This is a genomic window from Psychrobacter aquaticus CMS 56 (genome assembly GCF_000471625.1).
Classification (GTDB): Bacteria; Pseudomonadota; Gammaproteobacteria; order Pseudomonadales; family Moraxellaceae; genus Psychrobacter; species Psychrobacter aquaticus.
The window spans coordinates 57,672-115,342 of sequence record NZ_AUSW01000025.1 but is presented as its reverse complement, the minus strand read 5'-3'; the positions used below and the strand labels follow the sequence as shown (position 1 = coordinate 115,342).

At 43.2% G+C, this 57,671-nt stretch carries 47 protein-coding genes and 2 pseudogenes (2 of these 49 cut by a window edge); 35 read left to right on the top strand and 14 right to left on the bottom strand.

The window, feature by feature from the left end; translation table 11 throughout:
- Together M917_RS06940 and M917_RS06935 are read left to right on the top strand one after the other, a co-directional pair.
- A protein-coding gene (locus M917_RS06940; protein WP_021814087.1) for a hypothetical protein crosses the window boundary here: on the top strand, positions 1–267 show its 3' portion. 243 nt of this gene lie to the left of the window's left edge; only the last 267 of its 510 coding nucleotides appear in the window; the start codon falls outside the window, past its left edge; the stop codon is at positions 265–267.
- A gap of 57 nt (positions 268–324) precedes the next feature.
- On the top strand, positions 325–1,221 hold the full coding sequence (locus tag M917_RS06935) for a hypothetical protein (protein WP_021814086.1): 897 nt from the start codon (positions 325–327) through the stop codon (positions 1,219–1,221).
- 72 nt (positions 1,222–1,293) lie between these two features.
- Here M917_RS06935 and gltA read toward each other — a convergent pair whose 3' ends face one another.
- Complete coding sequence (gene gltA / locus M917_RS06930; RefSeq protein ID WP_021814085.1) at positions 1,294–2,574, bottom strand: citrate synthase; 1,281 nt, start codon at positions 2,572–2,574, stop codon at positions 1,294–1,296.
- 1,020 nt (positions 2,575–3,594) lie between these two features.
- On the opposite strand from gltA, the gene sdhC reads away from it, so the two are divergent.
- The 14 genes and pseudogenes from sdhC (at position 3,595) to M917_RS06865 (ending at position 21,243) form a co-directional block, all read left to right on the top strand.
- A complete protein-coding gene (gene sdhC, locus M917_RS06925; RefSeq protein WP_084606183.1) occupies positions 3,595–3,981 on the top strand; it encodes a succinate dehydrogenase, cytochrome b556 subunit in 387 nt (128 codons plus the stop codon).
- Between the two features lie 2 nt (positions 3,982–3,983).
- Positions 3,984–4,388 carry a succinate dehydrogenase, hydrophobic membrane anchor protein gene (gene sdhD / locus M917_RS06920; protein ID WP_040642264.1) on the top strand — a complete coding sequence of 135 codons (405 nt, stop codon included), beginning with the start codon at positions 3,984–3,986 and terminating at the stop codon, positions 4,386–4,388.
- 309 nt (positions 4,389–4,697) lie between these two features.
- Positions 4,698–6,548 carry a succinate dehydrogenase flavoprotein subunit gene (sdhA, locus tag M917_RS06915; RefSeq protein ID WP_021814082.1) on the top strand — a complete coding sequence of 617 codons (1,851 nt, stop codon included), beginning with the start codon at positions 4,698–4,700 and terminating at the stop codon, positions 6,546–6,548.
- Between the two features lie 212 nt (positions 6,549–6,760).
- Positions 6,761–7,471, top strand: a complete 711-nt coding sequence (locus tag M917_RS06910) for a succinate dehydrogenase iron-sulfur subunit (RefSeq protein ID WP_021814081.1) — start codon at positions 6,761–6,763, stop codon at positions 7,469–7,471.
- Between the two features lie 828 nt (positions 7,472–8,299).
- On the top strand, positions 8,300–11,185 hold the full coding sequence (locus tag M917_RS06905; RefSeq protein WP_021814080.1) for a 2-oxoglutarate dehydrogenase E1 component: 2,886 nt from the start codon (positions 8,300–8,302) through the stop codon (positions 11,183–11,185).
- Positions 11,186–11,341: 156 nt separating this feature from the next.
- Positions 11,342–12,583 (top strand): 2-oxoglutarate dehydrogenase complex dihydrolipoyllysine-residue succinyltransferase, encoded by a 1,242-nt coding sequence (gene odhB / locus M917_RS06900; RefSeq protein WP_021814079.1) that lies wholly within the window; start codon positions 11,342–11,344, stop codon positions 12,581–12,583.
- Positions 12,584–12,675: 92 nt separating this feature from the next.
- Positions 12,676–13,029 (top strand): hypothetical protein, encoded by a 354-nt coding sequence (locus tag M917_RS06895; RefSeq protein WP_021814078.1) that lies wholly within the window; start codon positions 12,676–12,678, stop codon positions 13,027–13,029.
- A gap of 100 nt (positions 13,030–13,129) precedes the next feature.
- Positions 13,130–14,584 (top strand): dihydrolipoyl dehydrogenase, encoded by a 1,455-nt coding sequence (lpdA, locus tag M917_RS06890; RefSeq protein WP_021814077.1) that lies wholly within the window; start codon positions 13,130–13,132, stop codon positions 14,582–14,584.
- Positions 14,585–14,741: 157 nt separating this feature from the next.
- Positions 14,742–15,908 carry an ADP-forming succinate--CoA ligase subunit beta gene (gene sucC, locus M917_RS06885; RefSeq protein ID WP_021814076.1) on the top strand — a complete coding sequence of 389 codons (1,167 nt, stop codon included), beginning with the start codon at positions 14,742–14,744 and terminating at the stop codon, positions 15,906–15,908.
- 137 nt (positions 15,909–16,045) lie between these two features.
- Positions 16,046–16,921, top strand: coding sequence for a succinate--CoA ligase subunit alpha (gene sucD, locus M917_RS06880; protein WP_021814075.1), 876 nt, complete (start codon positions 16,046–16,048; stop codon positions 16,919–16,921).
- A 91-nt stretch (positions 16,922–17,012) separates the two neighbouring features.
- Positions 17,013–17,150 (top strand): annotated as a pseudogene (locus M917_RS14110) (UDP-glucose 4-epimerase GalE); the annotation flags it as partial.
- Positions 17,151–17,220: 70 nt separating this feature from the next.
- A complete protein-coding gene (locus M917_RS06875) occupies positions 17,221–18,105 on the top strand; it encodes a UTP--glucose-1-phosphate uridylyltransferase (RefSeq protein ID WP_021814073.1) in 885 nt (294 codons plus the stop codon).
- Between the two features lie 3 nt (positions 18,106–18,108).
- On the top strand, positions 18,109–19,779 hold the full coding sequence (pgi, locus tag M917_RS06870) for a glucose-6-phosphate isomerase (RefSeq protein WP_021814072.1): 1,671 nt from the start codon (positions 18,109–18,111) through the stop codon (positions 19,777–19,779).
- A 39-nt stretch (positions 19,780–19,818) separates the two neighbouring features.
- Complete coding sequence (locus tag M917_RS06865) at positions 19,819–21,243, top strand: UDP-glucose/GDP-mannose dehydrogenase family protein (RefSeq protein WP_021814071.1); 1,425 nt, start codon at positions 19,819–19,821, stop codon at positions 21,241–21,243.
- Positions 21,244–21,410: 167 nt separating this feature from the next.
- Here M917_RS06865 and M917_RS06860 read toward each other — a convergent pair whose 3' ends face one another.
- On the bottom strand, positions 21,411–22,901 hold the full coding sequence (locus tag M917_RS06860; RefSeq protein ID WP_021814070.1) for a phosphohexomutase domain-containing protein: 1,491 nt from the start codon (positions 22,899–22,901) through the stop codon (positions 21,411–21,413).
- A gap of 496 nt (positions 22,902–23,397) precedes the next feature.
- Here M917_RS06860 and mazG point away from each other — a divergent pair, with 496 nt between their 5' ends.
- The 8 genes from mazG (at position 23,398) to yjgA (ending at position 31,127) form a co-directional block, all read left to right on the top strand.
- Entirely contained in the window at positions 23,398–24,264 is an 867-nt protein-coding gene (gene mazG / locus M917_RS06855) for a nucleoside triphosphate pyrophosphohydrolase (protein WP_021814069.1), read from the top strand.
- Entirely contained in the window at positions 24,248–24,625 is a 378-nt protein-coding gene (locus M917_RS06850; RefSeq protein WP_040642244.1) for a ComEA family DNA-binding protein, read from the top strand. Before mazG ends, M917_RS06850 begins: the two co-directional genes overlap by 17 nt.
- Positions 24,626–24,788: 163 nt before the next feature.
- Entirely contained in the window at positions 24,789–27,023 is a 2,235-nt protein-coding gene (pcnB, locus tag M917_RS06845; protein ID WP_021814067.1) for a polynucleotide adenylyltransferase PcnB, read from the top strand.
- 56 nt (positions 27,024–27,079) lie between these two features.
- On the top strand, positions 27,080–27,652 hold the full coding sequence (folK, locus tag M917_RS06840; protein WP_319802565.1) for a 2-amino-4-hydroxy-6-hydroxymethyldihydropteridine diphosphokinase: 573 nt from the start codon (positions 27,080–27,082) through the stop codon (positions 27,650–27,652).
- A gap of 85 nt (positions 27,653–27,737) precedes the next feature.
- Positions 27,738–28,538 (top strand): 3-methyl-2-oxobutanoate hydroxymethyltransferase, encoded by an 801-nt coding sequence (gene panB / locus M917_RS06835; protein ID WP_021814065.1) that lies wholly within the window; start codon positions 27,738–27,740, stop codon positions 28,536–28,538.
- Positions 28,539–28,640: 102 nt separating this feature from the next.
- The gene (gene panC / locus M917_RS06830; RefSeq protein ID WP_021814064.1) at positions 28,641–29,549 is read left to right on the top strand and encodes a pantoate--beta-alanine ligase; all 909 of its coding nucleotides are present in this window, start codon (positions 28,641–28,643) and stop codon (positions 29,547–29,549) included.
- Positions 29,550–29,591: 42 nt separating this feature from the next.
- Entirely contained in the window at positions 29,592–30,557 is a 966-nt protein-coding gene (gene rapZ / locus M917_RS06825) for an RNase adapter RapZ (RefSeq protein WP_021814063.1), read from the top strand.
- Positions 30,558–30,614: 57 nt separating this feature from the next.
- The gene (gene yjgA, locus M917_RS06820; protein ID WP_021814062.1) at positions 30,615–31,127 is read left to right on the top strand and encodes a ribosome biogenesis factor YjgA; all 513 of its coding nucleotides are present in this window, start codon (positions 30,615–30,617) and stop codon (positions 31,125–31,127) included.
- A 168-nt stretch (positions 31,128–31,295) separates the two neighbouring features.
- Here the strand turns inward: yjgA and M917_RS06815 are convergent, their stop codons facing one another.
- Positions 31,296–31,916 carry a thiol:disulfide interchange protein DsbA/DsbL gene (locus tag M917_RS06815; protein ID WP_021814060.1) on the bottom strand — a complete coding sequence of 207 codons (621 nt, stop codon included), beginning with the start codon at positions 31,914–31,916 and terminating at the stop codon, positions 31,296–31,298.
- 391 nt (positions 31,917–32,307) lie between these two features.
- Between M917_RS06815 and ubiG the strand changes: the two genes are divergently transcribed.
- The 4 genes from ubiG to M917_RS06795 all read left to right on the top strand — a co-directional run bounded on the left by ubiG (position 32,308) and on the right by M917_RS06795 (position 35,326).
- Positions 32,308–33,174 (top strand): bifunctional 2-polyprenyl-6-hydroxyphenol methylase/3-demethylubiquinol 3-O-methyltransferase UbiG, encoded by an 867-nt coding sequence (gene ubiG / locus M917_RS06810; RefSeq protein ID WP_021814059.1) that lies wholly within the window; start codon positions 32,308–32,310, stop codon positions 33,172–33,174.
- Between the two features lie 69 nt (positions 33,175–33,243).
- Positions 33,244–33,954 (top strand): HAD family hydrolase, encoded by a 711-nt coding sequence (locus tag M917_RS06805; RefSeq protein ID WP_021814058.1) that lies wholly within the window; start codon positions 33,244–33,246, stop codon positions 33,952–33,954.
- A gap of 118 nt (positions 33,955–34,072) precedes the next feature.
- Positions 34,073–34,909 carry a YciK family oxidoreductase gene (locus tag M917_RS06800; protein ID WP_021814057.1) on the top strand — a complete coding sequence of 279 codons (837 nt, stop codon included), beginning with the start codon at positions 34,073–34,075 and terminating at the stop codon, positions 34,907–34,909.
- 150 nt (positions 34,910–35,059) lie between these two features.
- The gene (locus M917_RS06795) at positions 35,060–35,326 is read left to right on the top strand and encodes a DksA/TraR family C4-type zinc finger protein (protein WP_021814056.1); all 267 of its coding nucleotides are present in this window, start codon (positions 35,060–35,062) and stop codon (positions 35,324–35,326) included.
- 240 nt (positions 35,327–35,566) lie between these two features.
- On the opposite strand, the gene M917_RS06790 is transcribed toward M917_RS06795, so the two are convergent.
- Positions 35,567–36,799, bottom strand: a complete 1,233-nt coding sequence (locus tag M917_RS06790) for a CobW family GTP-binding protein (protein WP_021814055.1) — start codon at positions 36,797–36,799, stop codon at positions 35,567–35,569.
- Between the two features lie 24 nt (positions 36,800–36,823).
- Positions 36,824–37,582, bottom strand: coding sequence for an osmolarity response regulator transcription factor OmpR (gene ompR, locus M917_RS06785; RefSeq protein WP_021814054.1), 759 nt, complete (start codon positions 37,580–37,582; stop codon positions 36,824–36,826).
- 396 nt (positions 37,583–37,978) lie between these two features.
- Here ompR and M917_RS06780 point away from each other — a divergent pair, with 396 nt between their 5' ends.
- The gene (locus tag M917_RS06780) at positions 37,979–40,519 is read left to right on the top strand and encodes a Tex family protein (RefSeq protein ID WP_021814053.1); all 2,541 of its coding nucleotides are present in this window, start codon (positions 37,979–37,981) and stop codon (positions 40,517–40,519) included.
- Positions 40,520–40,710: 191 nt separating this feature from the next.
- Here M917_RS06780 and M917_RS06775 read toward each other — a convergent pair whose 3' ends face one another.
- From M917_RS06775 to M917_RS06765, 3 genes are all read right to left on the bottom strand, one after another.
- A complete protein-coding gene (locus tag M917_RS06775) occupies positions 40,711–41,157 on the bottom strand; it encodes a hypothetical protein (protein ID WP_021814052.1) in 447 nt (148 codons plus the stop codon).
- Between the two features lie 389 nt (positions 41,158–41,546).
- Positions 41,547–42,374 (bottom strand): hypothetical protein, encoded by an 828-nt coding sequence (locus tag M917_RS06770; protein ID WP_021814051.1) that lies wholly within the window; start codon positions 42,372–42,374, stop codon positions 41,547–41,549.
- A gap of 485 nt (positions 42,375–42,859) precedes the next feature.
- Entirely contained in the window at positions 42,860–44,143 is a 1,284-nt protein-coding gene (locus M917_RS06765) for a saccharopine dehydrogenase family protein (protein ID WP_021814050.1), read from the bottom strand.
- A 510-nt stretch (positions 44,144–44,653) separates the two neighbouring features.
- Here M917_RS06765 and M917_RS13990 point away from each other — a divergent pair.
- Positions 44,654–44,809: a DUF1328 domain-containing protein gene (locus tag M917_RS13990; protein ID WP_021814049.1), complete on the top strand. Its 156-nt coding sequence runs from the start codon at positions 44,654–44,656 to the stop codon at positions 44,807–44,809.
- A 105-nt stretch (positions 44,810–44,914) separates the two neighbouring features.
- Here the strand turns inward: M917_RS13990 and M917_RS06755 are convergent, their stop codons facing one another.
- The 4 genes from M917_RS06755 to M917_RS06740 form a co-directional block, all read right to left on the bottom strand.
- The gene (locus tag M917_RS06755; RefSeq protein ID WP_021814048.1) at positions 44,915–45,208 is read right to left on the bottom strand and encodes a 4a-hydroxytetrahydrobiopterin dehydratase; all 294 of its coding nucleotides are present in this window, start codon (positions 45,206–45,208) and stop codon (positions 44,915–44,917) included.
- 405 nt (positions 45,209–45,613) lie between these two features.
- On the bottom strand, positions 45,614–45,907 hold the full coding sequence (locus M917_RS06750; protein WP_021814047.1) for a GNAT family N-acetyltransferase: 294 nt from the start codon (positions 45,905–45,907) through the stop codon (positions 45,614–45,616).
- Between the two features lie 171 nt (positions 45,908–46,078).
- Positions 46,079–47,509 carry a fatty acid desaturase family protein gene (locus tag M917_RS06745; protein ID WP_021814046.1) on the bottom strand — a complete coding sequence of 477 codons (1,431 nt, stop codon included), beginning with the start codon at positions 47,507–47,509 and terminating at the stop codon, positions 46,079–46,081.
- A gap of 256 nt (positions 47,510–47,765) precedes the next feature.
- On the bottom strand, positions 47,766–48,971 hold the full coding sequence (locus tag M917_RS06740; protein WP_021814045.1) for a flavin reductase family protein: 1,206 nt from the start codon (positions 48,969–48,971) through the stop codon (positions 47,766–47,768).
- A 431-nt stretch (positions 48,972–49,402) separates the two neighbouring features.
- Between M917_RS06740 and ettA the strand changes: the two genes are divergently transcribed.
- Positions 49,403–51,064 (top strand): energy-dependent translational throttle protein EttA, encoded by a 1,662-nt coding sequence (gene ettA, locus M917_RS06735; protein WP_021814043.1) that lies wholly within the window; start codon positions 49,403–49,405, stop codon positions 51,062–51,064.
- A 118-nt stretch (positions 51,065–51,182) separates the two neighbouring features.
- Here ettA and dsdC read toward each other — a convergent pair whose 3' ends face one another.
- Positions 51,183–52,151 carry a DNA-binding transcriptional regulator DsdC gene (gene dsdC, locus M917_RS06730; RefSeq protein WP_021814042.1) on the bottom strand — a complete coding sequence of 323 codons (969 nt, stop codon included), beginning with the start codon at positions 52,149–52,151 and terminating at the stop codon, positions 51,183–51,185.
- Between the two features lie 135 nt (positions 52,152–52,286).
- On the opposite strand from dsdC, the gene M917_RS06725 reads away from it, so the two are divergent.
- Both M917_RS06725 and M917_RS06720 read left to right on the top strand, forming a co-directional pair.
- Positions 52,287–53,639 carry a D-serine ammonia-lyase gene (locus M917_RS06725; RefSeq protein WP_021814041.1) on the top strand — a complete coding sequence of 451 codons (1,353 nt, stop codon included), beginning with the start codon at positions 52,287–52,289 and terminating at the stop codon, positions 53,637–53,639.
- 120 nt (positions 53,640–53,759) lie between these two features.
- Positions 53,760–53,957: pseudogene (locus M917_RS06720) on the top strand (energy-dependent translational throttle protein EttA); the annotation flags it as partial.
- Positions 53,958–54,044: 87 nt separating this feature from the next.
- Here M917_RS06720 and plsB read toward each other — a convergent pair.
- On the bottom strand, positions 54,045–56,840 hold the full coding sequence (gene plsB, locus M917_RS06715) for a glycerol-3-phosphate 1-O-acyltransferase PlsB (RefSeq protein ID WP_021814039.1): 2,796 nt from the start codon (positions 56,838–56,840) through the stop codon (positions 54,045–54,047).
- 147 nt (positions 56,841–56,987) lie between these two features.
- On the opposite strand from plsB, the gene ybaK reads away from it, so the two are divergent.
- Positions 56,988–57,476: a Cys-tRNA(Pro) deacylase gene (gene ybaK, locus M917_RS06710; RefSeq protein WP_021814038.1), complete on the top strand. Its 489-nt coding sequence runs from the start codon at positions 56,988–56,990 to the stop codon at positions 57,474–57,476.
- Positions 57,477–57,572: 96 nt separating this feature from the next.
- Positions 57,573–57,671, top strand: partial view of a 5-carboxymethyl-2-hydroxymuconate Delta-isomerase gene (locus M917_RS06705; protein ID WP_021814037.1) — the 5' portion only. The gene runs 276 nt beyond the window's last position; 99 of the gene's 375 nt are visible here — the first part of the coding sequence; the start codon lies at positions 57,573–57,575; its stop codon lies off the right edge, out of view.

Below are 57,671 nucleotides of genomic sequence, written 5' to 3'. Positions count from 1 at the left end.
TCACTTAGCAAACAAAGCTGGCTTATACATGAGTTAACGCACGTATGGCAGTTGCAGCAAGGCTTGAAAGTGGTGCGCGGCGCACTTATTGATCGCCGTTATGATTATGTGTTAGTGACAGGAAAATCATTTTTTAAGTACGGTATTGAACAGCAAGCGCGTATGGTGCAAGATTATTTTATCCGTCGTCAGCGTGGACAAGACTGTCAGGATTTAGAAGCTTGTATTCCTTTTTTAAGCACACAGCCTATCAACAAAACAAAGTAATAAATTAGTGATGATTTTAGCTTTTTATGTTTTGCCTTAACAAGGATATGTACTCTCATGTTTAAATTTTTGCTAGCAAATTCTGCTATTGACGCAAGCTATAAAGCGGATACGGATATGGCTCATAATAGCTTTGTACGCCAATCACCCACCTTGCTTGCCGCCACAATCATGGGCGTACTATTTTTAACAGGCTGTCAGCAGCAATCAGAAACACAGCCTGCGACAGAGGACAGTCAAACCCTTAAGCAAACAGATTCTGAAGACAGCAAACCGATGCCACAAAGTGATTCGGCGGCGGCTCTTATAAAGCAGCTTGAACCTATTTATGTCGTGCAAATGCAAGGACTACAACGCCGTTTGCAAGCAGAGTATGAATCCTTGCAAGCTGCTGACGCTTCAGAAAGTGAAGACTCCTTATTATTAAACGATGCCGCTGCTAACGACACAAGTAGTGAGACTATGCCTGAACCTAATACTGATACAGAAGGTGATATTGAGGCTGATATCAATACCAGTACGGAAGTAGGTGAGCGTGATTTAACCGTATTAAAGCGCATTAGCCTTGATCCGCGTAAACCGATTATCCTAACGGAAGATCAAATGATTGACCGCTATCAGCAAGCCATGGATGCGCTCTATCAGCCAGTGACGACACCCCTTAGTGCAGAAGATATTGATACGTTGATTAATATCGCGACTTTAGTACCGGAGTTGTTTGAACATGCAGAGATTGCTGGACGCGTGAGTGCAAAAAGCCCTGCGCTGGCACGACTGATTATTCAACATCAAGTTTGGGAGCAAATACAAGCTCAGCAAGTGAGTGACATGCAGCAGATGAAACTGAATCAGCAAAAAGAATTTGAAACGCTTATGAGCAAATTTAACGAAACCATCGAAGGTTATGATGAGCAAATTGCCAAGTATGAGCAGACGTTAAGAGAGTTTCAATAGTGAATAAAAATCCCGCACGATGGCGGGATTTTTGTTGCGCGGCTAATATGTTTACTTGTTTACCACATTTGCTTATTTGCGGTCTTCAGCTTTGACAAAATCACGACGCGTTTCACCAGTGTATAACTGACGTGGGCGACCGATCTTAAACGGTGCACTGTGCATCTCTAACCAATGGCTGATCCAACCAGAAGTACGAGCCAGTGAGAAGATAACGGTAAACATTGACGTTGGGATACCAATGGCTTTTAGGATGATACCAGAGTAAAAATCAACGTTTGGATACAGATTACGCTCGATAAAGAATGGATCTTCTAAGGCGATTTTTTCTAGTGCCATAGCAAGCTCAAGCTTAGGATCATCGATACCAAGTGCTTCTAATACCTCGTCACAAGTCTCTTTCATTACTTGGGCACGTGGGTCAAAGTTTTTATAAACACGGTGACCAAAGCCCATTAACTTCACTTCACGGCTTTTCACTTTTTCCATGAATTCAGGCACATTTTCAACTGAGCCGATTTCATCTAACATCTCAAGAACCGCTTCGTTCGCGCCACCATGTGATGGGCCCCAAAGGGCTGCGATACCAGCAGCGATACACGCATAAGGGTTTGCGCCAGTAGAACCAGCCAGACGTACAGTTGACGTAGATGCGTTTTGCTCATGATCGGCATGCAAGGTAAAGATTTTGTCCATTGCACGGGTGATGACGTCATTGGTTTTATAGTCAACATCAGCAGGTGTAGCAAACATCATGTACAAGAAGTTTTCAGCATAGTTAAAGTCATTGCGTGGATACATGAACGGTTCGCCACGCGAGTATTTATAACTCATTGCAGCAAGCGTTGGCATTTTAGCAATCAGACGAATAGCTGTGATTTCACGATGTTCTTCATTGCTCACATCTAAGTGCTCATGATAGAACGCTGATAAGGCACCAACGACACCAACCATAATTGCCATTGGATGCGCGTCACGGCGGAAACCTTCAAAGAATTTGCGTAATTGGTCATGTACGCCTGTGTGCTTACGGATTTTTTCAAAGAAATCTGCTTTTTGCTCGCTGTTAGGTAGGTCGCCATGAATCAGCGCATAAGCAACTTCTAGATATTCTGCATTGTTTGCTAACTGGTCGATAGGGTAGCCGCGATGCAATAGCTCGCCTTTACCGCCATCAATGAAGGTAATTTTTGATTCGACAGGCGCTGTTGCCATAAAACCTGGATCATAAGTCCAATAGCCAGCTTGTTGGAAAGCAGCAACCTCGATTACCGACGGCCCTAAAGTGCCTTCAGTAATAGGAAGTTGGTAATCCTTACCATCTACGGTCAATGTGGCTTGATTGTCAGCCATAATTTAATCTCCATTGTTTTAGCTTGTTAGAATAAAATTGCTACAGACGCATACCCTCGCGTCATGGTTAGTCAAATGGATTAAATAAATTTAACTCATTTGATACGCAGGGTATCTTAGCAGCAATTCTTTATGATTTGAAAAGACTTTTATCAACAATGCCGCCAATTGGCACGTCTTAGTCGTGTTTATTCACTGTAATTTTTGTATCAAAATATGTCAGATTGGTTATTTTGCTTAAAAATCTACTTTTTTTGAGAATATAGAGAAGGCTAATATCAGCAGGATTTTCAGATGATTTTTATAGAATAATGAAATAGGTTTTATCAATATTTGCACTAAAAACAGATAGAGTGTGCGTAACAGACTGCTAGAAAGACACCCAAATCCTGATATAGGTGGGCGGTTGAGAAACATGAGCATGACTTGACACTGTTTATTTGTTAATCGAATGTTCCTCTTTTATTACTTAGGGGATAAATTTGTAATTATCGCCCAGTCATTTTATAATTAGAGGAACGTAACTGACATTATTAGCTTTGTGCGAATCGATAAGTGATCATGATATAGTATCATCTGGAGCCTTATCTACTGATACATGGTTACGACTCATCAGTGTCTTGATAGACAAGAACTGCAATTTATGGTTCGAATGTTCTTGTTAACTGTTCTATTTTTAAGTATTTACCATAAGGTCTGTCTCAATAATAAATAGCCGTATAGCGTTATTTATTATTGAGACAGACCAGTAAAAATAGACTAGTTAATCGATCTTACGTATGTTTATTTTCTATGTTGTATAATAGATGGGTTGCTCTATAGACCAGATGGTTTGACGAGCAATTTTAAACAGTTTATCAATACCTTGTACCATATGATCGTCTCTTCTTATTTAGCGCAAACTAAACGAAGTCAGCTAGCTCTTCCTTACTTTATTCGTCTCGTGTGTTGCTCAACGCCTAATCGACACAGTTTATGTCAAGCGTTGATAGCAGATACAGGAGTATAACCGCAAAAAGGATGCCCGCTGTGAAAAGCAACCGACCTATAGATCTGCCTTTAAGCCAAGTGATTAGCGTTAATCGCTCACCGATTGCGATAGCCTCAATTTTGCATCGTATCTCTGGCATTATTTTATTTTTATTGATTCCTGTCATGTTGTGGTTACTACAGAACTCTTTGGCGTCGCCTGAGAGTTTTGCCACCGTATTTGACAACGTACTCGTGCGCTTTTTGGCATGGATTTTTGTTGCAGCGATTGCCTATCACTTTGTGATGGGCATCAAGCACTTATTTGCTGATATGGGCATGAACGAAGAGCTAAAATCTGGCCGAACTGCTTCTGTGGTCAGTTTTGTGATTGCAGCGATTCTAATTGTCGCGTCATTTGTATGGGTGATGTTCTAATGATCAAAAATAATTCAGGAATCAAAAGTGCGACTGGTCTAACAGGCTCAGGTTCACGCGATTGGATTGTCCAGCGCATCAGTGCTGTCGTTTTAGCTGTTTATAGTGTGGTGTTACTGGGATTCTTTTTGATTCATGGTGATGTTACTTATCTTGAATGGTCATCTTTTATGACCAGTTTGCCGATGCGCTTATTTAGCTTAGTGGCTGTACTGGCATTAGCTGGTCATGCTTGGGTTGGCATGTGGACGGTATTTACCGATTATATTACGTCTGGCAAGATGGGTGAAAGTGCGCCAAAATTGCGTTTGGTATTACAGACTTTAATGATTATCGCCATTTTGGTGTTTCTATTTTGGGGCATCATGATTTTTTGGGGTACAGGTTTCGCTGTGGTTGCTGTTTAACAGTCTGGCAACCCTAATCGTAATACCTTTATCTTTTTAATGACCGACTGTTAAGTCAGCTTTATTTATGGCTTGTGCCTTTAAATGCAGTTGGTCAGCAGTCATATAAGATTCATCCGATGATGCTCAGTGAATGTTAGAGTGAACACAACATCATGGTGAATATGCAAATTTTAGTAAGTGGTTGCAGATTGTCTTAATAATGACAGTCGAGATGTTTGGATGATTGTCAATATATGACGTCACACGAGCAGGATGATTGATTCAGACAATTCTTGTATTTACTTCACAGGCATTAGGAAAACTGTAATGGCAACAAGACAAGATAATACCATTAGCAATATCAAAACTCTGAACTATGATGCAGTTATCGTTGGTGGCGGCGGTTCAGGGATGCGTGCTTCACTACATTTGGCCGAAGCAGGTATGAAGGTTGCAGTCCTAACCAAAGTGTTTCCAACACGTTCGCATACGGTTGCCGCTCAGGGTGGTATCGGTGCAAGTTTGGGTAACATGAGTAATGACAACTGGCATTTCCACTTTTATGACACCGTTAAAGGGTCAGATTGGTTAGGCGACCAAGACGCCATCGAATATATGTGCCGTGAAGCGCCAAAAGTGGTCTATGAGCTTGAGCACATGGGCATGCCGTTTGACCGCAATGAAGATGGTACGATTTATCAGCGTCCGTTTGGTGGTCATACTTCAAACTATGGCGAAAAAGCCGTACAACGTGCTTGTGCTGCTGCTGACCGTACAGGTCACGCATTGCTACACACGCTATATCAGAAAAACTTAGAGCAAGGTACTGAGTTCTTTATCGAGTGGATCGCGCTTGATTTGATTAAAGACGAAGCTGGCAATATCAACGGTGTTGTCGCACTTGAGCAAGAGACTGGTACCGTTGCGGTATTCCAATCACCGATTACTGTCTTAGCGACAGGTGGTGCGGGCCGTATCTTCGCAGCTTCTACCAATGCTTACATCAATACTGGTGACGGTATTGGCATGGCGGTTCGTGCTGGTATTCCACTACAAGACATGGAGTTTTGGCAGTTCCACCCAACGGGTGTACATGGTGCAGGCGTACTATTGACCGAAGGTTGCCGTGGTGAAGGCGCTATCTTGCGTAACAAAGATGGCGAAGCATTCATGGAGCGTTATGCGCCAACTGTGAAAGACTTGGCACCACGTGATCTAGTGTCACGTTCTATGGACCAAGAAATTAAAGAAGGCCGTGGTTGTGGCCCTAACGCTGATCATATTGTAATGGATATGACGCATTTGGGTGTAGAGACCATCATGAAGCGTCTACCGTCAGTATTTGAGATCGGTAAAAACTTCGCTAACGTTGATATCACGAAAGAACCCATTCCAGTTATCCCAACCATTCACTACATGATGGGCGGTATTCCAACCACTATTCATGGTCAAGTGATTGTACCGGATCTAGAAGCGGGTACTGATGAAGACGGTCTATATGCTAAAGGCAATGTTGTTAAAGGTCTTTATGCAATCGGTGAGTGTGCTTGTGTGAGTGTCCATGGTGCCAACCGCCTAGGTACGAACTCATTGCTTGATCTATTAGTATTTGGTCGTGCAGCGGGTAAGCATATCGTTGACGAATTCCATCATGCTGATCACAACTATAAACCGCTTGATCCTCGCGTACTTGACTTTACCGTTCGTCGTCTAGATAAGCTGCAACAGTCAACTGAAGGCTATAACGCCCAAGATGTTGCGGACGAGATTCGTGCCACTATGCAGATGCATGCTAGCGTATTCCGTACGCAAGCAATGATGGACGAAGGCGTTGCGAAGATTCTAGCGCTGGGTGATAAAATCGAAAAAATCCATTTGGGTGATAAATCACAAGTGTTTAACACAGCACGTATTGAAGCGTTCGAAGTTGCTAATTTATATGAAGTAGCAAAAGCGACAATGATATCAGCGGCTATGCGTCACGAAAGCCGAGGCGCGCACAGTGTATCTGATTATGATCGTCCAGAAGATGATGACTATGCGCCAAATGGCCGTAATGATCATGATTGGATGAAACATACCTTATGGTATTCTGAAGGCAACCGCATCATTTATAAGCCAGTTCGCAAAGTGCCATTGACAGTTGACTATATTGAACCAAAAGTTCGTGTTTATTAATTTTCTGTTAAGCAGCTAATATATAACAGCAGTGTTAATGTTTTATCCTTTATTAATTTCTTAAAAAGGTGACCGCCAGCTACATGCACATGCCAGCGCTATGGCACTATGAATCAGCCTTTGATATTGATTGTCATCCCTGATTCATAGTGAGCGCAAATATGTTGCAATCTTTGTATGCCCGCCATCACCTACGTGTGGAGTTTAGCATTATGAGCCGAGGTACTCGCACCATCGAAATCTATCGCTACGATCCTGATCTGGACGCAGCGCCACGCATGCAAACTTATACGATTGAGCTACTTGATTCAGATCGTATGTTGCTTGACGTATTATTACGCCTAAAGAAGGAAGATGAAACGCTCACCTTCCGTCGCTCTTGTCGTGAAGGCATCTGTGGCTCTGATGGCATGAACATCAATGGCAAAAATGGTCTGGCATGTCTAATCAACATGAATACTTTGCCAGAAAAAGTCACCGTTCGTCCATTACCGGGTTTGCCAGTGGTTCGTGATTTGGTTGTCGATATGAACCAATTTTATGAGCAGTATGAAAAAGTACACCCGTACTTGATCAATGACCAACCAGCACCGCCAACAGAGCGTTTGCAATCTCCTGAGCAGCGTGAAAAACTGAACGGCCTGTACGAATGTATCCTGTGTGCGTGCTGTTCAACCAGCTGCCCATCATTTTGGTGGAACCCTGATAAGTTCTTAGGTCCATCAGCACTATTACATGCCTATCGCTTCGTTGCTGATAGCCGTGATGGTGACACGCAAGCTCGTCTGGCTCGTTTAGATGATCCGTTTAGTCTATTTCGTTGCCGCGGTATCATGAACTGCGTATCAGTTTGTCCAAAAGGCTTGAATCCAACAAAAGCCATTGGTCATTTACGTAGCATGTTACTGGATCAAGCAGGTTAGTGGTCTGTAATTGTATTTTTTAAAATGAATTGGCTGTAGTAAAAAAACACCACCTAATCAGGTGGTGTTTTTTTGATAAAATTCTGAGACTATTTTTTAGCTTAAGGTAAGATAAAAGTAATACAAATAATTAAATGTGCGTCTGTACTAACGATACGTTGGTCATATGTAAGAATGCATGATATATAAACAGTCAATCTATATAATTGGTCTAGAAAAATGCATTCATCAAGAGATATTGAACACGTTAAATGTTAGAATATTGCACAGTTGTATATGTCGAATATTTTGATTGGTTAATATCAGTTATTGATGCTCTGATTTGATTATAACAATGTGTCATAGCAGCCTATAAATAATGACAATACGCTTAAATGATACTAGGTATTCACTACGTAAATACTTAGTATTGAACAAACAAACTATGGCATAAAAAGCAGGCATGCTATTCTATACAGCAATGTATGCTTGGCCAAAAATGAATCGTATTTTAGAAATAACAAAACATTCATGGTCAATTTTTCATTAACAAATTGGTTATGATTGATAGCAGTATATATAAATTAATTTTTTGAAACGAGCTAGATCAGAAAACTGAACGTTCACAAATAAGTATTTTTTTTGATAAAAGTATTGCAATGACACTTAGTGCTACTATTTAGTATCGATAGTTGTGATAAGTAATTCGCTCATTTTTTCATAACGAGAATGAGTTTTGTTAAGTAGTAGTTAATGACATATAACGAAGTGTCAAAATGGTCAACATACAACAGATTTCACAATAATAAGCACGATTCCATTCATTTATCTATCAAATAGACGATTATTATGAATAGTATAATTAAAGAAGCAGCGAGCCTAGGACATACAGAGTTGGCTGCGGATAACGCCAGCTATATAGAAGCTCTTTATGAGCAATACCTAATTGACCCTAATAGTGTTGATACAGATTGGCAAACGTATTTTAAGCAATACCAATCGCCAAACGATGCACAGCATAATGCTATTAAAGACCAGTTCTTGTTGCTTGCCCGCAATCAGACCGCCAATAAAGGCAGTACACAAGCAACTGAAGCAAATATTAATAACCCATCTAACTGCGCCGATCCTAAACAAATGGGTGTGCAGCAGCTGATTTCAGCCTATCGCCGCCGCGGTCATCGCCGCGCCAAGCTCGATCCATTAGATTTGCATCCACGGGCAGAGGTTGAAGATCTGACTCTGGCTTATCACAATCTTTCAGAAGCCGATCTTGATACTGTGTTTCCTACCAATGATTTAAACATCGGTAAAGATGAAGCACCATTGCGTGAAATTATCGAGATTATGGAGCGTGTTTACTGCCGCCATATTGGTATCGAATATATGCACGTTACCACCAGTACAGAAAAGCGCTGGATGGAAAAATATTTAGAAACCAATTTAGGCTATATCAAGTTTGATAAAGAAAAACGCTTGTCTATTCTTGAGCGTCTGACAGCGGCAGAAGGTTTAGAGAAATATTTAGCGCGTAAATATACAGGCGTCAAGCGTTTCGGTTTAGAGGGTGGCGAAAGCTTTATTCCTGCTATCAATGAAATCATTCAACGTGCGGGCAGTTATGGCACCAAAGAAATGGTCATTGGCATGGCGCACCGTGGCCGCCTAAACTTATTGGTAAATATTCTAGGCAAAAACCCTGCAGATTTGTTTGACGAGTTCGATGGTAAAGTGCAGCCAGAAAAAGGCTCAGGTGACGTTAAATATCATAATGGTTTCTCATCTAATGTGATGACACCAGGTGGCGAAGTGCATTTGGCATTGGCATTTAACCCATCGCATCTTGAGATTGTCGCACCAGTGTTACAAGGTTCAGTACGTGCCCGTCAGGTTCGTCGTAATGATGAGCCTTTGATGGCAGATACCGATGGCAATTCAGTATTGCCAATTGTTATTCATGGTGATGCTGCTTTTGCGGGTCAAGGTGTGGTTCAAGAAACCTTTCAGATGTCGCAAACTCGTGCTTATACCACGGGTGGCACGGTACATATCGTTATTAATAATCAGGTAGGCTTTACCACCAGCCGTCAAGAAGATGCTCGTTCGACTGAGTATTGTACTGATGTAGCAAAAATGGTACATGCCCCTATTCTACATGTAAATAGTGATGATCCTGAATCAGTCGTGTTTGCTGCTCAATTGGCATTAGACTATCGTCGTGAGTTTGCTAAAGATATCATTATTGATCTATTCTGTTATCGCCGTAATGGCCATAATGAAGCAGATGAGCCATCAGCGACTCAGCCTCTCATGTATGCTGTCATCAAAAAGCTACCAACTGCACGTACTATCTATGCGCAGATGCTTATTGAAGCAGGTATTCTAAGTGCTGAAGAAGAAAAACGGTACGAAGATGACTACCGTGAATCTTTAGACCGCGGTGATTACGTTGCCAATTCATTGGTCAATCAACCAAATGAATCGTTGTTTGTCGATTGGAAACCTTATTTGGGTCATGATTTAGTCGATGAGTGGGATACCAGTGTCGATATTGAAATCCTAAAAGGATACGGTCGTCGTATGGCTGAAATGCCAGAAGGCTACAAACTACAGCGTCAAGTTGAGAAAATGGTAGAGCAACGCTTGGCCATGCAGACAGGTGAAGAGCCACTGAATTGGGGTGCTGCTGAGACATTGGCTTATGCGTCATTGGTCGATCATGATGAAGTATTAGTACGTATTACTGGTGAAGATGTAGGCCGTGGTACGTTCTCACATCGTCATAGTGAAATTTACAATGTCAATGATGGCAGTATGTATGTGCCATTGGCACACATGAGTGAAACACAAGCCCGTTTTGCTACTTATAACTCACTATTATCAGAAGAAGCGGTACTGGCTTTTGAGTATGGTTATGCAACCACCGTACCAAACGCATTGATCGTTTGGGAAGCGCAGTTTGGTGATTTCGTTAACGGTGCACAGGTAGTAATCGATCAGTTTATCGCAAGTGGTGAAACCAAGTGGCAACGTGTTTGTGGTTTGACCATGCTGTTACCGCACGGTTTTGAAGGTCAAGGTCCTGAGCATTCTTCAGCTCGTCTTGAGCGCTTCTTACAATTATGTGCTGAAGACAACATGCAAGTCATTACGCCGACCACACCTGCGCAAATTTATCATGCACTGCGTCGTCAGGCTGTACGCCCAATTCGTAAACCACTGATTGTCATGTCACCAAAGAGTTTGTTACGTCATAAGTTGGCGACGTCGAATCTTGAAGAGCTTGCTAATGGTAAGTTTGAAACGGTGCTACCAGAGATGGACGAGCACAACGCAGACAAAGTGACGCGTATGGTGCTATGTGGCGGCAAGGTTTATTATGATTTGCTTGAGCAGCGCCGTGCCTTAGGTTTAGATCATGTTGCTATCGTTCGTATTGAGCAGCTCTATCCATTGCCAGAGAAGCGTTTGATTGCGGAGATTGAAAAGTATCGTAATTTAGCAGAGATTGTATGGACACAAGAAGAGCCGCTCAATCAAGGCGCTTGGTATTACTTGGCACCGCATATGTTCCGTATCGTCGTACCGCACCCAACCAAGGCGAAAGTCATGGAGCCGGTGGCACGTCCTGCTAGTGCAGCACCTGCGACAGGTTCACCAAAACTCCATGCGCAGCAGCAGCAAGCGTTGATCGCTGGTGGCCTTGGTATCAGTGTCGATGAGTTGTCTAAGTAACAGATTGTTTAATCAGAAGACTATAGAAGATAAATGAATCAGGCGATAACAGTCAGTATCATTTAATACAATTTAGATAATATTATCTAAGACGGTACTAACTGTTTATCACGACTTAATAATAAGTATGAATATCCAAATCTAAGGAGTATATCGATGGCTGATATCAAAGCCCCCGTTTTTCCAGAATCGGTTGCCGATGGCACAATCGTTGAATGGCATGTGACTGAAGGCCAACAAGTAAATCGTGATGATTTATTGGCTGAAATTGAGACCGATAAAGTGGTATTAGAAGTGGTCGCGCCTGATAATGGTGTTGTTACCAAAATCGTTAAACAAGTTGATGATACTGTTTTGTCTGACGAGCTCATTGCTGAATTTGAAGCGGGTGCAAGCGCCAGTACAGATGTGGCTCCTGCTGTAGATCCGGATCAACCAGCAGCGCCTGTGCAAGCAAAACAAGCAGCCGATGGCGGTGAGCCTGTACAAGTGACGGATAAGAAAGACGAAGCTGATCATAAAGATCAGAGCCCAGCAGTTCGTAAAGCGGCTAAAGAAAGCGGCGTCGATCCTAAAGAAGTTGAAGGTAGTGGTCGCGGTGGCCGTGTCACTAAAACAGATATGGCTAACCCAACGTTGAAAGCAGACAGCAGCATCAAGTCTGACAATGGCCGTCCAGTTGCTGAATCAATGGGTGAGCGTACTGAGAAACGTGTTCCAATGACACGTCTTCGTAAGACAGTGGCGAATCGTCTGCTAGCAGCTTCTCAAGAAACGGCGATGTTAACGACGTTTAACGAAGTTAACATGAAGCCGTTGATGGACATGCGTGCTAAATATAAAGACCAGTTTGAGAAACGTCATGGCGTACGCCTAGGCTTTATGTCATTGTTTGTGAAAGCGGCTACAGAAGCGCTTAAGCGTTTCCCAGCAGTGAACGCTTCATTAGACGGTGACGACATTGTGTATCATGGTTTTTATGATATCGGTGTGGCAGTTTCGTCAGATCGTGGCTTGGTCGTTCCGGTATTACGTGATACGGATCGCATGAGCATGGCGGATGTCGAAAGCCGTATCCGTGAGCTTGGTGGCCTTGCACAGAAAGGTAAGCTTGGTCTAGATGACATGACTGGTGGTACGTTCACGATTTCAAATGGCGGTGTATTTGGCTCATTGATGTCAACTCCTATCCTGAATCCACCACAAACAGCTATCTTAGGTATGCATGCGATCAATGACCGCCCAATGGCAGTTGATGGTAAAGTTGAAATCTTACCAATGATGTATCTTGCACTATCTTATGACCATCGTATGATTGATGGCAAAGAAGCGGTACAGTTCTTAGTAACTATCAAAGAGTTGGTTGAAGATCCAGCCATGTTACTATTAGACTTGTAAGCTTCTAAGCTTGTATTGGCAACCGCTAATACAAGCTTTTTTGATAACTAGTATGTAGCTTTGTGATGCAATTAATCTAGTATGGTGAATTTATGAACTTCTCTGAAGCTCTCTATGACTTACCCAATGTTAATCTAACAAAAGAACAGGTAAATGAGCTACATAGTGAGCTAAAAAACTTAGAACGTTTTTTTAATGAAAATTATAAAAATGATGATAAGTTTGCTTCTGACTTTGTGGATAAGTTTTCAAGCTTACTTGAAAAATATGGCTTCTATCTTGATGTACAAGAAAGTTTTCTTAATAACCTGTACCCAGTAGCAGAATTCAAAAACTTAGCAGGTAATATTATTATTATGATTCGTAATACTAGTCATGAAGATGATTTTTGCGAATTCACTTATGAGCAAATGATTGAAGAGATGCAAAATGACTCAGAGTACTAGTTAGTTCATACCTCCTGAGTTTTAATTGTATTAGCATCAGTCAAAATAGTATCTGGTTATATGAAACTACATTCTTTATAAGAAATTCAAGGTTTATATTATGAAAGACAATTATGATTTAGTCGTCATCGGCGGCGGTCCTGGTGGTTACGAAGCCGCTATCCGTGCAGGCCAATTAGGTATGAGCGTTGCTTGTATCGAAAAACGTGTTTATAAAGGTGAGCCAGCCCTTGGTGGAACTTGTTTAAACGTTGGCTGTATTCCATCAAAGGCGTTACTTGATAGCTCGCATCGTTACGAAGCAACCAAGCACGACCTTGCTGAGCATGGTATCAGTACTGGTGATGTTGCCATCGATATTGAGCAAATGATTGCACGCAAAGAAGGCATTGTTAAGCAATTGACGGGCGGTGTTGCTGCATTATTAAAAGGCAATGGCGTTGACTGGCTACAAGGCTGGGGTACGTTAGTTGACGGCAAAGGTGCTGATAAGCAAGTTAAATTTACTGCTTTAGAAGATGACAGAGAAACGACGATTACTGCCAAAAACGTCATTCTGGCGGCAGGTTCTGTGCCTATTGAGATTCCTGTTGCTAAAACTGACGGCGACCGTATTGTTGATTCTACTGGCGCTTTGGACTTTACTGAAGTACCTAAGCGTTTAGGCGTTATCGGTGCTGGCGTTATCGGTCTTGAGCTGGGTTCTGTATGGCGTCGTCTAGGTAGCGAGGTGGTAGTATATGAAGCGCTTCCAAGTTTCTTAGCAGCAGCAGACAAAGATATCGCCAAAGAAGCTGGCAAAATGCTGAAAAAGCAAGGTCTTGATATCCGTGTTGATACCAAAGTAACCAACGCTGAAGTCAAAGGCGATCAAGTGGTCGTTACCAGCGAAAGCAAAGGCGAGTCATCTGAAGAGAGTTTTGATAAACTCATCGTTTGTGTTGGCCGCCGTGCATATGCTGAAAAGCTATTGGGCAATGACAGTGGTATTACGTTGACTGAACGCGGTTTGATTGACGTGAATGATCAATGTAAAACCAATCTCGATGGTGTTTACGCTATTGGTGATTTGGTACGTGGCCCTATGCTTGCACATAAAGCCATGGAAGAAGGCATGATGGCTGTTGAGCGTATTCATGGTGAAAAAGCGCAAGTTAATTATGATACGATTATCAACGTTATCTATACCCATCCAGAAATCGCATGGGTTGGTTTGACTGAACAAGAAGCCGAAGCCGCTGGTTATGAAGTTAAAACAGGTTCATTCAATTTAGCAGCTAACGGCCGTGCATTGGCTCAAAGCGAAGCTGAAGGCTCTATCAAAGTTGTTGCGGATGCCAAAACAGATCGCCTACTAGGGATGCATGCTATCTCTGCGGGTGCTGGTGATATCGTCCATCAAGGTATGATTGCGATGGAGTTTGTCTCTAGTATCGAAGATCTACAATTGATGACATTTGCCCATCCAACCATTTCAGAAGCAGTGCATGAAGCTGCTTTGTCTGCAGATGGTCGCGCTATTCACGCCATCCAGCGTAAAAAGCGTAAAAAATAAGTAGTTGGTTTGATAAGTACTGACTTATAACCTGATCATAGTGCTGCGACTAAAGCGGTTGCTATGATCATAAGTGTGCCAGAGGTACGTCTAATATGTACATAGGGCGCGCTTGTTTTCACTTTTTATTAATTGTAAAAAATAAAGGATACAATCAATGAATTTACATGAGTATCAAGCAAAAGAGCTACTAAAAAGCTACGGACTGCCTATCCAAGAGGGTATCATTGCCTATAATGGTGACGAAGCTGCCGCCGCTTTTGATAAAACGCCAACGGACATTGCGGTTATTAAAGCGCAAGTACATGCTGGTGGTCGTGGTAAAGCAGGTGGCGTAAAGCTGGTTAAAACTCGTGAAGAAGCCAAGCAAGTGGCTGAAGAGCTTATCGGTACCAACCTAGTGACGTTCCAAACTGACGCCGATGGTCAACCAGTAAACTTTGTATTGGTTGCAGAAGATATGTATCCAGTACAAACTGAGTTATATCTTGGTGCCGTAGTTGATCGTGCTACTCGTCGTGTGACCTTCATGGCATCAACCGAAGGCGGCGTTGATATTGAAGAAGTGGCTCACAACACACCAGAAAAAATCTTTAAAGTTAATGTTGATCCTTTAGTAGGCTTGATGCCTTTCCAAGCGCGCGATGTCGCGTTCAAGCTAGGTCTAGAAGGCAAGCAAATCAATCAATTCGTTAAATTGATGACAGGCGCTTATAAAGCATTCGTCGAAAACGATTTTGCTTTAATGGAAATTAACCCATTAGCCGTACGCGAAAATGGCGAAATCGTTTGTGTTGATGGCAAAATTGGTATCGATTCAAATGCCCTTTATCGTTTGCCTAAAATTGCCGCGCTACAAGACAAGTCACAAGAAAATGAGCGTGAGCTAAAAGCGGCTGAGTTTGACCTAAACTATGTTGCGCTAGAAGGTAACATCGGTTGTATGGTTAACGGTGCTGGTCTTGCAATGGCGACGATGGACATCATCAAATTGTACGGCGGCAAGCCTGCTAACTTCTTGGACGTTGGCGGCGGGGCAACCAAAGATCGCGTTGTTGAAGCGTTCAAAATCATCCTAGAAGACAGCAGTGTTGAAGGCGTTCTTATCAACATCTTCGGCGGTATCGTACGTTGTGACATGATTGCAGAAGCCATTATCGCTGCGATCAAAGAAGTTGACGTAAAAGTACCTGTTGTTGTTCGTTTAGAAGGTAACAACGCTGAGCTAGGTGCGAAAATCCTAGAAGAGTCTGGTCTGAAATTGATCTCAGCTCAAGGCCTATCAGATGCTGCTCAAAAAATTGTCGATGCTGTAAAAGCGTAAGTTTGTCAATTTAGACGCTTAAGCATAGTAGTCAAAGCGTGATAGTGGCTTTTTGGTATAAAAATAGACCATTGATAACAATGATCAATAAACCATTAAGTGGCTATCATAAGACAACCGAATACAAGGAAAAAATAATGAGTGTATTAATCGATAAAGATACCAAAGTATTGGTACAAGGTTTTACTGGTAAAAACGGTACGTTCCATTCTGAACAAGCCATCGAATATGGCACTAAAGTAGTTGGTGGCGTAACCCCCGGTAAAGGCGGTCAAACGCATTTAGGCTTGCCAGTATTTAATACTATGAGCGAGGCCATGGAAGCGACACAAGCTGACGCTTCTGTTATCTATGTACCAGCACCATTCGTACTAGACTCTATCATTGAAGCAATTGATGCAGGCGTTAAGCTGATCGTTGTGATCACTGAAGGCGTACCGACTATCGATATGCTAAAAGCCAAGCGCTATCTTGAAGCTGCTGGCGATGTGCGTTTAGTAGGTCCTAACTGCCCAGGCGTTATCACACCAGGTCAGTGCAAAATTGGTATCATGCCAGGTCACATCCATCAGCCAGGTAAAGTGGGGATTATCTCACGCTCTGGTACCTTGACTTATGAAGCAGTTGCACAAACGACTAAGCTTGGTTTTGGTCAGTCAACTTGTATCGGTATCGGTGGCGATCCTATTCCTGGTATGAACCAGATTGACGCATTGAAACTATTCGAAGCAGATCCACAGACTGAAGCGATTATCCTAATCGGTGAGATCGGTGGTACTGCTGAAGAAGAAGCGGCTGCTTATATCAAAGACCACGTTACTAAACCAGTGGTTGGTTATATCGCTGGTGTTACGGCTCCTGAAGGCAAGCGTATGGGTCATGCTGGCGCGATTATCTCTGGCGGTCAAGGTACTGCTGAAGAGAAATTTAAAGCTTTTGAAGATGCAGGCATCGCGTATACACGTGATCCCTCTAAACTTGGTGAAAAATTGAAAGAAGTTACTGGCTGGTAATAATCATCTAAAACACAGCTACTAAAACTCTATTGAAAAATAAACAAGACACCCCTACGATGGGGTGTTTTTGTTTGTCTCAAATGAAGTGGATATTGCCAGCTGTTATGCTAGTGCCGACAAAGCAAAAGCATTATTAGAATGGGAAGCCAAGCTATTAATTACTGATGTGTGCCAAGATACCTGGCGTTGGCAGAGTATGAATTCGCAAGGCTACAATATCTCTTAATATTTTTTAGATTATTACTGTTCGCTAACTACTTTTGTTTAACCTATTTTCTTAACACAGTCCGAACTTTATGAAAAAAATTACTCACGCGGTCATCCCTGTTGCAGGATTCGGTACTCGTATGCTGCCACTGTCTAAATCAGTGCCCAAAGAGCTACTGCCACTTGGCAATCGTCCAGCCATTCATTATGTGGTCGAAGAGGCGATTGCTGCCGGTATTAAGCATATTGTTTTGGTCGGACATGCGCAAAAAAGCGCAATTGAAAATTATTTCGATATCAATGCTGAGCTGGACAACCAACTGCGTCATAAAGGCAAAGACGAGCTGGCAGATAGCCTAAACTGGCTGCCAAATGATGTGACGGTATCGATGATACGTCAAGGTAGGGCATTAGGTTTGGGTCATGCGGTACTGGCTGCGCAACCCATCATTGGTGAACATGATTTTGCCGTGTTGCTCCCGGATGTGGTGCTTGATCCTTTTACCAATGATATGGCTGTTGATAATTTGGCGTTTATGATTGACGCATTTGCCAAAGACAACCATTCGCAAATATTGGTGAATAAAGTGGCAGATGAGGATGTGCATAAATACGGTATCGCCCAATTACACGAAGAGTTTAGTGCTACCAGCGCTTTTGAAGATCAAGCAGAGGTGAATATTAGTTTTAAAGTCGCAGGTTTTGTAGAAAAGCCGAGCTTAGCCGATGCACCTTCACATCTAGCTGTGGTAGGCCGCTATGTATTTAGTAATAAAATTTTTGATTATTTGACCAATACCACAGCCTCTGTTGGTGGGGAGATACAGTTAACCGATGCCATTGATGCATTGATAAGTGAGTACGGCGTTAACGTAACGACCATGCGCGGTGACAGCTATGATGCAGGTGATATGCGTTCTTATATGCAAGCCTTTATCTACTTTGCCGAGCAGCAATTAAAAGATGATGAGTAGCTGATGGACGCGATCAAAGACAAAACAGCATTTGACAGTGCTCGTAATTCTAAATATTGGCAGCAATTGCAAACGCTTGCGACGCAGCCATGGTCACTGGCAGATTTGTTTGCGCACGATGACAGCCGCGCGGCACGCTTTAGCACGAAAGCTGGGGCGCTGTATATGGACTACAGTAAGCAGTGTCTTGATGAGGAAGTGTTGGCAAATCTATTGCAGCTAGCAGAGAGCTGTGAGATATCGAGACGAATTGATGCGCTCATGCAAGGTGCTATGGTTAATACCAGTGAACAGCGTGCCGCACTACATACGGCGCTGCGTTTACCGGAAACAGCAAGGTTAAACGTTGATGGCCAAAATGTGGTGGCTGATGTTCATCATAGTCTGGTGCAAGTGGCCAGATTGTCCGAGCGAGTACGTCATGGTACATGGCGCGGATTTTCAGGAAAAGCCATTACTGATGTGGTGAATATTGGAGTAGGCGGATCTGATCTTGGGCCACTGATGGCGACGACTGCGCTGGATGAATGGGCAGATACCGAGATTGCAGTACACTTTGTCTCTAACATGGATGGTACTCAGCTCGATAATTTACTCAAACATCTAAATCCTGAAACAACTTTATTTATTATCTCGTCCAAATCTTTTGGCACAGTTGATACTTTATCTAATGCTAAGACGGCATTATCGTGGCTACTTGCCACGGCCAAACTGCGGGCGGGTACTGAAGATAGTGTATTGCGTCGGCACTTTATCGGTATTTCAGCCAATAGTGAGAAAATGAGCGCGTGGGGTATTCATTCTGAGCATCAGTTGCAGCTTTGGGAGTGGGTCGGTGGCCGCTTCTCATTATGGTCAGCGATTGGGCTGGCGATAGCCATCCGAATTGGTATGCCCAAGTTCAAGGCGCTATTGAGCGGTGCTCACAGTATGGATGAGCATTTTTCTGAGGCTGATTTTGCAGACAATTTACCGGTGTTGTTGGGGCTAATTGCCGTTTGGAACAGTACCTTTTTACAGGTGAATGCGCACACAGTGTTGCCTTACGATGGTCGTTTAAGTTATCTGCCGAGCTACTTAACACAGCTGGAGATGGAGAGTAACGGTAAGTCGGTTACCCAGCATGGCGATGACATTGACTACGACACTTGTCCAATTTTATGGGGTGAAATTGGTTCAAACGCTCAGCATGCATTTTATCAATTACTGCACCAAGGCACGCAGCAAGTATCTTGCGACTTTATTGCTTGTGTACGTCGTTACAGTGATAATGTAAAAAACGCGCCATTACAGCAGCAGCATGAGCTGTCTTTGGCCAACTGTTTGGCGCAAAGTCGTGTATTGGCTTTTGGTAATACAGCGATTGCAAAAATAGCTGGGGCCAAAGTGGATGCTGATGCGGACAAATACAAGTACTATCGTGGCAATCAGCCGTCAACCACCGTACTAATCGATGAACTTACTCCTCACAGTTTGGGAGCGCTGATTGCGCTCTACGAGCATAAAGTCTATGTGATGGCCAGCATTTGGGACATCAATCCGTTTGACCAATGGGGCGTTGAAATGGGCAAGCAGATGGCAGAATCTGTACATCATGCCATGCAGCACGAGAATAGTGGTCAATTTGATACCTCTACTGAACAGTTGCTACAGCACATTAAACAGCTGTCTTAAGAGGCGGCTGATCGGTTAATAATGTTAAAAGGCGAATCCATGAGCACCGATGCAAGTTACAAACCTACCTCAGAATATAAAAATAATTCCGCGCTGAATCAGCTTAGCAATGCTTCTATTTGTGTGCTTGTCGGTCATAGTATTGAAGCTATTACCAGTGCTGTGGTGCTGGCTAGCTTGGGCCAGCGTGTCCACTTGTATGCAGCTAGGCAGGCATTGGCACAGCACATACAGCAATATGGTTTTGAGCATCACTTGCAAGCACTATGGCAAATGTATGAGCAGCAGCAGCTTATTGTGAGTCACGATTTGCCAGACAGTGCCGACAAGCTCATACGCCGCTATGAAACAATGAATCATGATGCCAGTCATGATATTAACCGTGATATCAGTTATAGCTATAATATCGATGACCAAAAAACAGTGGCGCTTTATTGGTTGTTTTTAAACAGTATCAAGTCCGTCTGGTTTGAGGACAGCTGGATTACGGCGTTTAATCACAGTCATCAGCAAGCACTACCGCTAATTATGAGCGATATTGAGCAATTGGGATATGTTTCAGCATTGGCGCAGCGTTTACAGCGTGCTTGGGTGTATTATGTACCCTTTGTATTCCTAAAAGATGGTGATGCTTATAGCTCGATGTTGAATCCTTCATTGTGGTTACTCGGTGAAAAAACGCCGCACAGTAGCCAACATCTAGAGATACTGAATCCTCTAATGCAGCAAGCGCATGCCACTCATTATGCTGATATCGCAACGATAGAATTTGCTCGCAGTAGTATCATGGCTATGCTCGCGACGCGCGTGAGCTTCATGAATGAGATGTCACGCTTGGCGGATAGTCAACAAGTTGATATCAGCCAAGTGAGCCGTATTATGGGATTAGACGAGCGGGTTGGCAGTAGTTACCTGCAAGCTGGATGGGGGTTTGGCGGTGATACTTTACCAACTGAATTGACCAAGTTGCAGCAATCGAGCCAAACGCACAGTTTGGATATGCCGCTATTGCAAGCTATCATGCATATCAATGAAGACCAAAAAGAGCTGATATTTCGTAAATTCTGGCAGTATTTTGATGGCTTTATTGACCATAAAACGGTCATGATTTGGGGCGGAAGTTATAAAGCGGGATCTGGACGTACCGCTGGCTCAGCCATTCATCCATTATTGGCGCTACTATGGTCTTATGACATTCGTACTCTGGTGTATAGTGATAAAGCACAGACTGAACTGGCCATGCTGTATAAGTCGCAGCCACTGTTTGAACTGATTAATAGTCCTTATCAGCAGCTTAATGAAGCCCAAGCAATTTTTATTATAAGTTGGTCGCCAAGAGATCAGCTAGATATTACTAAGATCAATGAGCAAGCAATGCCAATGTTTGATGCGCAAAATACATTGACACGGCCGCAAATCGAGCGCTTGGTGGGTGATTATATAGGGATCGGTCGGTCTAAATAACTGTTCAACACGCCTTATATAGTCGATTTTAAATAAAACAGAACCATTATATTTTAACGCTAAACTGGAGTAAATTTTCTTGCTTGCTGTGCCTTCGCAGCTCGATGTTGCAAAAAATTTATTCCAGTGCCGCTGACTCGTTTTGATACTGAACTGATTATATAATCCTAAGCTGGTACAGCACCTTGTAATGCTAGCCACTGCTGAATTTCTTGGATTTTGGTTGCCAATAACGGTTCATCACCGCGACTTTCAATGTTCAATCTGATGAGCGGTTCCGTATTGGAAGCCCGTAAGTTAAAGCGCCACGCACCAAAGTTGAGACTTAAGCCATCTAGCGTCGATTTGGTTGGTTTCTGAACGCTGAACTTCTCTTCAATGGCGCGAATGATGGTCGGTGCATCTTGAGTGGTGAGATGAAAATTTCGCTCGCCTGAGCTGGGATAAGCGTGAATATAACCCGTGACCAATTCGGATAGCGTTTTGCCAGTGATGGCCAATAGCTCAATGGTCAACAGCCACGGAATCATGCCGCTATCGCAATAGAAAAAACCCCGAAAGTAATGATGAGCTGACATCTCACCGCCATAAACTGCGCCTGACTCACGCATGACTTGCTTGATAAACGAATGGCCAGACTTGCTAATCACTGCCTTGCCATTATGATTTTTTATCACCGCTTCAGTGTTATATATCACACGCGGATCATAGACGATGGCCTCGTTTGGATACTTGTTCAAAAACGCCTGCGCGAGCATACCCACGATATAGCTGCCATCAATAAACTCACCGTTTTCATCAAACAAAAAACAACGGTCAAAATCGCCATCAAACGCAATACCAAGATCGGCTTTGTGTGCTAGTACGGCTTGCTGAGTGGCGATTCTGTTGGCTTCAATCATGGGATTGGGTATGCCATTGGGGAAATTGCCATCAGGAGTGTGATGCAATGTTACTATCTCAAGTGGAGCACCGGCTTGTATCAGTTTGTCAATTAATAAATCAACCACAGGGCCTGCGCTGCCATTGCCTGAGTTAATCACCAATTTGAGCGGTTTGAGTTTATCGGTGTCGATAAAAGTCATCACATGCTCAATATAAGCACCTTTGTCCGTCAGTAATTGCAACTTCCCTGATTGGTTATCTTTGGTGAATTGTCCAGACTCCGCCAGCGCTTGAATTTCTGCCAAACCATCATCGGCACTAATTGGTTTTGAGTGTTCCTTGACCAGTTTCAAGCCATTATAATTAATCGGGTTATGACTGGCGGTCACTTCGATACCGCCTAATGCGTGATAATGACTGGTGGCAAAATATACCTCTTCTGTCCCAGTCATGCCCAAATCAATCACATCAACGCCAGCGTCTATCATACCTTTGATAGCTGCTTGTTTTAATGGCTCACTTGAATGACGGATATCACTGCCGATAACGATAGCAGGCTGCAGATTTACCATATCATCGCTGGCTTGATTCGCAACTGCTGCCTGATAACGCTGAAATAAAATCTGGGCAAAGGCGCGCCCGATGCGGTAAGCAATGTGTTCATCAAGATTGACCCCAAGCTCGCCGCGAATATCGTAAGCTTTAAAAGAATCGATCACAATAGGATCAAACTCAGTGGCTGGCTGATAGCCGTTGGTCGCAGAAGTGGACATAATAATAAAGTTCCTTGCGCGTGAGCAGTGATAAAATAAAAAAGTAAATAGTGCGATGATACGCCAAACTGTGTTCAATGATACACTAACTATTCAATGAATAAAGCCAATGCAGGTAAAGCAGATGTAGATAGTTACAGCATAAATCTGTGCTGAGTTATTAGGGCGTGTTTGATGATTCAACCATGGCACTGACAACGACTATTTTTTAGGCGATTCGAAGGTAAAAATAGTAAGTATAGTTATTCTATACGTCTGTTTTTATCAATAAAGCGGCAAAAAAGAGTCCTGTCCGCAGCTTTTATTATCGGGGCTGATGCTAAAACTGCCCCATACTGTGTTGCAAGTCTCGCTAAGGTATTAACATTATCATCGACTTGCGCCTTGTCTGGAACCGTTTCAGCAATCAGCAGTGCCTATTTGTGAATATCAAACACGCCCTATTCATTTTTAAACGCTAAATCAAATGATAAACAAAACGATAAGAGCATCTTCTATGAGTACGTTAGACACTGAAATAAAAACCCCTGAACCTGTGCAAGGGTTGCCGGACGCAAGTGGTCAACTTGAGGATCTTTTGGCACTCATGGCACGTCTACGGGCTGATTGTCCATGGGATAAAAAACAAACCAATCACAGCTTAATTCCGTATGCCATTGAAGAAGCTTATGAATTGGGCGAGGCTGTGCAAAATGATGATGACGAGGATATAAAAGGCGAGCTTGGTGATGTGCTGCTGCAAGTGGTTTTTCATTGTCAGATGTATGCGGAACAAGGTCGTTTCGATATCAATGATGTCATTACTACCTTGCAAGAAAAACTGGTGCGTCGTCATCCCCATGTATTTGAAGCAGAAACCCTCAAAGATGACGTAGCGGTAAAAGAGCGCTGGGATGAAATTAAAGCGGAAGAACGGCAAGCTCGCGAGGCACGTGGTAAACCAACGCGTCGTTTGGACAGTATCAAAGCGGGCAGTGCGCTTATGCAAGCACAAGATGTACAGAAACAAGCATCAAAACTTGGGTTTGATTGGGAGGGCATCAGCGGTGCCTTTGATAAGCTCGATGAAGAGATTGCTGAGCTAAAAGCTGAGCTGGCAGATACATCCAAAGCGGACATCAAGGCCAATATTCGAGAAATAGAAAAAGAGCTTGGTGATTGTATGTTTGCATTGGTCAACGTTGCCCGTAAATTGAACCTCGATGCTGAAACCGCCACACTGACGTGTGTGCATAAGTTTAAATCACGTTTTGGTTACATTGAAGCGCAGTTAGCTGAGGTCGGCAAGCGCCTAGAAGATAGCGACATAACAGAGATGGATGCACTGTGGGAAGCGGCTAAACGACATGAACGTTCACAATAAATTCTCGTTTGCTGGCTTAATAACGAACGCCGTTTGCTGCCTAGTATTGGTTATTGCTGTGCTCAATAACGCTAATGCAGCCCCATGTTTTGACAACCCGCAACGCGCCTATGAGTATTTATTAGCACAAGAAAAATCAGCCACACAAGCCCGTGATCAAAAAATGATTAATATCAATCGTGCCAGTGAAGGCGAGCTTGTGTCATTGCATGGTATTGGCAGCAGTAAGGCGCAAGCAATCATTTTGTACCGTGAGATGTTTGGCGATTTTAAAACGGTTAATGAGTTGGCAAGGGTCAAAGGTATCGGTGTAAAAACCATTGAGAACAATCAAGGACGTTTGAGCGTGCAGGATCGATAACTGTATTTTGCATTAATTAACGCCAGTATTGATAAAATAGCATGTAAGTAAGTGTCATAACACACCCAGCACGCCCAAAATTTGTTAAACTAGCAGGTACATCCGCCTGATAAACGCTGTGTTCGTCAGAGGTGGTCAAAGAATACCGGCGAGGAGTAGATGCATGGCCGAGCGTGCCGCCAAGCAGTTAGAACTGAATAAATCTGAATTACCCAATTCCATTACTGAAGTGATTACTACATTGACCCGAGCTGGCTTTGATGCCTATATCGTTGGGGGCGGGGTGCGTGATACCTTATTGGGTCTGCGTCCAAAAGACTTTGACGCTGTCACTGATGCCAAGCCGCATGAAATAAAAGATGTCTTTGGTAAGCGCTGCCGTATTATCGGTCGCCGCTTTCAGTTGGCGCATGTGTATTCAGGACGAGAATTGATTGAAGTTGCTACTTTCCGTGGTCCGCCAACCAGTGATGCCAATACCAATCAAGACGGTATGATCTTGCGTGATAACGTCTGGGGTGACATCAAACAAGACTTTTCTCGTCGTGATTTTTCTATCAATGCCCTCTATTATCAGCCCCTAAAAGGCGTGGTTCATGATTTTTGCGGTGCGCTTGAAGACATTGATAATAAAATCATTCGCCTTTTGGGTAATGCGCCAGTTCGTATAGAAGAAGATCCGGTACGATTGTTACGAGCTTTACGTTTTAAAGCCAAGTTGGGTTTTGAATTTGATGACGCGTTGTCCGAGCAATTTCATGATGGTAATTGGGCATTACTTGAGCAAATATCCCCGCATCGTCTCTATGACGAGACGCAAAAAATGTTCACGGGTGGCTATCTGGTGCCACTGTTACCGCTATTGTTTGAGTCTGGCGCAATTGATAGTTTAGTCATTTATCCGCCGTCTGAACCAAGTGCCTTAGTGAATCAAGTGGCGATCAACACGGACAAGCGTATTGCAGCAGGCAAAAGTATCAATCCTGCGTTTTTTTATGCCGCGCTATTGTGGGAAAATTATCTGCACCAATTGGCAAAAGCCAAAAAACGCAACATGCCGTTCGCTGAAGCGCAAATGCATGCCGCCAGCAAAGTTATCGACCGCCAGCGTATCAAAACAGCGATTCCCAAATTTGCTGAGCAATTTATCCGTGATATTTGGGTGCTACAACCGAAACTTGCGGCGCCGCGTAGCAAACAAATTGTCCAGCTCTCTGAGCATCCGCGTTTTCGTGCAGGGTTTGATTTCTTATTACTGCGTGAACAATGCGGTGATGCTGAACACCCTTTGTCAGAGTCAACCAATGACATGGGTGACTGGTGGCAGACGTATCAAACGCTGTCTGAGCAAGAGCAGCAGCGAGCTATTAATGATTTTGACGAAAATATTCGTCGCGGTGCTTATAAACAAGGGTCACGTGGACGCAGCCGCAATCGTCAAAACCCAGAGTCTACCCCCGCTGATGAGCCAGTATCTAATCAACACAATACTAAGCATAGCAAAACCAATGGTATGACTGAAAAAGGTGTGAGTAATCAGACAATGGTAAATGATTCATCAAATATCCCATCACGCCGCCGCCGTGCAGCTAATCAAGCTACATCTGCTAAGCAACAATCTAATGGCAATAAAAGTAAAGGTAACGATACGCAGCAAGTAACACAAGACAGCAATGAGCTTCTCCAGTTACAGCAGTTGTCTCTTGCTAATAGCCGTAATCAAGCGTCAAACAAACGCCATAACGCTAAGCCTGCACCGTTATTTGTCATAGAGCACGAAAACGTCGTGCCGCCATTACAAAAGCAGCTGTCAGATGCCGAAAATCATAGACGTATCGAAGCACCTGTGCAGAAAAAGCCAGCAGCAGTTGAAAAAGAATCACCGCATCAGTCGCCAAAATCCGATGTTAAAAGCAATCGCTCAAATAGTGTCAAGCCACCTAAAGTCAGTCAGTCAGAGATTGAGACGTCACCAACAACGAGCGCACACGCTACTCGTTCGGTAGCAAGGTCGCCTGCGCTAGTGAGCATGAATAACGAGCCGGTTCCACATAAGCGTCGCCGCCGTCAACCCACTACCACTGTAGACAATACAAGCAGTATAGAGACTCAAGCAATTGACAACAGCGATCAAACGATTGCAAAGTATTCGAAAAAAGCGCCAAAATCAATCACTGGATCTACTGTAAAAGTGGATAATAAGGCTAAAGATACAGCTGAGCATGAGGCAACCGTGAAAGCTGCTGCGCCTGCCAAAGCTAAAAACCCCACCAACGCAAGGTCTGTTGAAAGTAATCAAGTGACCCATAGTCCAGTGATAGCCAGTACGGTGAATGACAATAAAGGCCCTATACCATCAAAGCGCCGCCGCCGCCAGCCCAGTACAGACAATGCTTAATTGCGATAGCAGCAATTGAATGTGGATTTTATAATTAAATGATCACTATGCCATCTATGTCCAACATTGACAGCAATAACAAACCTAGCAGTATGAAGACAGATTTCAATACATATAACAGTCAGGCTGATATATGGGTTAGTTGCTATGTGGGTTTGGGTAGCAATCTAATAAATGAGTTGGGTTCACCTGTCGAGCATATAGAGCGAGCACTTGTCAGTATGCAAGAGCATGGACAAATACGTGAGCTTCAAGCTTCTTCATTTTATGCATCAGCACCTATGGGACCGCAAGACCAGCCAGATTTTGTCAATGCGGTGGCTGGTTTTGAAACGACATTGACCCCATTTGCATTACTGGCATATTGCCAGCAGTTAGAAGCATTGGCTAAGCGTGCACGTATACGACGTTGGGGTGAGCGCAGTCTGGATGTCGATATTTTACTGTATGGCGACTTACAAATGACAGATCCCCAGCTGACTATACCGCATGCTGGGCTGTCCGAGCGTAATTTTGTATTGATACCATTACGAGAATTGACGCCAACGCTGACGATTGCAGCAATACCGATAGCGGACTATCCACAAAGTGCTGATTGGACAGGCTTAACATTATTATCATGCGACTGATGGTTTCTTTGTTACAGTCAAGTTAATGGGCCACGAAAGTGATAAAAGTGATAGTTAAAGGCATTGCAGACTAATTGAGGGTGATATGACAACGTTATCTACTTTGAATAAATTTAAAAAAGACGGTATCAAATTTACTTGTTTGACGTGCTATGACGCGATGTTTGCACGGATGATGGATAAAGCAGAGATTGATACCATTTTGATTGGTGATAGTTTGGGCATGGTTGTACAAGGTCATGATTCAACGCTACCAGTGACAGTCAATGACATGGCTTATCACACTGCCAATGTTGCCCGTAGTAATAAGCATGCTTTGATTTTGGCTGACTTGCCATTTATGAGTTATGTGACGTTGCCAGAAGCTGTCATCAATAGTCGGCAATTGATGCAAGCTGGCGCGCATGTGATTAAAGTCGAGGGTGGCAGTGAGCTTTGTGAATTGGTCGCGACGTTGGCGCAGGCAGGTACACCAACCTGTGTGCATCTCGGTTTGACGCCGCAATCTGTCAATGTCTTTGGTGGTTACAAAATCCAAGGACGTGGTGATGAAGCGGCTGAGAAGTTACTTATGGATGCTAAGGCTGTCGTCGCTGCTGGTGCCGCGCTGTTGGTGTTAGAATGTGTGCCAGCTGAACTTGCAAAAGCTGTGACGGCAGCTGTAACAGTGCCTGTGATTGGCATTGGTGCTGGCGCAGATACCGATGGTCAAGTGCTGGTCATGCATGACATGCTGGGCATGGCTCACGGTCGCGTACCGCGTTTTGTACATGATTTTTTGACTGATGAACGTAACAGCGCTCGCAGTATAGAAGGTGCGTTTGCACTGTATCAGCAGTCCGTACGTGAAGGCACATTCCCAACAGAACAGCACCAGTTTAGCTAGGGCGTGTCATCAAATCGCACATTGATACATTTTAATCCTTATAATCTAATTAATGACACGCCCTAGTCTTATACAAGATTTTAAATAGAAGAATACTCAACAATGCCTATTATTTATCATGATATTTCAGCCTTACAAGCGGCCTTGCAGTCTTATCGTGGTCACCAAAATGACAGTCAGGTTGGTTTAAAGCGTATTGCGCTAGTACCAACGATGGGCAATCTGCATGATGGTCATCTTGAGCTGGTAAAAATTGCCAAACAGCAGGCTGATATCGTGGTAGTCAGTATCTTTGTCAATCCTACTCAATTTGGGGCTGGTGAAGATTTTGATAGCTATCCTCGTACACTAGATGAGGATGTCGAAAAATTGGCCACTGTGGAGGCGGACTATGTTTTTGCCCCCAGTATCGACGAGATGTATCCAGTCTTGCCGCCACCGACCTCTGTACTCGCTGGTGCTATTACGGCTCAGTTATGTGGTCAATCGCGTGCTGGCCACTTTGATGGTGTTGGCATTGTCGTCTCCAAATTGTTCAACATCGTACAGCCTGATATGGCGGTTTTTGGGCAAAAAGACTATCAGCAACTCGCCATTATTAAGCAGTTGGTACGTGATTTGAGTTATCCCATTGAAATCATCGGTGCACCTATTGTCCGTGCTGCTGATGGATTAGCGCTATCATCACGCAATCAGTATTTGAATGCGGCTGAGCGTCAGATAGCACCTGTACTCCATAGAGAGCTGCAGTATATGGTGCAAAAACTAAAAAGCGACGATCAGCGTGAGCAGGATTTTGGCTCGTTATTGGCCGAAACACATCAGCGTATTACTGAGGCTGGTTTCATTATTGATTATCTAGAAATAAAAACGGATGAGCTGGAAGTTGTCGCTAATAATGCTACAGCCTCCACCGTAGAACATAAAAATTTAATTGTTTTGGTTGCTGCTTGGCTAGGACGTGCACGTTTATTGGATAACCAATTAGTGACGGTGAATCAATCGTTTTGATGCAGTGATTTGCTGAATGCAATGGACTAGGATGGATGAATCATGGATTTAAATCAGGACAAAAGCAACGACCAAGAGGAGCAGATAGCGGATAAGTCAGCAACGGATAAGCTGAGTATTCTGGTTGTATCTGGTCTTTCAGGATCAGGTAAAACGTCAGTATTGAATATATTAGAAGATCTGGGGTATTACTCTATTGATAATCTACCGCTGTCCCTATTGCCAAACGCTGCGCACAAATTGGTAAATGAAAGTGGTATTTGCCGTATTGCACTTGGCGTTGATATCCGAACGCCACGTGCTGATTTGTCCAACTTTGTAGAAATGCATGAATCTCTAAAAGCAACTTATGGGAACCACGCAGTAAAAATTGTGTATGTGACAGCGCAAAACAGTACGTTGATAGCACGTTTTAATGCGACTCGCCGTGTCCATCCACTTATGTTGCAGGACACCGATAGTGATCATGCTAAGCATATTGCTTTTAATCTACCTGCCGCGATCAAAAAAGAAGTGGAGCTATTAGAGCCAGTCGCTAGTCACGCCGATATCAGAATGGATACCAGTAATCTGAATATTCATCAGTTAAAAGACAATTTGCGTGAATACGTTGGTGTGAATAATCAGATTGTCATTAACCTGCTGTCTTTTGGTTTTAAATATGGCAGCCCTATGGATGCCGATTTTGTATTTGATGTGAGAATTTTGCCAAATCCACATTGGAATCCTGAGTTGCGTAATGCAACAGGTCTTGATGCAGAGGTTGCAACATTCTTTGCAGATTGTCCAGAAGTGTCTGAGATGACGGATGATATCGAGCGATTCTTGACGCGTTGGCTACCAGAGTTTCTGCACAATAATCGTCATACGGTGACGGTGGCGATTGGCTGTACGGGTGGTAAACATCGCTCAGTATTTATCGCTGATAACTTACAACGTCGCCTTGTTGATACGATGCCACAAGGCATAAAAGTGCTGGCGAAGCATCGTGAGAAAAGTCGTTGGTAGTTATCGTTAAAAAACAAATATGATTTATTCTATTACTTATTATTTTGGAAAGTTTTTATGATTGACTGGTCAGAACAGGACATGCGCGTCTCGCGTACGGAACTCAAAAAATCCCATGAGCGCTTGCAACAGTTGTCGATACCGCTTGCCAACTTATCAAAAAAGCAGCTAAAAGCCCTGCCAGCCAGCGATTATTTTATGGCAGAGTTGATGGCACTGGCTGATATTACCAGCGCCAATGCGCGTAATCGCCAAACCAAGCGTGTCGGCAAACTTATTAGCGAAGAAAATCGCCATGAACTGGTAAAAGCGTTGTTTGATGCGGTTTTTCCAAAAGAGCAAATCTCAAAAATAGAAAGTTGGTATGGGCGTTTAAATATCGATGATGAAGGAACACTCAAACAATTCGTCAAACAATACAAAGCCTCTGAGCACCATAGCATGTATCAATTGCTATTGTGGATTGAGTACGCCAAACACATGCAAGATGATGAGCTGATGGCAGAGGCCAAAGAAGACTTGGCAAGTTATATTCGTGAAGTGGCTATCTTATCGCAGTTAAAAAAATAGTAATCTCAATTCTAAAAGATATAATTCGCATGGTCAGTCACGCCTCATAATATTGTGTATCCATTTTATTTGGTATTGACTATATAATCGATAACAAACAAAAAAGCCAATCATCGAATGATTGGCTTTTTTGATATATAAATACATCCTGCATCAGTACGGTTTGAATTACTTCTTTTCAGCGCGTGCTTTATCGACCAAATAATCCACAACTTTAGGCACTTTTGCACTTTCACCCGTTACAACATATTTGCCTTGTACGACCACGGCTGGTACGCCAGAGAGCTGGTAGCGCTTAGCACCTGCTTGTGAACGACCAATCTTTGTACCAACAGCAAATGAGTTATAAAGACTGTTGAATTTTTTCTCATTCACACCTTTTGTTGCATACCATTTGCTCAATGAAGATTGATCAAATAGTTTTTTGCCGTCTTTGTGAATGGCATCAAACAATGCGTCATGCGTTTTGCTTTCAAACCCTAGGAGCTGAGCGGCATAAAAACCACGAGCGTTGGCTTCCCAAACAGGGTTTAGCGCGGCTGGAGTCTTAAAAAATGCAACGTCTTTGTCCTTGGTTTTTGCCCATTTTTCCATGTGTGGATTCAGAACATTACAATGCGGGCAACCATACCAAAAAAACTCACGAACAATGATAGCATCACCGCTAATTTTTTCTGGATTGTCTAGCACGCGATAGTCTTTGCCAGCGACATAGTCGGCCGCTTGTGCGCCCATAGTGGCAAGTCCAATGGCCATAGCCAGACCAGTCAGTGTGATGACACGTTTCATACTTTATCCTTGAGGTGTGAAGACTTAGGGTTCATTAGGGTATTTCTGTATCTATGGTTTTGAAGACATAGTTTTTAAAGTGTATAAACGCCATAGCGCCGAGGGCAGTCAAACCAAGTGCAATCGAACTGAAGTGGCGTATCGACTATAATAACGCAAAACGCATGTAGTTGTGAATCCGATTCTTAACTGATGGTTGTAAAGCTGTGAGCTATTCTTTAAGGTATCTTGCTTCTTTCGACTTGCACCTATGGTTGCTTAGACTTGCTAAGCCCATTCACAATCGGTGACGATGTACTCACGACAAAACCGTCCCTCTCATGCTAATATTAAATCCAGCTTCGTGCACCTGATACGATAATAATGATAATGACAATAAAGGAAAAACGCTATGAGCGCAGCTCTATCTTTGACTGCTTCGAACGAACAAGCAAATGGCTCTCTCGATGACAAAATGACCGCCATCAATGTAGATCCTAGCGAAGTCGAAAAATTCAACAACTTGGCCAGCGAATGGTGGAGCAATACGGGCGCGTTTGCGACCTTGCACGAAATCAATCCTCTGCGTCTGAATTGGATAGAAGAAAACATCAAGCATGGCTATCAGGGTTATGAAGGTTATCAAAATGACCATGATAGCCATAATATGGCAGCCGTGAATAAAACAGCAGATACTGGGCTGGCTGGTAAAAAAGTACTTGATGTCGGTTGTGGCGGCGGTATATTGTCAGAATCCATGGCACGGCGCGGTGCAGATGTAACAGGAATTGACTTGGGTACCGAGAACCTAAAAGCGGCGGCACTGCATGCAGAGCAGAGCGGTTTAGCCGATACTTTACGCTATCAGCATATCCCAGTAGAAGATCTAGCAAAAACGCACGCCGGTCAATTTGACGTGGTGACTTGCATGGAGATGCTTGAGCATGTGCCTGACCCCAGCTCGATTGTACAGGCTTGTTTTGAGCTATTGGCCCCAGGCGGTGTTTGTGTGTTGTCAACAATTAATCGCAATCCGAAATCTTATTTATTTGCCATCGTTGGGGCAGAGTATGTATTACGCTTGCTGGATCGCGGTACGCATGACTATGCCAAATTCATTACGCCAGCTGAGCTAGACAAAATGGCCATCGATGCTGGATTTACACGCCAAGACATTATTGGTTTGCATTATAACCCGCTGACCAAGCGCTATTGGCTGGCACAAAATGTCGATGTTAACTATATGATGGCCGTACAAAAACCCATAATTTCAGCTTAATGCCATAGTGCGTTATTTGTACGCCATGCTATTTTATTAAACACGTTACCAATTTTGAGAGCATTCACTATGACCCAATTTGTAAAAGCGGTGTTATTTGACCTTGATGGGACATTAATCGATACTGCTGCTGACTTTGTCCGTATCATCGGTAAAATGAGTCGCGAAAATGATTGGCAAGCGCCACCTGAAGCAGACATTCGTGAGCAAGTCTCTGCGGGTGCGTCGGCAATGGTACAGTTGATGCTACGGCACAACGATCAACTTGAGGTCAGTGAGGCAGAGTTACTCGATTTTCGCCAGCAGTTTTTAGACGACTATGAAGCAGAGATATGCGTCGACAGTTGCGTTTTCAATGAACTGGAAGCTGTATTAACGGCTCTTGAAGAAAAGAATGTGCCATGGGGAATCGTGACCAATAAGCCCCGTTATTTGGCAGAGCAATTACTAAACAAGATGCAGTTAGATGAGCGCTGTGCCGTTCTGATCTGTCCTGATGATGTGTCCCGCTCCAAGCCTGATCCAGAGCCCATGTATATGGCGTTAGAAAAGCTTGCTATCCCTCGCGGTGCCGCTGGCTGTGTTCTGTATATTGGCGATCATATAAGAGATATCGAAGCTGGCAATGCAGCTGGCATGCCAACGATTGTAGCCGCTTATGGTTATATTCCACCTGAAGACCAAAAGAATCTAAAGAAATGGAATGCTGATTACATCACCAATACTCCTGAAGAATTAAACCGGTTATTGCTTTCTTCTGGTAAATTTGAATATTTATAAATTGCCTTGATTATTACCTAGGGCTTGTCATCAATTAGATTATGACAATTAAAGTCAGCTGAATTGATGACACGCCTTCGCATTCTAACTATATAAACGATAAGTAGTGAGTAATACCATGAGTGACCAGACCAATCAGTCAGCTACGCAGCACTATAATTCTCAAGCCGCCCAAAACTCTACTCAGCCTTTGGCTCATGACGACATTCGTAATTTCGTGCCAGCTAGTAACTGCCTAGACGGCAAAACTATCTTGGTGACGGGTGCAGGCGATGGTATTGGCCGTGTGGCAGCACTGACCTATGCCCGTTATGGCGCTACCGTTTTGCTATTGGGACGTACCAGTAGCAAGTTGGAGTATGTGTATGATGAGATTGAGAGCTTTGGTGGTAAGCAGCCAGCCATGCTACCGATGAATCTAGAAGGGGCGACCTATGCCGAAATGCAGCAGCTAGAAGGACTAATTAACAAAGAAGTCGGACAGCTGGATGGTATTTTGCATAATGCTGGTATGCTTGGACAACTGACACCGCTTGAGATGTATGACGTTGATACGTTTGCCCAAGTGATGAAGGTCAACTTTACCGCGACATTTATGCTCACCCAAGCATTACTGCCGTTATTGAAAGATGCAGATCATGGTTCTATTGTCTTTACCTCTAGCACAGTTGGTACAAATCCTCGCGCTTTCTGGGGAGCTTACGCGCTATCAAAGCAAGCGGTAGAAGGTATGAGTGATATCTTTACCCAAGAGACAAAAAATACCACAAATCTGCGATTTAACTGCGTCAATCCTGGCGGCACGCGTACCAACATGCGTGCTCATGCGTATCCAGGAGAGAATCCTATGAGTCTAAAAACGCCGGAAGACATTATGGCAGGCTATGTTTGTCTCATGAGCGATGACAGTATCGGGGTGCGTGGACAAGTGGTCGAGCTACAGCCAAAGGATTAGCAGCGATATTTTTGGCCAATATCATCACGTTTTATGTAGGGCTTGTACGTCCACTCATAGGTTGCAATCAGTGAGTAGAAGCCCCATCTATTTGTTCTTAAAGAATTTTATGTATCGGATGATACTCAATAAAAAAAATAGGACAAAATCATGGCAGGTGGCTGGTCAAGAGATGGTGCTGAGCACGAACAAATGGATGCGACCGTTAACGATGCCCTAGAACGGGCACGACGCTCGTTACCGACCGGTATTAGTGCTGAGTTTTGTGATGAATGCGGCAGTCCCATTCCAGAAGCGCGGCGCATAGCAGTGCCGGGTATCCAGCATTGTGTCGGCTGTCAGACCGAGCTTGAGCAAGAGGCAAAAGCTGCTGAGCTATTCAATCGGCGTGGTAGTAAAGACAGCCAATTGCGTTAATTAAAAAAATGCCTCTACTATGTAAATAGTAGAGGGCATTTTTTGTGCGGATTTTATAGGATAGCGGTATTTATAGTTGAAATACTTTAAAGTCGCTACAGTATTGCTGGTGTAAATTTTTTGCAGCCTCTGTCTGCGTAGGCACAGCAAGCAAGAAAAATTTGCACCAGCAGTACGTGTTGTATCGATATTACTTTTCACCGATTATATCTTGCTACTCTCATTTTTTGAAAGAGTTCATCAGATAACCATCGCCATTAGCTCGCGGTCGCACGCATCCCAATCTATGATAGACGGTAATTCTATAAAAGTGGAAGGTGAAGACTCATTTTCGGTGCCTACTTGATTATCCTTTGCGATTGTATCTTGAGCCTCACTATTATTTTCATCTAACTGTAGGATAATCTCTAACCGACTATCAACCTGTGAGCTAACCGTACTGGTGGTTAAGCTATCAGGGGTAAAGTTGATCTGTAGCCAGCCATCAGTAGTATGCACCACACCTTTGATACGCTGCCAGCTTGGCAACTTTAATAACCAATCTTGTAAATTATCCGCTTTCAATACATAGTGCGCTGGCAGTCGCCAACCTGCTAACAGTATGTCTTGCTGCTTTTCATGATAACGATAAGGCTGATCAAGATCTGTGTCAGTCTGAGTCTCATTATCGACAGTAGAAAGGCTTGAAAGTGAGTCAGCCGCTAGAGACTTATTCAGTGGCTGTAAGCGAACGGTGGAGTTTTGAGGGTGAGCAATATTCACAGTACGCTGTTTTAAGATAGTACAACTGGGCTTGGTCAGCTGGGTGCGTAATGCTGATAAGTAGGCGTTCAATGAATATTCGTCCTCTGGCGTGGTCTGCACAGAAGGCGCCCAAAAGATGTTTACCTGCGAATTGAGCTTGGCTATCCATTCTTGCAGCGCTTGTTTTTCGCCATCGTTCAATTGAGCGTAACGATTAATCACCAACACATCAGCATCACGAACGTGCGCTTGAAAGCCATCGTGAGTACGATATTTGTCTTGCTGCCATTGCACAGCGCTAAGCACCGTTATCACCGCCTGCATCTTTAGCGCTGTTTGCCAATGCGGCGCACTGAGTTGACGTATCAGCTCACGTGGATGCGCAAGCCCTGTGGGCTCAATGAGCAGTCGCTGCGGATGGTGGTCGCTGAGCAGACGGCTGATAGCGATTTGTAAGGGCAGCTGACTGGTACAACAAATACAACCACCACTGACTTCACGAATAGCAATGTTGTTTTGCTCAGCGGTATTGTCTTGCGAGCTGGTCAGTAGCGCACCATCAATACCGATCCGACCAAACTCGTTAATCAGTAATGCCCAGCGCTCATCGGTAAGCTTGATAGAAAGCAGCTGGTTGATCACTGTGGTTTTGCCAGCCCCCAAAAACCCTGTCACCAAGGTGCAGGGTATGTTTTGAAAAATAGTAGAGGTGTTCAAAGCAGGGCTCATAGCGTTAAAGGTATTGAATGAAAATTACTCACTTTTAACGGCTTCAACGTCAGCTTCGTCAGGAACGAATACATAACCTACGCCCCATACGGTCTGAATATAACGCGCCTGTGAAGGGTTGTCTTCAATCAGACGACGCAAACGAGAGACCTGTACATCGATAGATCGCTCCATCGCACCCCATTCACGACCACGCGCAAGATTCATCAGTTTGTCACGAGTCAATGGCTCACGCGGATGCTGAACCAAAGCTTTCAAGACAGAAAACTCACCTGTCGTTAGGGTGACTACGTTGCCGTCACGTTTGAGTGTACGAGTCGATAGATCTAGTGTCCATGGGCCAAATTCAACGACTTCAAGTTGATGACTTGGGGCACCCGGCAGCTCACGGTTTTGACGACGTAATACCGCTTTGATACGAGCCAACAGCTCTTTTGGGTTAAAAGGTTTTGGCAAATAATCGTCCGCCCCTGCTTCAAGTCCGGCGATACGATCGGCGTCGCCCCCTTTAGCCGTGAGCATAATAATAGGGATATCGCCATTATTTTCACGTAGACGCTTACAGATACTGATACCGTCTTCGCCTGGTAGCATCAAATCTAATACCACTAACGAAAAAAGCTCACGTTGCATCAGTTTGTCCATCTGGCTGCCATCGTGTGCCGTACGAACGACAAAACCATCGTCTTCTAGAAAGCGCTGCAACAAAGAGCGCAGACGGGCGTCATCATCGACGACTAAAATACGCTGTGTCAGAGTATCGGGGCTGGTATTATCAGGCATACAGGCATCCTCTTATAAAATTATTATTAGTAGAAACAATTAACTTTTAGTCAAAATATGATGGTTCACAAAAATAGTGTCATTGCTTGTGTCATTGTTTAATGGTCAATCCATTGATTATCGAGAAATCTTCTAAAAATAACTACATTTGTTCAATATAGCAGTCATTAGTAATATTTTTACGATTGATACTTTAGTGTATAAGATTGCAGTCATAATTGCATCACTCATAAAGAAAAATGCTGTATGCGTTTGTTTAACAAGGCGACCGAACTGCTGATATAAGGCGATTTTTGCTACAAAACACGCGATAAATAACGAAAAGATAAAAAGGATTTTTATTCATGCAGCTTTTGCTATAATGCAAAGCTACATTTCTCAACGATTGATACGTATATGAGTAGCACTGATACCTTAACGCCATCTCAAACCTCGACAAATGCACAGGTTTTGGATGCAACCACACACGCGAATATTCACGACAAGCTTGCTCGCGCGCTTGGCATTAAGACTGCTCAAGTCAATGCGTTTGTCAAACTTTACGATGAAGGCGCGACTGTTCCGTTTATTGCCCGTTACCGCAAAGAAAAGACGCAGAATCTCGACGATGCGCAATTGCGAGCGTTAGAGAAGTCTCTCAATTATGAGCGTGACATGGCTACTCGTCGCCTCAAAATTACTGAGCTACTGAGCACGCAAGGCAATTTGACCGACGAGCTACAGACGCGCATTGATAATGCGACATCTAAACTTGAGCTAGAAGATATCTATTTGCCATATCGTCCGCGTCGCCGTTCACCCGCTGCCAAAGCTCGTGCCGCTGGTCTCGACGTTGCCGCGCAAGCCGTCATGACGCAAGAGATTACCCCAACGGACGCGCTAGCTGACTATCAAATGCAGTCTAGCATTACCGATGATAGTGGTAATGAGATTGAGGTGGATTTTAGCGATATCGACAAGCAATTGGCTGGTGTACAGGCCATCATCGTTGATGAATGGACGCAAGCATTAGACTTGTTAGATAATTTGCGCAGTGGTTTTGCCAAAACCGCCAGCATCGTCTCGAACGTGGCTAGTGACGAAAAACGTGAAGTCGGTGAGAAGTTCAAAGATTACTTCGAACATAGCGAAAGCCTTGCGCGTCTGCCTAATCATCGCCTGTTAGCGATGTTACGTGGTCGTCAAGAAAACGTCTTGGGGCTAAAAATTGAAGGCGAAGACACGCCTTTTATCGAAAAAATCATTGCACATTTTGATGTCGATGCCAAAGCACCTGCTGCCCGTCGTGAGTTTTTAGCAGAAGCCGCTAGTAGCCTATGGAAAGATAAATGGCGTCCGCATATTGAGCATCGTTTATTAACTGAAAAACGTCTGACCGCTGAAGCTGATGCCATCGATGTTTTTGCCAATAACTTGCAGCACTTATTGATGTCAGCACCTGCGGGTCGTAAAGTTATCTTAGGCGTTGATCCTGGCATTCGTCATGGCGTCAAAATGGCGATCGTCGATGCTCAAGGTCATGTCATGTTAGATAATGATGATAAGCCTGTCGTGGCGACGGTCTATCCGTTTGCCCCTGACAATAAAATGAATGAAGCAAAGTCAGTTATTGACGAGCTATTGAGCACTTATAATGTCGATTTGGTGGCTATTGGTAATGGTACCGCGAGTCGCGAAACAGACGCCATGATTAAAGAGATTTTAGCGGCCAATGATACGCTAAAAGCCAAAGCTGTCATCGTCAATGAATCTGGTGCCTCTGTCTATTCAGCCAGTGAGCTGGCCAGTGATGAATTGGCGAACTTAGATGTCTCGGTACGCGGGGCCGTTTCTATCGCTCGCCGTCTACAAGATCCATTGTCAGAGTTGGTCAAAGTCGATCCAAAAGCCATTGGTGTTGGTCAATATCAGCATGACGTGAATCAAAGCCAGTTGGCAGATAGCTTGGATAAAGTGACTCAAGACAGTGTAAACGCCGTTGGTGTGGATGTGAATACCGCAAGTCCCGCTATTTTGGCGCATATCGCTGGTTTGAATAAAAATGTCGCGCAGCAAATCGTCACTTATCGTAAAGAGCATGGCGCATTTGACAGTCGTGAGTCATTGAAAAACGTCCCACGCTTAGGTGCTAAGACCTTTGAACAAGCAGCAGGCTTCTTGCGTGTTCATGGTGGTAGCAATCCACTTGATGCGACAGGCGTGCATCCTGAAAGCTATGCATTGGTTGATAGCTTATTAACGCAAACGGGCAAAGCATTGCCAGAAATCATCGGTAACGATGGTGTGTTGAATACGATTGATACTACTGCGCTTGCTGCTAACGACGATAACATCAGTGTAAAAGCAATCTTAGATGAGCTTGCTAAGCCTGCACGTGATCCTCGTCCTGAGTTTAAAACGGCCAACTTCCGTGATGATGTCAACAGTATTAAAGACCTTAGTGAAGGCATGACGTTAGAGGGTGTCGTTACTAATGTGACCGCCTTTGGTTGCTTCGTCGATGTCGGTGTTCATCAAGATGGTCTGGTTCATATCTCACAAATGGCCAACGATTTTGTTGCAGATCCGATGAATCGTGTAAAACCAGGTGATATTGTCTCGGTACGTGTCATCTCCATTGATGAAAAACGTGGCCGCATTGGTTTTAGCATGAAGCCTGAGGCTGAAAAGCCAGCTCGCCCAGTAGCAAAATCTTCTGAGGCAAATGCAGATAACGATGATAAAGTCAGTCGTCCACGTAGTGCTCGTCCAAGCAGCAGTCGTCCAGCCGCTGACAAGCGCTCGTCAAAGCCACGTGGCAGTCGTCAAGACAAAAGCAGTACCGATACTCGTAGCAAAGCGCCCACACCAAAGTCTGACAGAGCTGAGGCTCCTAGCAAAATGGGCACCTTAGGTGCGCTATTACAAGAAGCTGGCGTGACTAAAACTAAAAAATAGCTCATATTGATAGTAGCAGTGACAAGTAATAAAAAAGGCAGCCATAGGCTGCCTTTTTTATTACATCGAATATATGTGAGAGAATTTAATAAAAATGCTTTATTAAGTGCTTCATTTTAAATTATCAAAACCAATATTTCTATTGATTTAATAATTTATCGAGTGTCTTCTGAACCCTTTGGTCAAATTTTTTACTCTGCCATTTCTTCTTGTAGCATGTCTTCTTGTGAATCTTGTTCTTGTAGTAATGCTTCTTCTGGGTCTTGCATATCTTGTTGTTGAGCTTGCCGCTGCATATCGATTGGTTGCTGCATATCTTGCTGCTGAGTTTGTAGGTCAGTAGGCATTGTTTGTGGGTTAGTATTGTTATTAATTCTATTCACGCTGGCTCTTGAGATTCTTTGCGTCTCATTAATGACAAACGGATTAGACTGGTTTGCGTTTGCACTGTTAGCACTTGCACGCTCCATCTCAATGGCATTATTAGTAGATGCAGTTTGCGCTGCTTGCATATTTGCTGCCGCTTGTGCGGTTTGCATGTCTGCTTGTGCCGTATTATTAGGAGCAGCCATTGCCAAGCTTGGGATGGTAAGCGTGGCGGCAACGAGTAGCGATAAAGGTAGAGTACGTCTTTTCATTAATGAATTCCTTAATTTATAGTCTTATAATGTCAGTTTAAAATGGTTCAAACTTGACTCTTATTCAGAATTATTCTATTTAGCAAAAATATATATTGAAAATTAATTTAGTATTTTAAATATATATATTTAATATTTCTAACATTCAACCTTTAGAAAAAATAAAATCATGATAATCATTAAGCGATTATCATGATCCGTTTTGGTGAAGAGTTTTATAAGCCAACCTAAATCAATTACAAACTCCAAGTGTGAGAATAACAACTAAGTACTCAATCATTCAGTAGTGGATAGATTAAAAGTCTAACAGCTTAGTATATGATTGTGACGTTATGAAAATGTCACAATCATATTTTGTATAGAATTAAGCTAAGTTTTTCGCTAGTTTTTTATTCAACAATAATATATTTACCTGTGTTTGGGTCAACAATACGTTGTTGGTTTTCAACGTTAGGGACACGAATGACTGGGAACGTTTGATCAATTTCGATGTTATCAATCACGTCCGCGTCCGCTTGTTCGCCGACGACAACAGTACGATTTATTCCTTCAACAGCAACTGCTGTGCCTTGAGTGGTATTTAAACGTTTGATTTGATCTTCTGGGGCAATAATGACTCCCTTAACACTGTACTTGGTAGGGCGAATGACACGAGTGGTTTCAACGATGACTGGTTCCATAATGCGCGCTTCGGTAATGGCAATTTGTGCTTCTGGCGCTTTGGCTTCGCTGATAACGGGTGTTGGAAATTTACTGCCAAAATGGTTGTCACACTGCTGCATGGTTAGACGGACAGGGTTGCCTGTTCTGTCCATATAAACGTTGACTGGCATATCGGCCGCGATAGGCACATATTTACCCACTAGAGCACCTGAAACACCGTAACGACCGTTTGATTGACCTACACCTAGGTCGCAAGCGCCTGCAGAATAATCACTAGTACGCAAACTATTGTTATCAACCACACTTTGCGGAATCATTACTTCTGACAAGCGCATCTTTTTGACAGCTACTTCGCCAGCTTGGCGTTTAGGGTTTTGATAAGTATAAGGTGTATAAAATGTGGCAGAGCCATTTTTGACGGCTGTGACACACTCATCATAGCTGTCATAACCAACATTACCATGCCCATCGGTTGTCATGGCAGCGTTGGCAGAGCTAGCAAACATAGCAAGACCTGAGGTCATTACAGCGGCTGTTAGTAGATTCAATTTCATAATAGTTTCCTCTCAATGATAGATTAATTTTTTGACTGTAGAATATTGCAAATACAAGCAGCGCAGATTACACAGCGCAGTTTGTTTTAAAGCGTTTTTTATAAGGAGTTTCTTTTATTGGCACTTACCTTTGTAGAAGTCATTACTTGTTTTTAGAAAGACTTATTTTTAAAGTATTGTCCTAATTATTAGATTCAGGACGCTAAATATAACGTCATAAGAATAATGCCATAACCTGTTTTATCCTATGACAATCATTGCAATGTAGCTGTGACCTTACGCTAGCAATGTGTAGCATAATGTATTGAAAAATCGGAAATCGGCAACATCATTCACTAAAATGCTACGGTATTATTATTCATTAACATTGTTTATAACAATACTGATAGTTGAGACAATAAAAAACCGCACCTTGTAGACAAGATGCGGTCATTAATAAATAGCGTTAATAGTCAGAATCTATAGTGTTATAAGATTTAAAGAATCTAGCTATTGACAACTTTAAAGCTAATACCTGCATGACTCTCTAAACGTGTTAAAAGCTTATCGCCCATAGCAGAAGCCGGTGTCCAGAAACCACCACCGACATCTTTTTTACTGACGTCTTGTGCCAAGCATAATGCCGCTTGAGCCAGCATGCGTGAGGTGCTGCCATAACCGGGGTCTTTGTCACCAATCACTTTGGTATTAATGGTTTCTTTTTTGGCAGTTTGCCCAAAGAGACGAATATCAAAATAGCCGTTTTCTTGTTCCTCTTTAGAAGGTCCAGAGCCTGACTTAGGTAGCACATGCTTAGACAGTAATTCACGGCTCGGTTTGATCATCATGGCTGTCGCAAAGCCAAATAAGCCGGCACTCATTGCATAGCTCGATAGTTGACCTTTTACCCCGTCTTTCATCCACATTGCTTCATCGTATTTGAAGTCACGGCCATATTCATAGCCAAGCAATTGGTTGGTGCGATGGACGATACGCGTGTTGATGCTTGCCATAACAAAAGGCGCAAGCCAGCGTTTGTGTTCGCTGTCATATTGTGGTTTGTTGATATTATCTTGACGTACACTTGGGGCGTCTTTATCGTCGTTGAGCAAATAAGGGTTGGCTACTTGTTTACGGCGGGATTTATCTTCTCCGACTTCTTCAAAGATAGTGGCCATCGAGGCGATAGTACCGCCAGACAGGCCGCCTTTCGCCGCTTTTACCCGCATGTGAATCACATCGCAAATGTCGCCAAATTTTTCTTCTGCTTTGGTTTGGGTAAAATACACGCCTAAGTCGGAAGGAATAGAGTCAAAGCCACAGGAGTTGACAATACGGGCGCCGCTTTGTGTGGCTGTATCTTGATATTTGTCCATCATGTCTTTGATAAAAATAGCTTCGCCTGTGAGATCGACATAGTCTGTGCCATTATCAGCGCAAGATTTGATTAAAGGCTCACCATATTTCAGATAAGGGCCGACAGTTGAAATGATCACCTGAGTTTGTTTGGTCATCTGATCAAGACTGGCTGCATCATTACTATTAGCCACGATAATATCGACGTTACTGGTGAGTGTAGACTGCAGCTGCTGCAATTTTTCTTCGTCACGGCCAGCGATTGCCCAAGTGACATTAGCGCCATTCTTATCTTTTGCATTGGATAAAAATTCTGCTAAATAATGCGCTGTGATTTTGCCAACGAAGCTTGTGGCGCCATATAAAACCACCGCATAAGAGCGCTTTTCACTATTGTTTTGTTGCATGCTTGAAGTGTCCGTATTGTTGTCCATATTTATTATCCTTAATAAGGGTTTGGTAAATAATTTAACCCAAGGCCAAATTATATATAAGTTAAGCGCGTATTTGGCTTCCGAGTTTTTATTGCTAAAACTTGTGTTTTACTAACAGCGATCTTTCAAAAGACTGTCATACGCAGGAAATACTTATTACCTATTATTATATTTATAGCAGATTATAGGATAGAAAGACGTGCTATTCAGTAATAGCTAACCATGTACACACATAAATCCTATAAAGCTAGGTAAAAGTGACAGAATGCTAAGATTCGCTACAAAAATTACATAACCTACTGAGATTATTACTAAAACGAACGTTTTTTGAAGATAAACATTGCTAATCTATGGCTGTAAGCAGTTGTGATTTGTATTAGAAAAAATAAGTTAGAAAAATAAGAACACCACTAGATAGGTAAAAATGGATATCAGTAATAATATTTTGATTAAAACTTACTGTACGCATTTATCCATCTGGTGTTTTAACAATCATTTGAGGAGAAAATTATGTTTCGTTGGGCTATTATTTTTGCAGTCATTGCACTGTTAGCAAGTTTATTAGGTTTCGGCGGTGTTGCTGGATTATCGGCCAATTTGGCATATATCTTTTTAGCGGTGGCCGTTATCTTATTCATCGTTGCATTTGTCAGCCGCAAGATGTAATAGTAAAACATATATTATTAAATAAGAAAAAGTCCTCAATTGAGGACTTTTTTTGTGTTTTATTAGAGTGCGTTAAATTACCAACTGCACAATAAGCGTATAGGCCTAAAAATGTTTTGGCTGCAAAATGTGCTCCATTCGTTTCGCTAAACGAATGTCTAAGCTGGAAATACCGCCCGTATCGTGCGTGGTCAATCGTACATTTACCACGTTATAAGTGTTTTGCCATTCTGGATGATGCTCTAGTGCTTCAGCATGAAAAGCGGCTTGGTTCATAAAACTCATGGCTTCAATGAAGTCAGCAAAATGATAGCTTTTGACAATGCTATTACCATCGCGCTCCCAACCTGCCAAATCTTCTAGCTGCAAATTGATTTGTTTGTCCGATAAACTACTCATATTAATAACCTTTATTGTTATGTTGGATTGGTTTATTAAAATTGTACCAAACCCTAAAAATATGATGAGCTGCATCAAACTCGTTTAGTCCACTATACGTAGGGCTGAAACTCGTCTTCTTTGCTACTCTAATTTTGGGGTAGGTAACACAGTGGATCAACTATACTAATTATAGAATAAACTTTATTCTATAATTAGTATAGTTGATCCTCAATAAAATCGGTACAACCATGATAACGCACTGTTAGGATAGTTTTCCTTGCTTGCTGTGACGTTGCTGGCAGAGGCTGCGAAAAATTCATCCCAGTCTAGCGATCTCTTTTTTATATTGATCAGACTCTATCAAATACTTAAGACGACATTAAGATGTATTAAACGATCTGTTGAGGATGGAGTTATATTGAATTACACCAAATCTTGATATTCAGAATGTTTGCTGATGTATGACGACACAAAAGAGCATTGCGGTATCACTTTTTTATTTTGCTCGCGGGCATAATCAAGCGCGTGCTTGACCAGTGCTGAACCAACGCCACGTCCGCCCAGTTCTCGCGGTACGATAGTATGGTCGTATATCAATTTTCCGTCACGCTCTTGATAGCTGATATAACCAATCTGGTTGTCGATAGACACCTCAAAACGCTTCGCTGCTTGATTATGAGTAATATCTAGATTTGATTTAGGATTTTGGTTGCTCATGTAGACTCTCCATTATTAAATAGTAGGATCAAATTTTTATCGTTTTTAAGTTGGTCGTGATAGCAATAATAGCCATAAAAACCCACTGCTATAAAATTCTAAATGAGTTCTAGTATGAACAATTGGCGTTCAACACGCTAGATACTTAACGTAAGAGCAGATTTCAATCAGCTACCACGCATAGGAGATAGCTTGACGGACGACAGGAGGAAGAAATCGGCCTAGACCACCTGAATGTTGCGTGTCTGGATCAACATTATTAGAAGCCGTATTGTCTGTATTGGCCATCGACTGTGTATGAGCATGCCATTCTTCTGGGCTGGGTTTACTAAAGTGGCGAATACGTCCCAATACTTGGCGAAACTGCGTACCAAAGCGCCCCGTGTTATAGGCTAAGTTGTATTTTTGGCATATGGCCTGTACCTGCGGAGCAATACTGGCATAGCGGCGGGCGGGCATATCAGGGAAGATATGATGCTCAATTTGATGCGACAAATTACCCGTCAAAATATGAAACCACTTACGGCCTTGGATATTGCTGGAACCTAGAATTTGGCGCACATACCAATCGCCTTTGCTCTCATTGGGATCAAGCTGCGTATAAATATGCGCTTGTTCTGTGAAATGCCCACAAAAAATCACTGCCCATGTCCAAAGATTACGAGCAACATTGGCAGTCATATTGCCGCTTAGTGTGCTAATGGCACTGCCTCGACCCAGTGTCAGCCCTACTGTGGCGGGTAACACTACATAGTCTTTACCTACTTGTCGTGCGATTTTGGCAAACAATGCACGCGATTTTTGTTGCATTGTTTTGTGCAGCTCAGGAGAGTCTGCATACTCTTCTACACTGATTTGAATATCATGAAAGGCGACGGCCCACTCAAAACCAAATGCCAACACGGCTGTACTAAGCATGTTATAGCGGTCGCTTGGTGTCCAAGGTTGCTCATCAGTTACGCGAATCAGGTGATAGCCCACGTCATGATCACGATCAAGGATATTGGTAAAAGTGTGATGCAAGTAATTGTGTGAGTGTTGCCATAATGGCGCAGGACAGACGATGTCCCAGTCAAACTTTTGACTGTTAAGATGCGGATGTTGCATCCAGTCATATTGACCGTGCATCACATTATGTCCAAGCTCCATATTGTTTAATATTTTGCTGAAACTGAGCAAAGCTGTACCCGCTAACCAAGTGCCTAATTGATAGCGTTTTGATGACCATTGTCCTGCTGCGATAAGTAGACCACGTGCGACCAGCTCACTATAGACCACTGTGGCATACACCCGTTGAATGTATCGTGCGTCATCGCTGCCTAGCGAGTCCATCACGGTTTGATAGATTGCTTGTAATTCTTCGCCCAACGCTTCTGTCTGTGCTTTTGTTAATGGAGTGCCAGTCAACGTAGGATAGCGCATAGACTGAGAGGGTTCGCTTTTACGAAAGCCACTTCCGTTCGTTGCCATATATGCATGATGAGAATCGGCGGGTTGTGGTTTCAGCGGGAGATTTTCTTGCATCGCCAGTTGAGCATCCGTCAGTGTCGTCAAAATTGGCACAGCAGATTGGGCGGTGTTCATGGGAGGTAATAAGCGCATAAATAGTCCTTAACCGAAACCACTCAAATAACGAATAATGGGTTTGGTTCAATGAGTTGTCTAATTTTTAGCATACAGCATGACGTAACGTCAGGCTATTTTTCTGTTGCATCAGTGGTTGTGAGTATTTGACTGTATGAACCTGTATCCTTGTTAAATGGGATCGACTAGATATAGTGAGTTCAGTATAAAAAAGAGTCAGCAGGACTGGAATATAATGTATCTGTTTTATTTAGAATCGACTATAGCAGTCCATTTAAACATCTAATACTATATCAGTCATGGCAACATTGATGCAGGTTTGGATAAATTCATCGCCATCGCTGCTCATTTTGCCTGTCTGAATGTTTTTGACCACACCGCTGATTTTATGGCAGCGGCACAATTGGCAAATGCCTTGCCGGCAACCGTGGGTCAAGCGAATACCAGCTTTTTCAGCGGCAACCAATAATGTCGTGTCACTGCTAAACTGCTGCTGCCGTGCACGCAGATAAACCGTCTGCTTGCCTGGTTTTTCTGCTTTATCGTGCGTTTGCTCGCCGTAAAAATCGGGCAAAATATTACCAAAGTTTTCTACAGTCACGTGGTCGCGCAGTTTTTTACCATTGGGCAAAGTTATCTTATTCGTAGCAGTGTGTAGGCCAGCCAATAAAGCATGGGAACCGCAAGCAAATATCTGTGTATCTGCCAATGGTAAATCTAGTGCCAACAAACTGTCTGTGCTTATATGTCGTGTGCCTGCCAAATAACTATTGGCATCTTCGGTATTAATCAGATGATAGGTAAAGGCTGGATACATGGCAGCCAATTGTTGCCATTGATTATCGAGTAGTGGCGTACGATTGTAATGTAATAAAGTTACCTGATGTCCGGATTGCAATGCTTGCGTGATGAGTCCCAGCATCGGCGTAATACCGCTGCCACCCGCGATAAACAATAACGGTGCTGATTGTTTAAGCATGTCTGCGGCAGCATGCTTATCAATCGATGTACTTTGCTTTGCTAATAATGCTTGTGCCAAAGTAAATGAGCCACTTGGGACACTACTATTAAGAATCGTACCAATTGGCATACGTTTGGTTAAGTAATCTGATACCAATCCCTGCGGTTTTATAGCGATTGTAACCGTAAGATTCGACCTATTTTTTCGCGCTTTAGTATCAATATCATCATGCCACCAGAGCGGCTGGTGCGCTAAACCCACCAATGAATAACTGCGCTGATGATAAATACCGTCAATAAGCACGCTTATATTTACGTATTGCCCACCTTGCCAGTCAGATACTTGCTGTCTAAAGGCCTGATTGGTCTCAAACTGTAGCGCGATTAAGTCTTCACTCAGTGTATACCGTGCCAAAAGACGTAGCTTTGGTGCTGTCAGTGACCAAAACGGATGTAAACGTGACCCGACAAAATCGACAAACGCACGTTGAATAACTTCAGGGCGATAGCCGTTGGCCATATTATGAGTACCTTTATAAATGCTATTAAAGTATGTGACATCGGAACACTATCAGCCTACAGGTCTTTTAATGATTATGTCTTAAATCAATTTATCCAATGCTGTTAAGTTATTCTAACATGCTAACGGTTATTGATTAAATTTGCGAAAGTTTTGATGCTATTTTTTGTGGACTTTATAAAACAGCAATGAATCAGAATATTAACTTATAAGCTTCATTAAAGGTTTTTGCCAGCTTTTATGGATGAAGCGTGGTTCTCTACGATAAAAGTAGCAAAACATGTGCTAAAACAACCTGTCAGCTTGCAGGGTATGCGCCACAATGCGATAATGGCCTATAATTTGTAACCCTGATTTTGAGGTACAGCACGCTTGGCATCATCGCTGAGTTGCATTTGCTGTTCTCTTCTATGCAGTCTATCGGAGTGTTAATGGCTCAATATATTTACACGATGAACAACGTGTCAAAACTTGTTCCGCCTAAGCGTGAAATCTTAAAAAACATCAACCTGTCGTTTTTTCCTGGTGCCAAAATTGGTGTCTTGGGTATCAACGGTTCAGGTAAATCAACTTTGCTACGCATTATGGCGGGCGTCGACACTGAATTTAGTGGTGAAGCGCGTGCACAAGCTGGCACTAAAGTTGGCTATCTGCCACAGGAACCACAACTTGATGACAGCAAAGATGTCCGTGGCAATGTCGAAGACGGCATGCGCGAAGCCTTAGACGCGCTAGCTCGTCTAGATGCTATCTATGCAGAATATGCAGAGCCGGATGCCGATTTTGATAAATTGGCTGAAGAGCAAGGCAAGATGGAAGACATCATCCAATCGTGGGACGCTCATAACTTAAACAATCAGCTAGAAAAAGCAGCCGATGCGCTACGTCTGCCACCATGGGATGCGGATGTGAGCAAGCTGTCAGGTGGTGAAAAACGCCGTGTGGCACTATGCCGTCTACTGTTGTCACGCCCTGACATGCTATTACTTGACGAACCGACCAACCATTTGGACGCTGAGTCTGTCGCATGGCTAGAGCAGTTCTTGCAGAACTACAGCGGTACTATCGTGGCCATTACCCATGACCGTTATTTCTTGGATAATGTTGCTCAGTGGATCTTGGAGCTTGACCGTGGCCATGGTTATCCGTATGAAGGCAACTATACTGAGTGGCTAGAGCAAAAAAACACGCGTCTAGAGCAGCAGAATAAACAAGAAGAATCATTTGCCAAAGCGTTGAAAAAAGAGCTTGAGTGGATTCGTAAAAACCAAAAAGGCCAACAGGCTAAATCTAAATCTCGTGTCCAGCGTTTTGAAGAGCTGAACTCAACAGAGTTCCAGCAGCGTAATGAAACAGCCGAGATTTATATTCCACCTGGTCCTCGTTTGGGTAATAAAGTCATTGAAATAAACGATATCTCTAAATCATTTGGCGATCGTTTATTGTATGAAAACCTAACCTTTAACGTGCCAGCGGGTGCTATCGTTGGTATTATCGGTCCAAATGGGGCAGGTAAAACCACACTATTTAACATGATTACTGAGCGCGATACGCCAGATACTGGCTCAGTCGATTTGGGCGAAAGTGTCAAAGTGGCCTATGTCGGTCAGGTACGTGATCATTTAGATGATAATAAGACTGTTTGGGAAGAAGTTTCTGACGGTCTTGATATTATTACCGTTGGTGACTATACGACGCCAAGCCGCGCCTATATCGGTCGCTTTAACTTCAAAGGCTCAGATCAGCAAAAACGTGTCGGTCAACTATCAGGTGGTGAGCGTAACCGCTTGCAACTGGCGAAGACATTAAAGCAGGGCGCAAACGTATTACTGCTTGATGAACCATCAAACGATTTGGATATCGAAACCTTACGTGCGCTAGAGGATGCGATTCAAGTATTCCCAGGTACGGTAATGGTCGTGTCGCATGATCGCTGGTTCCTTGACCGTATTGCCACTCATATATTGGCATTCGAAGATGAAGGTCCAGTTTGGTTCGATGGTAACTACTCTGAGTTTGAAACCTATCGTAAAAAGACCATGGGTGAAGATGCCAGCCCTAAACGTGCGAAGTATAAGAAGATTACAAATTAGTTTGCTAGACAAAATATCCGTGTATGCATAAAAGGCGTAACGCAAGTTACGCCTTTTTTATTGTTTTAAAAAGTTCCTATGAAAAATCAATGAACGTCAATAGTGAGCTTGCGCTATATTAAAGACGCTTAGAAACGGAGACAGCCAGACTCTGGGCAAACTTATCTTGCTGCGTTGTCTCCAATAACCAATGTAACAAGGCACTAATCGCAGGGCGATCCATACGGTCTGGGTGGCAAACTGCAAAATAACGCTGCTTCGCTTGTATCTTCTGTTTAAAAGGGGTGACGAGTTGACCGCGCTTTATATCATCATTAATTAGATTGAGTCGACCCATAGCTATACCCAAACCATGTTTGGCAGCATTAACAGCCATTTCTGACATATCAAAAGAATATCCACAACTTAAGTCAACTGAGGCGATGCTATATGCTTCGCACCAATATTCCCATTCAGCATGTGCACCAGCATCGGGCCAAGCATTGACATCGTGAAGAAATTGGCAATGTGCTAGATTTTCTCGTTTGTCGTACAAATCGTGTTCGTGAGCGTACTGTGGACTACATACGGGCTGGAGAAACTCTGTCATTAACAGCTGAGAATGCAATCCTGGGTATTCACCATTACCGTAATAAACAGCAATATCTATATTTTCTCGTGAAAAATCTATTAAGCGGCTGTGTGTTTCAAAATGTAAGAACAGACGTGTATGCTGTTTTTGAAACTGGACGAGTCTCGGTGTCATCCAATTTTGAGCAAAAGAAGGGGGTGCTGATAGGGTTAAGTGCCCGCCAATGTCCTGATTACGCAAATCACGAATGGTCATATCCAAGGCAGAGAGCGAACTATTCAAGACCGACCACAGTTGTTCGCCCTCATAAGTGAGCTGGATGCGACGGTTAAACCTTAGAAATAGACCGAATCCGAGCTGCTCCTCTAGATTCTTGATTCGATGACTGACAGCGCTTTGAGTTAAGCAAAGTTCATCTGCTGCAAGGGTAAAACTCATGTGGCGGGCGACACAAGAAAAGCAATGCAGGTTGCCCAACATCCGAGTACTGGAATGTTTGATATTCACATGAGTCATATTCATCCTTGCATTTAAAAAAAGAATTTGTTTGTACTGTTGTATCGCGTTTTAATAAACGCATAAGGCAATATATGAAAAATAGCACAAGCATTGGAAAATTTTACATTAAGAAATTTCATACGAGAGTAGTTTATGACGATTAAAGTAGCCGAACAGAAAACCATAGAACAGCTGTATCAATCACACCCGCTGCTAAAGAGTATCACAGCGACCAAAGCGCTAACATGGTTCAACCCTAAGTTGCAGCCCTTTGCAGAAGTTGCACAATCTTTACCGCTTGGTTCAGAGGAGATAACTGACGCAGCCGATCGTTTGAGGCGATTTGCTCCCTATATTGCCAAAGTATTCCCTGAGACTGCTGCAAGCAATGGCATTATCGAATCACCATTGATCTTTATCCCACTCATGCAGCAATCTTTGCAAAAGCTGTATAATCACCCTATGCATGGGCGCTTACTCCTTAAATGCGATAGCCACTTGCCTATTTCTGGTTCTATTAAAGCACGAGGTGGAGTCTATGAAGTACTTAAACATGCTGAATCAGTAGCTATTGAATCGGGTTTTTTGACATTAGAAGACAACTATCAAAAGATCGATAGCGCTTCCTTTAAAACACTCTTTTCCAGACATAGTATCGTTGTCGGTTCAACCGGCAATCTTGGTTTGAGTATCGGTATCATGGGTGCGCAGCTTGGCTTTCAAGTCACTGTGCATATGTCTGCTGATGCACGTCAATGGAAAAAAGATTTGCTGAGAAGCAAAGGCGTAAAGGTTGTAGAACACCAAAATGATTATAGTAAGGCAGTTGAAGAGGGACGTCTCGAAGCTCAACAAAAACCTCGCTGCCATTTTATTGATGATGAAAATTCCCAAGACCTGTTCCTTGGTTATAGCGTTGCTGCTGAGCGACTGAAACAGCAGCTGGACGATCAAGGTATTCATGTCAATGAAGAACATCCCCTGTTCGTTTACCTACCTTGCGGCGTTGGCGGCGGCCCTGGCGGCGTTGCCTTTGGCTTAAAGCAAATTTTTGGTGACAACGTACATTGTTTTTTTGCCGAGCCCACCCATTCTCCTGCTATGCTGGTAGGCATGTATACAGGTTTGCATGATAGTGTGAGTGTTCAAGACTTTGGTATCGATAACAAAACTTGTGCAGATGGTCTTGCGGTCGGTCGTCCATCAGCATTTGTAGGCCATGTGATGGAGCCACTGTTAAGCGGTATATACACTGTGGAGGATGAAAACTTATATCGCCTGCTGGCCTTGATGCATGACAGTGAAGGCATAGATCTTGAGCCTTCAGCATTGGCCGGAGTTCCTGGTATTTCCAAAGTTATTACCGAAGGCAAAGCATATCTGGAGCGCTACGGATTAACTGATAAACTTGACCAAGCGGTGCATATCGTTTGGGCAACGGGCGGCAACATGGTGCCCAGTGAAGAGCATCTTAGATACTATCAAAAGGGAAAAAACCTACTATAAGATCTTCTGAATGATTATACGAGCTTAGACACAGTTCGTTCATCCTTTGAAGAAAAAATAACAGATTGTCTTTTGATACTAATCTATCGAACAATAGCCGCTTAAAAGCGGGTAACCCCTGTCAGCGCAGGTACGGTCATGGTTGTATCGCATGATCGCTGGTTCCTTGACCGTATTGCCACTCATATATTGGCATTCGAAGATGAAGGTCCCGTCTGGTTCGATGGTAACTACTCTGAGTTTGAAACCTATCGCAAAAAGACCATGGGTGATGACGCCAGTCCTAAGCGTGCGAAGTATAAAAAGATTACGAACTAATACTTCTGCTTAATATATTTACATCCAATAAAAAAGACCTCTAATGATTAGAGGTCTTTTTTTGTACTTGTTTTAAGTGAATAATAATTAACGCTTACGCCCAAATTTACGCTGCTTTTTATTGCTAATCTCAGTAATCGCATGGGTGATTTCGTCTTCGTCTAAACTCGCCACTTGTTGCAAGATTTGCATCATGTCAGGCGTTAATACGTATTTGGCATGATGGGCAATGTCATTGATACGGTGATCAAAGGTCAGCACGCCAGTCGCTTCATCTTTTTGTAAGTAATCGAGACGGGTCAAGGCACTAATGAAGCTGGTAAATAAAGCACGGTCAAAGAAATCAGGAATATCATCAGCATATAGTACAGACAAGCGCTGACCAAGCAAATGACACAGATCAACGACTTCGTTTTCGGTCAAATTGCCTGAGCCTTGCTGAGCAAGTAGGGCAAGGGTCATAAAGTAACGCTCAAGACTCTGGCCAACTGGAGTCGCCAGTACTTGCAGCTGCTGATAACACATGCTATTTGACTCAGGGACGCTGAGCATGCCGTTGCCCAACTCTACAACCAATCCATGAGAGAGCAGACTATCGACTTTTTTATCAAGTGTGCCTGTTAAGCTATGAGCGGGGTAGTATAAAAACAGCTCGCCCTGTAAAAATGGATATAATTGTTCAGCAATGCTATTTAGGCGACTGCGTTCGATACGACCATTGCGTGCCACCAAAGCCGCTAAGAAAGATAGTAAGATAAAGACATGTAAGATATTATTACGGAAGTAGCTGAGCAATGCAGCTTGCTTACCCGCGACCTGAATAATATCGCCCAAGATGTGCGGCGTACGTTCGATGAGTTTAAGCTTGATACCATAATCAATGATTTGCTGCGGGCTCATATCGGTGATGACGGTGTCATCCGAGTAGGCCAGCTGTTGAGCAAGGCCTTGGTAGAGTGCGATTTGTTCGCGGCAGCTACTTTCATCCAATGCCGCTTTGGGTGCTGATAGCAATACCAATGACAACAATGACACGGGCGTGACCACTGCCGCTTTATTGATATGCTGCATGATTTTCACACCGATGTTATCAACCATAGCACTGGCTTTGTCATCGAGAGGGGTGTCGGTACGATCAGCAGGCAGACTGTTGGCTGATACATCGAACTTTTGCATAAAGTCACTGAGATATAAGGGTTTACCAAAGCTCAGATGCACATTACCAAAGATACGCTCAATTTTACGACCAACTTTGAGCAATCCCATCAAAGACTCAGACTCTTTTGGCTTGCCTTTTAATTCACCGACATAAGTGCCGCCTTCCATAATACGCTCATAACCAATATAGGTTGGGATGAACACCACAGGCTTATTGGTCTGGCGCAACTGACTGTGTATAGTCATTGCTAGCATGCCCATCTTCGGCGGTAACAAACGCCCTGAACGCGAGCGACCGCCTTCAATAAAGTATTCAATCGGCGTATTGCGTGTGATAAGAGTGTGCATGTACTCGCGCAATACCGCAGTGTAGAGCGCATTGCCACGGAAGCTACGACGTATATAAAAAGCCACCGCGCCCCGTAATATAGGGCCTAATACGGGTACATCTAAATTGTCGCCTGCTGCAATATAAGGGATGCTGAGACCACGTTTATAAATAACGTAAGACAGTAATAGGTAATCGACATGACTGCGATGACAAGGCACATAAACCAGCTCATAGTCAGTTGCCAGCTCGCGCACGCGCTCAAAATGATGGACTTCTACACCATCGTATAACTGCGTCCATAACCAAGTCAAAAATTTATAAAAGCCGCGAATAATAGAGTGTGAGTAATCATTGACCATTTCATTGGCATAGCCTCTCGCCAAACTACGAGCATCGCGAACACTGGTGCCTGTCTCTGCGGCTTCGGTCTCTATCGCGTGTTTAATGGCTGGCGAGTACACCAGCTTGTCGACCAAATTGCGCCTGTCTGATAAATCAGGACCGAGCATACTGGCACGCTGCTTGTCTAAATAAACGGTCAGATGCTGCTGCAACATACGCACCAATTCACGGTTGCCATCAGCTGAGGCGACCATTGTATACTTGGGTGCTTCATCGAGGTTATTTTCATCGATACTGTGCATAGAGCTGCTTTTTACATGAGCGCTTTGTAATTCAGAATTTTGTGTCTCAAAGCTTTGCGTCTCAGAGACGGCTGAATCAAGAATATGATTACCCGCCAAATCTATTTTAAGGCTATCATTAATAATGGTGCGTAAATCTTGTGGCGGATGGAACTGTACAAAAGTATCACGTCCCATCACTCCGATATTAAATAATTGCTTAGTGATACTGGGGTCTTCCCAGTTATCAGCGGTTAGCAATTTAAACAGCGAATCTTCTTTTTCTGGGGCGCGTCCCCATAGGATAGATACTGGCACTAAACGTACTTTTAGCTCTGGATATTGTAATACCGCAGAAACCAAGCGCGAAAGACGTGGCGATAACTGATTGTCTTTGGCATGTGGATGGTTTAAAAATATGATGGCCGCATTTTCTTTAATATGATGGGCAGCATCATTTACGCCCACGAGTGCTGGTGGTAAATTGTACTCTTGCGTCTGCAAATCAATCAAGATACTGTTAGAGCGTGAATAATCTTGCAGCACATAAAATCTTAGTATCTGATCGTCAGCCTCAAATTCAGGCAGTTCACCTAGCAACTTGGGTTTGACAGCGACATCAAGCAGTTGTCCAGACAGTTTACGATACAGCTGATTGATCGGTGTTTTCGTATAAGGTTTGGAAGCAATTGGATGGACATCAGTTGTAGACGCGCTGTCAGTCGTAACTGGCGCTTTAAAAATCCGTTTTTTTAGAAACTTCGGTATCATAATCAGTATCAAAAATAGTCAAATATGTTGCGCTTATGATGCCATAAAAGCCACCAAAGCGATATATAGTGTCTGTATATACTACGAATATTCATATGATCGAATTTTATACACGCTCTAATACTAAATAAAAAAGGTACAATCCTTATGACGCCAGCCATTGAGCTTGCCAAACAGCGCGGTCTTGATTATCAATTGCACGAGTATACTCATGACAGTAATGCCCCATCTTTTGGACTCGAAGCCGCCGAAAAGCTTGGTGTGGATGTGGCGCAAGTCTTTAAGACGCTGGTGGTCTCGACTGATGCAGGTGTACTTGCTGTGGCGATATTACCAGTAGACAAAACATTAAATTTTAAAAAAATGGCCAAAGCCTTATCTTCTAGTAAATTACTGTCTTGCAAAAAAGTGCAGATGGCAGACCCAAAGCAAGTAGAACGTAGTACCGGCTACGTGCTGGGCGGCGTCAGTCCATTGGGACAAAAAAAGCGCTTAAAAACAGTGATAGATCGCTCAGCGCAGACTCAGTCAACGATTTATGTGAGTGGCGGTCGCCGTGGTTTGGAGATTGAACTGCCACCTATGCAATTGGTTGAAACGCTAGCGGCTCATTTTGATACTATTACCGATGACTAAACTGTCTTATTACTGATTATGAGATAGATTCGGCACTGCAAAACTGCAAAACGGCTGATCTGTCATCTTTCACTCATATTTTATAAGGATATATTTATGCCGCATTTAACCATTCAAGTAACCCCCAACGTCAGTATCGCTCATGAAGAGTCATTGCTCAAATCTTTGAATAAGGCGCTGTGGGACAGTGGTCAC

Coding starts and splice junctions, on each gene's coding strand:
- lpdA (WP_021814077.1), top strand. CDS start 13,130: ATGAAAGACAATTATGATTTAGTCGTCATCGGCGGCGGTCCTGGTGGT.
- M917_RS06750 (WP_021814047.1), bottom strand. CDS start 45,907: ATGAGCAACCAAAATCCTAAATCAAATCTAGATATTACTCATAATCAA.
- rapZ (WP_021814063.1), top strand. CDS start 29,592: ATGGATTTAAATCAGGACAAAAGCAACGACCAAGAGGAGCAGATAGCG.
- ybaK (WP_021814038.1), top strand. CDS start 56,988: ATGACGCCAGCCATTGAGCTTGCCAAACAGCGCGGTCTTGATTATCAA.
- ubiG (WP_021814059.1), top strand. CDS start 32,308: ATGAGCGCAGCTCTATCTTTGACTGCTTCGAACGAACAAGCAAATGGC.
- M917_RS06775 (WP_021814052.1), bottom strand. CDS start 41,157: ATGAAAAGACGTACTCTACCTTTATCGCTACTCGTTGCCGCCACGCTT.
- M917_RS06745 (WP_021814046.1), bottom strand. CDS start 47,509: ATGCGCTTATTACCTCCCATGAACACCGCCCAATCTGCTGTGCCAATT.
- M917_RS06740 (WP_021814045.1), bottom strand. CDS start 48,971: ATGGCCAACGGCTATCGCCCTGAAGTTATTCAACGTGCGTTTGTCGAT.
- M917_RS06790 (WP_021814055.1), bottom strand. CDS start 36,799: ATGAGCCCTGCTTTGAACACCTCTACTATTTTTCAAAACATACCCTGC.
- M917_RS06800 (WP_021814057.1), top strand. CDS start 34,073: ATGAGTGACCAGACCAATCAGTCAGCTACGCAGCACTATAATTCTCAA.
- plsB (WP_021814039.1), bottom strand. CDS start 56,840: ATGATACCGAAGTTTCTAAAAAAACGGATTTTTAAAGCGCCAGTTACG.
- pcnB (WP_021814067.1), top strand. CDS start 24,789: ATGGCCGAGCGTGCCGCCAAGCAGTTAGAACTGAATAAATCTGAATTA.
- M917_RS06850 (WP_040642244.1), top strand. CDS start 24,248: ATGAACGTTCACAATAAATTCTCGTTTGCTGGCTTAATAACGAACGCC.
- ompR (WP_021814054.1), bottom strand. CDS start 37,582: ATGCCTGATAATACCAGCCCCGATACTCTGACACAGCGTATTTTAGTC.
- yjgA (WP_021814062.1), top strand. CDS start 30,615: ATGATTGACTGGTCAGAACAGGACATGCGCGTCTCGCGTACGGAACTC.
- M917_RS06935 (WP_021814086.1), top strand. CDS start 325: ATGTTTAAATTTTTGCTAGCAAATTCTGCTATTGACGCAAGCTATAAA.
- M917_RS06875 (WP_021814073.1), top strand. CDS start 17,221: ATGAAAAAAATTACTCACGCGGTCATCCCTGTTGCAGGATTCGGTACT.
- sucC (WP_021814076.1), top strand. CDS start 14,742: ATGAATTTACATGAGTATCAAGCAAAAGAGCTACTAAAAAGCTACGGA.
- M917_RS06780 (WP_021814053.1), top strand. CDS start 37,979: ATGAGTAGCACTGATACCTTAACGCCATCTCAAACCTCGACAAATGCA.
- odhB (WP_021814079.1), top strand. CDS start 11,342: ATGGCTGATATCAAAGCCCCCGTTTTTCCAGAATCGGTTGCCGATGGC.
- pgi (WP_021814072.1), top strand. CDS start 18,109: ATGGACGCGATCAAAGACAAAACAGCATTTGACAGTGCTCGTAATTCT.
- M917_RS06895 (WP_021814078.1), top strand. CDS start 12,676: ATGAACTTCTCTGAAGCTCTCTATGACTTACCCAATGTTAATCTAACA.
- M917_RS06755 (WP_021814048.1), bottom strand. CDS start 45,208: ATGAGTAGTTTATCGGACAAACAAATCAATTTGCAGCTAGAAGATTTG.
- mazG (WP_021814069.1), top strand. CDS start 23,398: ATGAGTACGTTAGACACTGAAATAAAAACCCCTGAACCTGTGCAAGGG.
- M917_RS06770 (WP_021814051.1), bottom strand. CDS start 42,374: ATGAAATTGAATCTACTAACAGCCGCTGTAATGACCTCAGGTCTTGCT.
- ettA (WP_021814043.1), top strand. CDS start 49,403: ATGGCTCAATATATTTACACGATGAACAACGTGTCAAAACTTGTTCCG.
- sdhA (WP_021814082.1), top strand. CDS start 4,698: ATGGCAACAAGACAAGATAATACCATTAGCAATATCAAAACTCTGAAC.
- M917_RS06865 (WP_021814071.1), top strand. CDS start 19,819: ATGAGCACCGATGCAAGTTACAAACCTACCTCAGAATATAAAAATAAT.
- sdhC (WP_084606183.1), top strand. CDS start 3,595: ATGCCCGCTGTGAAAAGCAACCGACCTATAGATCTGCCTTTAAGCCAA.
- panB (WP_021814065.1), top strand. CDS start 27,738: ATGACAACGTTATCTACTTTGAATAAATTTAAAAAAGACGGTATCAAA.
- M917_RS06815 (WP_021814060.1), bottom strand. CDS start 31,916: ATGAAACGTGTCATCACACTGACTGGTCTGGCTATGGCCATTGGACTT.
- M917_RS06805 (WP_021814058.1), top strand. CDS start 33,244: ATGACCCAATTTGTAAAAGCGGTGTTATTTGACCTTGATGGGACATTA.
- M917_RS06860 (WP_021814070.1), bottom strand. CDS start 22,901: ATGTCCACTTCTGCGACCAACGGCTATCAGCCAGCCACTGAGTTTGAT.
- M917_RS06795 (WP_021814056.1), top strand. CDS start 35,060: ATGGCAGGTGGCTGGTCAAGAGATGGTGCTGAGCACGAACAAATGGAT.
- M917_RS06725 (WP_021814041.1), top strand. CDS start 52,287: ATGACGATTAAAGTAGCCGAACAGAAAACCATAGAACAGCTGTATCAA.
- folK (WP_319802565.1), top strand. CDS start 27,080: ATGTCCAACATTGACAGCAATAACAAACCTAGCAGTATGAAGACAGAT.
- M917_RS06910 (WP_021814081.1), top strand. CDS start 6,761: ATGAGCCGAGGTACTCGCACCATCGAAATCTATCGCTACGATCCTGAT.
- panC (WP_021814064.1), top strand. CDS start 28,641: ATGCCTATTATTTATCATGATATTTCAGCCTTACAAGCGGCCTTGCAG.
- sucD (WP_021814075.1), top strand. CDS start 16,046: ATGAGTGTATTAATCGATAAAGATACCAAAGTATTGGTACAAGGTTTT.
- M917_RS06905 (WP_021814080.1), top strand. CDS start 8,300: ATGAATAGTATAATTAAAGAAGCAGCGAGCCTAGGACATACAGAGTTG.
- gltA (WP_021814085.1), bottom strand. CDS start 2,574: ATGGCTGACAATCAAGCCACATTGACCGTAGATGGTAAGGATTACCAA.
- dsdC (WP_021814042.1), bottom strand. CDS start 52,151: ATGACTCATGTGAATATCAAACATTCCAGTACTCGGATGTTGGGCAAC.
- M917_RS13990 (WP_021814049.1), top strand. CDS start 44,654: ATGTTTCGTTGGGCTATTATTTTTGCAGTCATTGCACTGTTAGCAAGT.
- M917_RS06765 (WP_021814050.1), bottom strand. CDS start 44,143: ATGGACAACAATACGGACACTTCAAGCATGCAACAAAACAATAGTGAA.